This is a genomic window from Aquamicrobium sp. NLF2-7 (assembly GCF_022359935.1).
Taxonomy (GTDB): Bacteria; Pseudomonadota; Alphaproteobacteria; order Rhizobiales; family Rhizobiaceae; genus Mesorhizobium; species Mesorhizobium lusatiense.
In genome coordinates this window covers 1,411,067-1,466,103 of sequence record NZ_JAKSED010000001.1, presented here as the reverse complement: position 1 = coordinate 1,466,103, position 55,037 = coordinate 1,411,067, and the positions used below count along the sequence as shown (strand labels likewise).

The following is a 55,037-nucleotide window of genomic DNA, read 5'->3' as shown; positions in this document are numbered from 1 at the left end:
TCGCCATTACTTCCGGTGCGGAATCCGCTTTGGCGCGGGCGTCGGACGTGGTTCTGCTTTTGCCGCGTGTTGCGGAAGCCTGCCCGCATGGGCTGGCGCCAACCACCTCGACCCTGCTGCAACTCGTGCTTGGCGATGCGCTGGCCATCGCGCTTCTGGAGGCGCGGGGCTTCACGCCGGAACACTTCCGCACCTTTCATCCGGGCGGACAGCTTGGCGCGAATCTGACGCGGGTTTCGGAAATCATGCGCGTCGGGGATCAGATCCCCGTGGTCAGGCCGGGCACGGGAATGCCCGAAGCCATTGCGATGCTCGCGCAGAAGCGCGTGGGTTGCGTGTGCGTGGTGGATGATGCCGGCAAGCTGGTGGGCATCATCACCGATGGTGACCTTGCCCGCAATCTGCATCGTGATCTGACCCGCACGACCGTCGACGATGTGATGACGCGCTCGCCGAAGACCATCGAGCCCGATATGTTCGCCGGCTCGGCGGTGGCTCTGCTCAACCAGCATTCGATCAGCGCGCTGGTGGTGGCCGAGGAAGGCCGGCCTGTCGGCATCCTGCATTTCCACGATCTGCTGCGCGTTGGCGCTGCCTGATCCGTCAGGCTGCCGGACATTCCTTTTAAAACGGGCCTTTTAAAAAGGGTCTTGACCTTCCAGCGCTGGAAGGTGGCAGCAAGGTCTGCGCCGATGATTGCGGCGGGGATCAGAACCTGCTGAGAAGGGATGCCTGCATGAAGAGACTAAGCCGTCGCACCGTGCTGGCTCTGGCCGGATCCGGGATCGGGCTGGCGCTCGGCGGCGGGCGCGTATTTGCCGCGCAACAAGTTGTGGAAGTCGCGCGCTCGCCTTCCTGCAATTGCTGCGGAGCATGGATCGACCATATGAGGGCCGAGGGCTTTACCGTGCGCGAGCGGCTGGTCGAGGATCTCGATCCTCTCAAGACCGCGCTTGGTGTTCCCGCTTCTGTGCAAGCCTGCCACACGGGGGTCATCGACGGCTACGTCATCGAGGGTCATGTGCCGGCGCGCGAAATTCGCCACCTGCTTGCCGAGCGGCCGTCCGCCATCGGTCTCGCGGTGCCGGGGATGCCGGTCGGTTCGCCCGGCATGGAAACCGGCGGAACGCCGGACGCCTATGACGTGCTCATCTTCGGTGCCGAGGGTGCGCGCAGCTTCGCCCGTTACTGACGGGCGAGGAGCTTCTATTCGGCCTTTTCCACCGTCAGTTCGAGATCGGTATCAGCCGCGGCAATGACGCGCACGCGCGTGCCGGCAGGCAGGTCGGGTCCGCAGACACGCCACAGGGTGTCGCCGAGCTGGATGCGGCCGCGCCCGTCCCGGATCGGCTCGGCCAGCGTGGCGGTGCGCCCGATCATCTGCTCGCTGCGGCGGTTGAGCAGAGGCTGGTCGGTGTCGCCCTGACGTGACACGACGAATTTCTTACCGAAATAGGCCGACGCCAGCGACAGGATGAGGAACAGCAGAACCTGCACCTGCCAGCCCCAGAAGCCTGCTTCCCACAAGGTGAGCGACGCGGCACCGACGATGAGCGCGGCAATGCCGATCCACAGCAGGTAGACGCCCGGCGCGAAGATTTCGAGGCCGAGCAGAATGAGGCCGAGAACGACCCAGTTCCACGGTCCGAGTTCTGAGATGATGGGCGCGATCATGGCTTCCGCCTGTTGCTGGATCTCACGAGTCGGTGGACCGAACCACTGGCGGGCGTGCACCGGACTGGCGTGCGCCGGCCGAGCTGCCGCCATTGCCGAACACTTCTTTGGTGATCTCGCCGATGCCGCCCAGCGTGCCGATCAGGGCCGAGGCTTCCATCGGCATCAGCACCACCTTGGAGTTGGTGGCCGAACCGATCTTCGCCAGAGCCTCGGTGTATTTCTGCGCGACGAAATAATTGAGCGCCTGCAGGTCGCCCTTGGAAATGGCTTCGGAAACCACCTGCGTGGCGCGGGCTTCCGCCTCTGCCGCGCGCTCGCGTGCTTCGGCGTCGCGGAAGGCGGCTTCGCGCCGGCCCTCGGCTTCGAGAATCTGCGATTGCTTGAGACCTTCGGCGGTCAGGATCTGGGCGCGCTTGTCGCGCTCGGCCATCATCTGGCGGGCCATGGAGTCCACCAGATTGGCGGGCGGGTTGATGTCCTTGATCTCGACGCGGGTGACCTTGATGCCCCATGGATGGGCTGCCTCGTCCACCACGCGCAGAAGGCGCTCGTTGATGGTGTCGCGGTTGGAGAGCAGTTCGTCGAGGTCCATCGAGCCCATGACCGTGCGGATGTTGGTCATGGTCAGGTTGAGGATGGCATTTTGCAGGCCGGCCACCTGATAGGCGGCCTGCGGGGCGCTCAGCACCTGATAGAAGGCGACGCCGTCCACGGCGACGATGGCGTTGTCGCGGGTGATGATCTCCTGCGTCGGAACATCGAGCACCTGCTCCATCATGTTCATCTTCGCGCCGACGCGGTCCACGAAGGGAACGATCAGGTTGAGGCCCGGGGAGAGGGTGCGCGTATAGCGCCCGAAGCGCTCGACGGTGAAGTTGAAGCCCTGCGGCACCGTCTTGATGCCCGCGAAAAGGACCAGCAGCACAACCACCGCCAGCACCACTATGACAATATCGAACCCTGCGAGCATCGCCCGTTACCTCTCGAAAGCATTTGCTGTCGAAAGACATTTAGAGCATTGCCGGCCGAAGTGGAAACCGCCTGCTGCAAAAACAGCGGCTTCACACAGGTTCGGTGTCCGGAAAGCTGGATAGGGCTGGGATCAGGCCCAGCCGGCCAGTTCGCGGCGCACCAGCGTCTCGATGACGGCCATGCCTTCGGGACTGTCGTTCAGGCACGGAATATGGCTGAACTTTTCGCCGCCGGCATGGATGAATTCCTCGCAAACCTCGCGGCCGATCTCATCGAGGGTCTCGATGCAGTCCGATACGAAGCCGGGATTGAGGACGGCGATGCGCCTTATCCCATCCTTGGCCAGTTTCTCGACCGTGGCGTCTGTGTAGGGTTGCAGCCATTCCTGCGCGCCGAAGCGCGACTGGAAGGTGGTCATGAGCTTGTCTTCGCCCCAGCCCAGCTTCTCGCGCAGCAGGCGCGTGGTTTCCAGGCAATGGCGCCGGTAAGGGTCGCCCTTGTCGGAAAAGGCTTTGGGAATGCCGTGATAGGAGGCGAGGATCACCTCCGGCTCGAAATCGAGCGTGGCCAGATGTTGCCGGATCGAGGTGGCGAGCGCGTCGATGTAAACCGGCTCGTCGTAATAAGGCGGTATGCTGCGAACGGCGGGCGCGCGGCGCATCTTCATGAACGCGCGGAAGAGCTGGTCGTTGGCGGTGGCGGTGGTGGTGGCCGAATATTGCGGATAAAGCGGGAAGGAGACAATGCGGTCGCAGCCGCGCTCCACCAGCTTCTTCGCCACGCTTCCGGTCGACGGGTTGCCGTATCGCATGGCCCAGTCGACGGTGACATTGGCCAGATCGCGCAGGGAAACCGACAGTTTCTCGCTCTGCGAGCGGGTAAAGGTGTGCAGGGGCGATTCGTTGCGCTCGCGGTTCCAGATGCGGGCGTAGTTCTCGCCGGATTTCTTCGGACGCACCGTCAGCACGATGCCATACAGGATCGGATACCAGATCAGCTTGTTCAGTTCGACGATGCGCGGATCGGACAGGAATTCCCGCAGATAGCGCCACATAGGCTTGAACTCGGTGCCGTCGGGCGTGCCGAGATTGAGCAGCATGACGCCGACCTTGGCGGGGCGGACCGGAACCTGCCGGGAAGCGGGCTGGCCGGGCTGGGCCGCCGGCGATTTGACGGCAGCGGCTTCTGTCTGATCGATCTGTGTCATGCGCTCGCTTTCTCCACGAGCCGCAGAACCTAGCGCTGTCTTGCGAGGATGCAATGCAGCGTCTGGCCGCACCCGCATGCGGCGGACGATACGCCGCATGCCTGCTCGGGATCAGGAGGCTCAGGCGCGGCGCGTCAGGACGAAATTCTGGCCTGTGGCGCTGGTGCAGTTGAGCTGGCTGGTCGATACCATCAGGCAGTTGAAGCTGATGGGCGACTGGCGGATCAGCGAGGTGCCGCTGATCTCGACCGAATTCGGGCCGGTCATTCGGTAGCTGCCGTCGGACAGCTTCTGGCCGGTGTCGGTGGCAACAGTCTGGAACGCGCCTCTGGAGAAGGTGGAAAGACCGGTGCCCTGCGCATCGATCCACGAGCCGTCGACACCGTTGCGCGCCGCGACGGGTCCGCCGGGAGGCGGTGGGGCCGTCGTACACGAGGCCAGCGCACCGGCCGTCAACATGATCAGGCCTGCGTTTGCAACTTTACGGGCAATGTTCATCCTGGGCATCTCCTCGATCCGCTTCTGTTCAATCGCGCGATTTAGGCTCGATTGCAAGCAGGGCAACCGGGAAGGGCACAAGCCTATCTCACCAAGATGTTGCGGAACTGCCACGGGTCTTTGGCGTCGATGCTTTCGGGGAACATGCCGGGACGGTTCTCGAGCGGCGTCCAGTCGGTATAGTAACCGTTCACAGGCCCGAGATAGGGCGACTGGATCTCAAGGCAGCGCCGGTAATCCATCTCGTCGGCCTCGACGATGCCGGCCTGCGGGTTTTCCAGCGCCCAGACCATGCCGGCAAGCACGGCGGAGCTGACCTGAAGACCGGTGGCATTCTGATAGGGTGCCAGCTTGCGCGCTTCTGCGAGCGAAAGCTGCGAACCATACCAGTATGCGTTCCTGTCGTGGCCGTAGAGCAGCACGCCCAGTTCGTCGACGCCGTCGAGCAGCTCCTTTTCCTCCAGCACATGCTGGGTGGCCTGCGGCTTTCCGGCGGCGCCGAACATTTCGTGCAGCGACAGCACCGCATCGTTGCAGGGATGATAGGCGTAGTTGCAGGTCGGCCGGTAGTGGACCTTGCCCTTCTTGCCGCGCAGCGTGAAGAAATCCGCGATCGAGATGGCTTCGTTATGGGTGACGAGGAAGCCATATTGGGGCCCGGGCGTCGGGCACCAGCTCCGCACCCGGGTGGTGGCGCCGGGCTGATCCAGATAGATACCCGCCCCACAGCCTTTCTTGTGGCCGCGGGCATTCTTCGGCATCCATTTTTCGTGCGTGCCCCAGCCGAGTTCGGCCGGCTGCAACCCCTCGGCGATGAAACCCTCGACCGACCACGTGTTCCAGAACGTATCCAGCGGTTTCGGCTTCTTCGCGCGCTGCGTGTCGCGCTCGGCGATGTGGATGCCCTTCACGCCGGCATCGCGCATGAGCTTCGCCCAGCCTTCGCGGTCGCCCGGTGCGGGAGGTTCATTGGCATCGAGGCCGAGATCCCCGGCGAGATTGACCAGCGCCTGCTTGACCAGCCACGAGACCATGCCGGGATTGGCGCCGCAGGTGGAGACCGCGGTGGTGCCGCCCGGCCGCTTGCGCTTTTCCTTCAGCAAGGTTTCGCGCAGCGCATAGTTGGTGCGCGAGGCGTTGTCCGCCTTCTCGTCGAAATAGAAGCCGAGCCATGGCTCGATCACCGTGTCGACATAGAGAACGCCGAGCTCGCGGCAAAGGCGCATGAGATCGACGGAGCCTGTGTCGACGGACAGGTTCACGCAAAAGCCCTGACCTTCGCCGGCCGTGAGCAGCGGGGTGAGTAGTTCTTTGAAATTGTCCTGTGTCACGGCCTCCTGAACGAAGGCGATACCGCGCTCGTCAAGAAGCTTGCGGTTGGTGTCGCGCGGATCGATCACCGTCAGGCGCGATTTGTCGAAGCTGAAATGGCGCTCGATCAGCGGCAGCGTGCCGCGACCGATGGAGCCGAAGCCGATCATGACGAGCGGGCCGGTAATCTCGCCGTAAACCGGCCATTTCGAGTTTGCCATTCTTCGCATGCTCCCTGTTGGATCGCGTTCGGCAGGCTTGCCGCAGGACGGCGCAACAATCACAGATCTTTGTCACATACCAGTGAAAGGCGGCGCGTTCGACAGTTGCGACCCGATCAGGCCGCTGAATCTCGATATATGGTGAAGCGATAGCCGTCTTTCCTCAGGGAAGAAACGTCGCGGGGATCAGGCCACGCAGCGCATTGCCCACATAGACCGCACTTGCCGATGAAAGCGAGGAGGCCGGGATCACGCCTTCCACGGCGTGCCCCTGATCGATGAGTTCACCGCGCAACACGCCGGCCAGCAGGCCGGAGCGCAAGCGGGGCGTGACGAGAACTCCATCGCCGAAATCGACGAACAGGCTGGTGATGGTGCCTTCGCAGACCTCATTGTGCTCGTTCATCAAAAGCACCTCGTCCACGTCAGATAGGGGATATTCCGTACGGGCGCTTTCATAGAGCATGCGCCGCGTCGTCTTGTGGCACAGCAGCGGGTCGTTCGAGGACAGGCGCGTCCGCGCCAGCCGCAGGCGCCACGCCGTGCCTTCCGGCAAGGGCTGGAAAGGCTGGGCGGTGGCCGTGACCGTGCCGTCATGGCTGAGCAGCAATCGCACGCGCAGCGCCGTCGTTGCCCCGGCAGAGGCCTTCTCCAGTGCCTGAACGGCCTTGTCCGCGTCGCAGGAAAAACCGAGTTCGAGGGCCGAGGCGGCAAGCCGCGCCAGATGCCGGTCGAGCCGCAGGAAGCCTGTTTCGGGCTCCCGGCGCAGCGTCTCGATCAGCTCGAAGCCGGGACCGTTCCGGTCGCGAAGCGGGCCTTCAGCAGGCATTCGCGATACTCCTCCTCAGCCGTGGAATCATACACCACGCCGCCGCCGACATTGTAGACGGCCTCGCCCTGCGGGTAGAGCGAGATGGTGCGGATGGCGACCGAAAAGCGCATGGCGCCGCCGGGCGCGATCCAGCCGATGGCGCCGCAATAGACGCCGCGCGGACTGGTTTCGAGGTCCCGCAGCACTTCCATCGCCCTGATCTTCGGCGCCCCGGTGATAGAGCCGCAGGGAAACAGGGCCGCAAAAATGCTGCGCAGCGAAAGCTCCGGCAAAAGTCTGGCCCGCACGCGACTCACCATCTGGTGGACCGTGGGATAGCTTTCGATGCGGAACAGTTCCGGCACATCGAGCGAGCCTACTTCGCTGATAAGGGAAATGTCGTTGCGCAGAAGATCGACGATCATCCGGTTTTCGGCCTGATTCTTCTCGTCGTTGCGCAGGAATTCCTTCAGCTGCTCGTCTTCTTCCGGCGTGGCTCCGCGCGGCGCTGTGCCTTTCATCGGATGGGTCTCGATCCAGCCTTCCCCGTCGACCTCGAAGAACAGTTCGGGCGAGCGCGACAGCACGATGGGACCCGCGCCGAGGGTAGACAAGGCACCATAGCGCACGGGCTGGCGCTCGGTCAGCGCATCGAAAGCGGCCAGCGGATCGCCGGTCCATTGCGCGTCGACCGGAAAGGTCAGATTGCCCTGATAGCAGTCACCCTCGCGAAGATGCCGGTGCAGGCGCGAAAACCGTTTCTCGTAATCGGCGAAGGACCAGCGTGCCTGCGCATCATGAATGGGGCCGTTGGTGGCCGGCCGTGTCGGCTCAGGTGCCTGCCGCTCCAGCGGCCCATCGAAGACACCGATGCACAGCAGGGGCGCACGCCTCCCATCGGGCAGGCGCGGCACAAGCTTGGGCTCCAGCAGGTAGCCGGCCTCGTAAGAAAGATAGCCGGCAAGCCACTTTCCGGCCTCGTGAGCTGCCTGCAGCCGCTCCCATGCGGGCTCGAATTCATCGGCGGCAAAGGGAGCTACGATCTCGGAAGGCCGCGAAAACAGCTTTTCGCGGCGCGCGGGATCGTCGCGGAACAGAATGAAGGAAGTGTCCGGCACCTTGCACCCGTTCTCAGGCAGCGCTGTCCAGAGCTTCAAGCTCGTCGATCAGCGCGGAAATGACACCGAGTCCGCCCTGCCAGAAGCCGGGATCGGTGGCATCGAGCCCGAACGGCTTCAGGAGTTCGGAATGGTGCTTCGTGCCGCCGGCGCGCAGCATGTCGAAATACTTCTCCTGAAAGCCGCTTTCGGCGTTCTGGTAGACGGCGTAGAGCGAGTTCACCAGGCAGTCGCCGAACGCATAGGCGTAGACATAGAAGGGCGAGTGGATGAAGTGCGGGATATAGGCCCAGAAGGTCTCATAGCCTTCGCCGAGCCTGATCGCCGGGCCGAGGCTTTCGGCCTGCACCTCCATCCAGAACTGTCCAAGCTGTTCAGAGGTCAGTTCGCCGTTGCGGCGCTCGGTGTGCACCTTGCGCTCGAACTCGTAGAAGGCGATCTGGCGTACGACCGTGTTGATCATGTCCTCCACCTTCTGGGCCAGCATCGCCTTGCGCTCGCGCTTGTCGGTCGTGCGCTCAAGCAGCGAACGGAAGGTCAGCATCTCGCCGAAGACGGAGGCGGTTTCGGCCAGCGTCAGCGGGGTGGAGGCCATCAGCGCGCCCTGCGCGCCGGCCAGCACCTGATGCACGCCGTGACCCAGTTCGTGGGCCAGCGTCATCACGTCGCGCGGTTTGCCCATGTAGTTGAGCAGCACATAAGGGTGGACGGACGGCACTGTCGGATGCGCGAAGGCGCCCGGCGACTTGCCGGGGCGGGTCGGCGCGTCGATCCAGTTCAGATCGAAGAACTGGCGGGCAATGTCGGCCATTTTCGGCGAAAAGCCGTTGTAGGCGTCGAGAACGGTGCTCCTGGCGTCGTTCCAGCCGATTGTCGCCTGCGGGGTCTCGGGCAGGGGCGCGTTGCGGTCCCAGTGGTTCATGGTCTCCATTCCGAGCCAGCGGGCCTTCATGGCATAATAGCGGTGAGACAGGCGCGGATAAGCCTCGCGCACCGATGACGCCAGCGCGTCCACCACCTCGCGCTCGACGCGATTGGCGAGGTGGCGGGAATCGGCGATGTCCTCGAAACCGCGCCAGCGGTCGGAGATTTCCTTGTCCTTGGCCAGCGTATTGGTGATCAGGCTGAAGGTGCGGATGTTCTTCGAGAAAGTGGCGGCAAGCGCTTCGGAAGCCTTGCGGCGCACTTCGCCATCGGCATCCTGCAGGCGGTTCAACGTGGGCTCCAGTGTCAGTTCCTCGCCGTCGATCTGGAAGCGCAGGCCGGTCATGGTCTCGTCGAACAGGCGGTTCCACGCGCCGCGCCCGGTGACGGATTTTTCATGGAAAAGCTGCTCGACGCGATCTTCGAGCTGATAGGGCTTTTCTTTGCGCAGATCCTCAATCCACGGCCGGTAGTGGCCGAAGCCTGCATCTTCCGACAGCGCTTTTTCAATCAGCGCATCGTCGATCTTGTTCAGTTCCAGACCGAAGAACAGAAGATGGGAGCCGGCATCGGTCAGCTTCTGCTGCACGTCGCCGTAGAACTTGGCGCGAACCGGGTCGGACGTGTCGCCCGTGTAGAGCAGGCCGGCATAGGAGCCGATGCGGCCGGCCAGCTCGTCCAATGCTTCATATTCGCGCATGGCTGCGCCCAGCCCGCCCTCGCTGCCGCGTTCGGCCTCGGCGGCGAGCCGGCCTTTCCAGCGGGTCTCGAAGGCGATGGCATCGGCCGCCGCCTTTTCCAGATCGCGCTTCAGTTCCGGTGCGTCGTGGCTGGCATAGAGATCGGAAAGGTTCCACACCGGCAGGTCGCCGAGATCCGCCTTCGCCTGTGCTGCGGAGGACGCGGCAAACTGTCTTTCCGGGAAACTTGGCATGGGAAACCTTTCGATCTGAAATTCTATAGTACAGCGGCCGTTTGGCCGGCGGCGAAACAATTCATTCACCGGCTTTCTTGAAACCTTATTTAGAACCCTGTGCCACGTTGATCCATAGGGGAAAATCAAAGGCGGGCTGTTCGGGCGTTCATGTCAGGTTCCGTGCTCATAGTCGATGACGATCCGGTCCAGCGCAGGCTGCTGGAGGCGGCGGTCTCGAAATTCGGCCACAAGGCCGTGGTTGCCGATGGCGGAGAGGCCGGCCTTCGGGCTCTCGACGGGGGAGGCGACATTTCGGTCGCGATCCTCGACCTGTCGATGCCGGGGCTGGATGGGATCGGCGTGCTCAGGGCCATGCGCGAGCGCGATATCCGCGTACCGGTCATCGTCCAGACGGCGCAGGGCGGCATTGAAACGGTCGTGCAGGCCATGCGCCATGGCGCTTTCGACTTTGTCGTCAAGCCCGCATCGCCCGAGCGCATCCAGTCGGCCATCACCGGTGCGCTGAAGGTTGGTGCGGCCGAAGGGGAGACGCGACGGGCGGCGCGCCGTGCCGCCGGCATACTCACCTTCACGGATTTGCTGACCCGCAGCCCGGCAATGGAACGCGTGCTGCGGCTCGGCCAGAAGGCCGCAGCCTCGCGCATTCCGATCATGATCGAGGGCGAATCCGGCGTCGGCAAGGAAATGGTGGCGCGCGCCATACAGGGCAGCAGCGACCGCCGCACGAAACCTTTCGTCACCGTCAATTGCGGCGCCATCCCCGAAAATCTCGTTGAAAGCATCCTGTTCGGCCATGAGAAGGGCGCTTTCACCGGCGCCACGGATCGCCATACCGGCAAATTCGTCGAGGCGCATGAGGGGACGCTGTTCCTGGACGAGGTGGGCGACCTGCCTCTGGATGCGCAGGTGAAGCTGTTGCGCGCGGTGCAGGAGGGCGAGGTCGATCCGGTCGGCGGTCGCCAGACGGTGAAGGTCGACATCAGGCTGATCTCGGCCACGCATCGCGACCTGATCCAGCAGGTGCGGGACGGCAAATTCCGCGAAGACCTGTTCTACAGGCTGAACGTTTTTCCAATTCTGGTGCCGCCGCTGCGCGAGCGCCGGGAAGACATTCCGCTGCTGGTGAAGCATTTCATGAAGGAGGTGGTCGTCGACCATCCCCCGCGCAGCATATCCGATCGTGCTCTCTCGCTGCTTGAGGCCTATGACTGGCCGGGAAATATCAGGCAGCTTGAAAATGCTGTTTTCCGCGCCTCTGTGCTCTGCGAAGGGGATGTGCTGACGGAAGAGGAATTCCCGCAGATCCGCGCACAGGTGGAAGGGACGATCAACCTTGACCGCGAGCGCGGAACTGGCGGGGAGCTGCCTGTTCCAAACCCGGATGAAGCACCGGCTGAGGCCCCCGCGCAGCCTTCGGAACCGGAATTGCGGCCGGGCCTTCTTCCCATGCTGGACGCGCGCGGCCATGTGCGCGCGCTCTCGGTAGTCGAGCTTGAAATGATTCGTTTTGCGATCGAACATTACAACGGCCGCATGAGCGAGGTGGCACGCAGGCTGGGTATCGGCCGCTCGACCCTTTATCGCAAGCTCAGGGAATATGGCATCGACCCGGAAACCGGGCGTGCCGTGCGGGTCGAGACGGCGTAAGCCTGTCACGTTAGCTCTTTGTTAACGCTTTATAAATGGCTTGTTTACCATGCGCGGCCATGTGCGTTTTTGGCCGTGCGGTTGCCACGCTGTCACCGCATTTGGCCTTCAATAAGGGACCATTAACCATTAGGATTGATATTCGGATTTGGTTAATCCATATCCGTTTGCTCAAATCCGGGGACAAACGGCAGCCTGCAAGGCCTTTTGATTTGAACAGAAGCGAGCGACACATCAACGGTCGGCATTCCTGCGGAACCCTCACCAGATGGGTGGCGGCGGCGGTATGCGTTTTCGGTCTTTATTCAGTTTCTTCGACAGCCGCGCATGCGGAGGTGAGGACGCTGAAGCTCCACAATCTCCACACCAAGGAGAAGGCGGAGATCGTGTTCAAGCGCAATGGACGCTACGATCAGGCCGGCCTGAAGAAACTCAACGTTTTTCTGCGCGACTGGCGCCGCAACGAGCCCACAAAGATGGATCCTCGCCTGATGGATCTTGTCTGGGAGGCTTACAGGGCCAGCGGATCGCGCGAATATATCCATGTCGTCAGCGCCTATCGCTCGCCCGCGACCAACAACATGCTGCGTGGCCGCTCGAAGGGCGTTGCCCAGAAAAGCCAGCACATGCTTGGCAAGGCGATGGACTTCTTCATTCCGGGCGTGCCGCTGAAGAAGCTGCGCGACATCGGCCTCAAGATGCAGGGCGGCGGCGTCGGCTACTATCCGACATCGGGGTCGCCCTTCGTTCACATGGATGTCGGCAATGTCCGCCACTGGCCGGGCATCAGCCGCAAGGAACTGGCGAGCGTGTTTCCAGACGGCAAGACGCTGCATGTGCCGAGCGACGGCAAGCCGCTGCCGGGCTATGAGCAGGCTCTGGCTGCCTACAAGTCGCGAAATGCTGCCGGTGCGCCGGCAATCGCTCTGGCCGGCCCCACCACATCGGGTAAGTCGGGCAAGTCCGGAGGCCTGCTGGCAGCCCTGTTCCGCGGTGGCGGAGCTGATGAGGACGAGGATAACAGCGTGGCCGTTGCGGCAGCGCCTGCGCCGAAGAAGCCGGTTGCCTCGGCGCCCGCTTCCGCGCAGGCAAAGCAGCCCGCAGAGCCATTGCCCGGCATTGCCGTGATCTCGCCTGATCGGGCCAATCGTGCCGAAATTCCGCAGCTCGCGGACGAACCGGTGCAGGAAACGCCTGAGACGATCATCGCCGCACTGCCGGTCAGGAGCATTCCTGTTCCGGGCGCTGCGCCGCGGCCCAGGGCAGAGGTGGGCGTTCAGACGCCGGATCAGGTTCCGTTTGGCGTTGCCGACGTCAACCCGATCCAGACGGCGGCTGTGCCACCGGCGAATGTTCCGTTCGCTCAGGCCAGCGCCGAGCCGCCGCCGCAGGTCGCCGCGAATGAAAGCGTGCCGGTGCCGAGTTTCCGGCCGCGTGAAAGCACGGCTTCGCAGAACCTGACCGCACTTGCAGCGCTGGAAGTCGATGAAGCTCTTCCTGCTTCGGACGCTGTGGTTGCCGCCGTGCCGACTGCCCGCCCGAATGACGAGGTCAAGGCATTGCTGGCTGAAGCGGAAAAGAAGACGGAGGACCTTGCCGAATATCAGGTGGCGGCCGTGCCGACGCCCCGCTCGGCTTTTGTCGATCCCGCCGGTGTTGATGCTGCACCAGCAGCCTCTCCACGCTCGGCAGCCATCGCAACGCCTGCCGATCCGGCTGGCGCGATCGGCGGCTCGGTCAAGACCACCCGCAAGGCTGCCCGCCCGACGCCCGATGTAGCGAAGCCGGAGCCTAAGGCTGTGGTTGTTTCCGCAGAGCCGAAACTTGCGCGCTGGGCGCTCAATTCCGGCGAGCATGTGGAAAAGGCCGCCAACGCTACGACCGCGCCGCGTTATGCCTATAATCTGGTGCGCACCGCGCCGACCGAGGTCTACACCACTGGTTTCCAGGCCCGTAACGAGATGGGGAAAGCCAATCAGTTTACCGGAACGGCTGTGAACTTCCTGTCGGTGGCGAAGTTTGAAACCAAGGTCAACTGAGGTTTCGGCCGCACTTATGCGATGCCAGATGTTTCCATCTGGCTGCAAAATGCTCTGGCGGCCGGTGACGATTGGGACCGTAAACAGGCAGGGCACCGTGCAAATGCGGGTGAACTGAATTCCCGACGGATGTCGGGTTCGGTCTTTAAAGAGATCGACGCGAGGACAATAAAAAAAGGCCACCCCGGAACGGCGTGGCCTTTTTCGTATGAAAATCAGGCGGCGCGCGTGCGTTCGTTCCGCTTCCGGCGGCCGGATGCGGTGATGGTGCCGCATGCACCATCCAGCGCGCCCTGCGTCAGTTCGAGCGCCAGCAGGCGGTGACGCTCATAGGGACCGGGCATTGCCAGTTCCCCGGTGCGCTCAGCCGAAAAGCCGAAGCGGCCATAATAGGGCTCGTCGCCGACCAGCAGGATCGCGCCATGCCCGAGATCGCGTGCCTCGGCGATCGCCTGCCGCATGAGGGCGGAGCCGATGCCGGCGCTTTTCACGGACGGTTCCACAGCGAGCGGGCCAAGCAGCAGGGCTGGCCGGCCGCCGGCGCCGAGGGTGACGTTCCACAGGCGCACGGTTCCGAGAACCGCGCCATCGGCCGAGCGGGCGACGAGCGCGAGACTCTCGGCCGGCAGGCGGCCGCGGCGCAGCGCCTCGGAGGACTTGCGCTTGCGTCCCGCTCCCATGGCGCGGTCGAGCAGAGCCTCGCGCGCAGCCTTGTCGGCCGGACGTTCGGCTTCGATGACGAAGGCCGGCAGGTCCTGAACTGCACCGGCAGTTCCGAACGAGATGTTGAAATCAGCAGAGGCGATGGCGAGGTTGTTCATATCCGCGATCCTTCACAGGCGGAGTTTTTCCACGAGCGAACCCGCGCGCCGGAGACAACTTCACCGGCGCACGGATGATCTGACGAGCCGGGAGCCCGTCAGATCACGTAGGATCGGAGAGGCTCGAAGCCGTTGAAGGCGACCGCCGAGTAGGTGGTCGTGTAGGCGCCGGTGCCCTCGATGAGAACCTCGTCGCCGATGGTCAGCGACAGGGGCAGGGGATAGGGCTTCTTCTCGTACATCACGTCGGCCGAATCGCAGGTCGGGCCGGCCAGCACGCACGGCTCCATCGCATCGCCGTCACGCGGGGTGACGATCGGATAGCGGATGGACTCGTCCATGGTCTCGGCCAGACCGCCGAACTTGCCGATGTCGAGATAGACCCAGCGCACATTGTCATTGTCGGCCTTCTTCGAGATCAGGACGACTTCCGACTTGATGACGCCGGCATTGCCGACCATGCCGCGGCCCGGCTCGATGATCGTCTCGGGAATGCGGTTGCCGAAATGCTTCGACAGCGCATCGAAGATCGCCTGTCCGTAGGCCTGAGCGGCGGGAACGTCGGTCAGGTAACGGGTCGGGAAACCGCCGCCCATGTTGACGAGCTTGAGCACGATGCCTTCCGCCGCCAGCTTGCCGAACACATTGGCGGCATCCGCCAGCGCGCGGTCCCACGAGGTGAGGTCCGTCTGCTGCGAGCCGACATGGAACGACACGCCATAGGCGTCGAGGCCGAGCGCTGCGGCATGGCGCAGCACGTCGACGGCCATCGCCGGGGCGCAGCCGAACTTGCGCGACAGTGGCCATTCGGCGCCTTCGCCGTCGGTCAGAACGCGGCAGAACACCCGGGCGCCGGGAGCGGCGCGGGCGATTTTCTCCACCTCTTCGACGCAATCCACCGCATAGAGCTGGATGCCCAGCTCATGGGCGCGGGCAATGTCGCGCTCCTTCTTGATGGTGTTGCCGAAGCTGATGCGGTCGGGCGTGGCGCCGGCGTCGAGCGCCATCTCGATCTCGGCGACCGAGGCGGTGTCGAAGGACGAGCCCATCGATGCGAGCAGGCGCAGGATCTCGGGCGCAGGGTTAGCCTTCACCGCATAGAAGATGCGCGACTGCGGAAGCGCCTTCTCGAACGCGCGATAGTTCTCCTGCACGACGTCGAGATCGACGACGAGGCAGGGACCGCTCGGGCGGCGGGTGGCGAGGAAATCGAGGATACGCTGAGTGGCCATGGGATCTTCTCCATCGCGCCGGACAAGGCGCACACAAAGGCTGCGTCGAGCGGGCGCGCAGCCTCGCATGAACGCGGTGGACAAAGGCGGAAGAGAATTTGCGGGGAGCCGGCCGGTGGAGACACCGGAACCCCGAAACGCCTTTCCGCGGCGGTGAGCTGAAGCCTTGCCCGGCTTCGGCTCGCTTTGTCTGCCTTGGCTTGGATGGGAATTCCCAACCGCACTGCCGGCAATGAAGGTGTGCCTCTTCAGTAACCCCGATCTATGGACGATCGGCAGACACCAGAAAGGCCCGCACCGTCGTTGCTTCAAGGCGTCCTCGATCATGTGGTTGGCCACTTGATCGACCGGGCTCGTTATTTCCCGGGTACCGTCCCGATTGTCCTCGCCATTCGAGGAACCGGGGGACGCCCACAGGCACGTGCGACTTTGGGCAAGCGCGATATAGGAACAGCGCATGTCACAATCAACTCAAATCTTTGAGTGCCTTGAAAAAATTCCGGCATCGAACAATCCTGCCATCATCGTTTCACTTTTGGAGACGATGGCTGCGCCTGTTATCCGGCGGAAGGAAGCCTCATGGACACGCTGACACGCATGCGCGCATTCATAGATGTGGTGGAGGCCGAGGGTTTTTCGGCCGCCGCACGCAAGATAGGGCGGTCGAAGGCCCTGCTTTCCAAATATGTGCGCGAACTTGAGGACGAGCTGGGCGCGCTTTTGCTCAACCGCACCACGCGCCAGTTTTCCCTTACCGAGGCCGGCCACACCTATTACCGGCGCGCTTCCGAGATCGTCCGTGAGATCGACAGCCTTGCTGATTCGGTGCGCGAATCATCCGGCGACGTGCGCGGGCGAATCAAACTGTCGGCGCCGCGTACACTGGCAGACGCGCCCATCGGACAGTCGCTGGTCGATTTCGCCAAGGCCCATCCCGACATCGTGCTGGAGATCAGGCTCGACGACCGCTTCGTCGATCTGGTCGAGGAGGGCTTCGATCTCGCCATCCGCATCTCGCGGCTGGAGAGCTCGTCGCTGATCGCCCGCAAGCTGGCGCCGTTCAGGGTGATGATCTGCGGCTCGCCGGAGCTGCTGGCCACGCATGGCAGGCCCGCCAGGCCGCAGGACCTCGCCGGCATGCCCTGCATCGTCGACACCAATGGAAGGTGGCTGTCGAACTGGCCCTTCAAGGGCGAGGGCGGCGAGACGATCAGCGTGTCCGTGGCCGGCCCCATCGAGGTCAACAGCCCGATCGCCGCGCGCGCGGCCGCCGTTTCCGGCCTCGGCTTCGCCGGCCTGCCGGATTTCATCGCCGAACCGGAGGTCGCCGCCGGCCGGCTCGTGCCGGTTCTGGAAGACCGGATCCTGGAAGGCGGCGGCATCTTCGCGGTCTATCCGCACCGACGCTATCTGCCGGCCAAGGTGCGTGTTTTCGTGGATTATCTCGCCGACTGGTTCAAAACCCGCGCAGCGCCATGACACATCTGTCATGGTTTCGTGCGATTGTCCCATTTTCGCCCGCTTTGTGATAATCCTCGGGCACGCAGCAAGACAGGGAACACGAACCTTCATATGTCCTTCAAACGCACAGTGCTGAAGGCCGGGGCCGCGATTGCCGCCCTGCTTGCATGTACGGTTCCCGCAAGCGTGCATCCGCATGTGTTCGCCGAAGCGCGGCTGGACGTGGTGCTTGGTCCCGATCACCAGACGGTGAAGGCGCTGCGCCATCTATGGCGCTTCGACGACCTGTTTTCCTCCACCGTTCTGATGGAGTTCGATGCCAATGCCGACCTGAAGCTCGACGCTGCCGAGCTGCAGGAGGTGGCCAACACCATCCATGCCTCGCTGGCCGACTTCAACTATTTCCAGCTCGTCACCGTGAACGGCAAGGATGTGAAGATGAAGCCGCCGGCCGCGATCATGGCCACTTTCGAGAACAACCAGCTCATCATCCTGTTCGAATCCGAGCCCGAGACGCCGATCCAGCTCGCAGGCGACATCCGTCTCGGCGTCTACGATCCCACCTTCTATACCGCCATCGACTTCACCGAAGACGCCAACATGGCCGTGGAGGGTTTGCCTTCTTCCTGCGTCCGCACAGTGATTCGTCCCGATCCGGATGCCGCCCTGGCCGAAAACCAGCAGACCCTGACCGAGGCATTCTTCAATGATCCGGCAGGCACCGACATGAGCAAGATTTTCGCGACCAAGCTCGAACTCAAATGCCATGCGTGAGGACCGTCCCTTGAACAAGATCTTCATACGCACAACGTTCGCCCTGCTGGCGGTCGCCTATATCCTGTCGCATTTCGCCGGCCATGCCCATGCGCAAAGCTCGCTCGGCATCGGCGCCAACGAAGCCGTCATCCCCTCCACCGGCATGTTTTCTGGGCTGATGATCTGGATCAACCAGCATCAGCAGGCGTTCTACCGCTCGCTGTCATCGGCCATGAAGGCGCTGCGCGACGATGGCGGGCAGGTGTGGATGCTGGTTGGCCTGTCCTTCGCCTATGGCGTTTTCCATGCGGCCGGACCCGGCCACGGAAAGGCGGTGATTTCGTCCTACATGCTGGCCAACGAAGTGGCGCTGCGCCGCGGCGTGGTGCTGTCCTTCATCTCGGCATTCCTGCAGGCGGCAACCGCCATCGTGGTCATGCTGCTTGCCTATTTCGTGCTGCGCGGCACGTCCGTGTCGATGACCAATGCCGCGCATTTCCTTGAAATCGCGAGCTATGTCTTCGTTACCGGCTTTGGCGCCTGGCTTCTGTGGAAGAAGGCGGGGCCGGTCGTGAGGCGGATGGTGGGAGTAGCCCCGGCCTACAGCCTTTCAGCAGCCAGCGCCGCGCACGTCCATCACGACGACCATGATGAGGCGCATCACCACCATCATGACGGCCATTGCAGCCACGGCCACCATACCCATGGCGATGCGCATCACCATCACCACGATCATGACCATCATCATGAGGAGGGCATGGTGTGCTCAAGCTGCGGCCATTCGCATGCCGTCGACCCGGCGCTTCTGTCGACGGACCGGTTCGACTGGCGCACCGCATGGTCGGCCATGGCGGCCGTCGGCCTCAGGCCGTGCTCGGGAGCGCTGATCGTGCTGTCCTTCGCCCTGCTGAACGGGCTGTGGATGGCGGGCATCCTGTCGGTTCTGGCGATGGCGCTGGGCACCGCCATCACCGTCTCGACGCTGGCCGTTCTGGCGGTGACGGCGAAGAACTGGGCGGTGCTGCTGGCCGGCGGCGGCAGGCTCGGCAACCGCATTCACGCCACGATCGAGATCGGCGCTGCCGCCTTCATCTTCCTTGTCGGCGTGACCCTTCTGTCGGCCAGCCTCAGCGTCTGAGGACTCAACCGTTGCCATTCTGGCGTCGCGAACGCAGCCAGAAAAACAGGAACGGTGCCACCAGAACGAGCCCGATGACGACGGCGCCCAGAACCGGCGATATGGCGCCGACCGCGATCATGATCTGCGGCACGAAATAAAGAAATGTCCCGAACACGGCCAGAATCAGGAAGGTGGCGATCGCCGTCTGTCTGGTTTCGCGGGTCATGGTCGTTCCTCGGTGGCGTGCGGCTGGCGCCAGCCAGCCATGTCAAACATCATGAACCCTGCTTTGCCACGTTGTGCTGCGAATGACCATGGTTTTCGTCCTCGTTGCCATGGCCGTCTGCGCAGCAACCGAGTTCCGTTTCGACCGTCGCATGGTCTACGCCGTGATCTGAAGCCAGCCTTCGCTTGATAGCCGCGACCGTCTCATGGGCGTCGGCTCCTTCGTCCAGCCGGGCGTGAAGCGTGGCCATATGCTTCGAGCCGTCGAGAGACCACAGGTGCACATGATGCACGTCGCGCAAGCCCGCGATATTGGCCGTGAGATCGGCCGCGACCGCGTCGCGGTCCAGCGTTTCGGGCGTGCCTTCCAGCAGGAGATGGGCAGCCTCGCGCATCAGCCGCCAGGCCGTGGACAGGATAATGACGGCCACCAGCACCGACAGGATCGGATCGATCGGGTACCAACCGGTGGCGATGATGATGAGTGCGGCGGCAATGGCGGCGACCGAACCCAAAAGGTCGCCCAGCACATGAAGGATGGCGCCGCGCATGTTGAGGCTTTCGCGGTCGCCGCCATGCAGGATCAGGAAGCCCGCAACATTGACCACCAGCCCGAGCGTCGCGACCACCAGCATCGGCGCGCCGAGCACCTGCGGCGGCTCCTGAAAACGCTGCCACGCCTCATAGACGATCCATATGGCAATGACGAAAATGGCAATGCCGTTGGTATAGGCAACCAGCGTCTTCACGCGTCCGAAGCCGTAGGACATGCGGGCCGTGGCCGGGCGTTCGGCCAGATGGAACGCATACCACGCCAGGCTGAGCGCCAGCGTGTCGGTGAGCATGTGTCCGGCATCGGCAAGCAGTGCCAGCGAATTGGTGAAGATGCCGCCCAGCGCCTCGGCGATCATGAAGCCGCCAGTCAGGCAGGCGGCGATCATCACCCGGCGCTTGTCGGTGGCGCCGCCATGGTCATGCGCATGGTTATGGCCGGCATGATTATGTGCCGCGTGACCGTGCGCTGTTTCGCCAACCTTGTGCGAATGGGCCATGCTCGCCGCCTTTCGAGGCTCAGGTGACGGCGCGGAATTCCTCCAGCCGCCGGATCTGTTGTCCGTCCACATCGAAATTGGACGGGTCCAGCCAGGAAATATAGGCGCTTTTCAGCGCCGGCCACTCCTTGTCGATGATCGAATACCATGCCGTGTCGCGATTGGCGCCCTTCACCACCATGTGCTGGCGGAAGAGACCTTCGAACGTGAAGCCGAAACGCTCGGCGGCGCGTTTCGAGGGTTCGTTGGCATTGTTGCACTTCCATTCATAGCGGCGATAGCCGAGTTCATCGAAGACATAGGAGGCGAACAGGAATTGCGCTTCGGTGGCGGCTGGCTTGCGCGAAACCAGCGGACCCCAATAGATGTTGCCGATCTCGGCCACGCCGTTGTTCGCATCGATGCGCATCAGTGTCTGGCGGCCGGCAACCTTACCGCTCGCCTTGTCGATGACGGCGAAGAAAAGCGGATCGGGGCTGGCCTCGGCCTTCTCCAGCCAGGGCTGGAAGGCGGCGCGATCCTGAGGCGGCAGTTCCGGCAGCCAGGCGAAGCGCGATCCGGCATCCGCGACGGCAGACGCCGCGAACAGTTCGTCGCCGTGGCGCGCGGCCTCCAGCGGCTCCAGCCGCACCGTGCGGCCTTCCAGAACCTTGCGCCCGGGGCGCGGTCTTGGCTGCCAGTCGCTCAGATCGTCTGCCATGCTTGCTTCCCTTCCTCTTTACGGTGAGGCTCACAGGAAAATGCGGGGGTAGGCAAGAACCAGCGCGATCCGGGACCTGTTCCAGGGCGAGAAGGTCAACCTCTGCCGACGAACGGCATTTTGGTTGCCATCACCGTCATGAACAGCACATTGGCATCGAGCGGCAGGCTGGCCATGTAGACGACCGCTTCCGCCACCCGCTGGACATCCATCACCGCCTCGACCGCCACGCTGCCATTGGCCTGCGGAATGCCCGCCGCCATCGGCGCGGCCATTTCGGTCAGCGCATTGCCGATGTCGATCTGGCCGCAGGCGATGTCGAAGGGGCGGCCGTCGAGGGCGAGCGTTTTGGTGAGCCCCGTGATGGCGTGCTTGGTGGTGGTGTAGGGAACCGAGCCCGGACGCGGCGCGTGCGCTGAGATCGAGCCGTTGTTGATGATGCGGCCACCCATGGGCTCCTGCCGGCGCATGGCGCCGAAGGCCGCGCGGGCGCACAGGAACGACCCGTTGAGATTGACGCCGAGAACCTCGTGCCAGCTTTCGACCGGGATTTCATCTATGGGGGCCGCCTTGCAGCCCATTCCGGCGTTGTTGAACAGAAGATCGATGCGGCCGAAAGCTTCGACCGCCGTGCGAAACAGGTTTTCAACCTGCTCTGGCGAGCTTACGTCGCAGGAAACGGCAAGGCCTTTTGCCTCGGTATCGGACGTTTCGGATATAGCCGCTTCCAGCGGTTCGGTGCGGCGGCCACAGAACACCGTGTTCCAGCCGTCACGCAGCAAAGCCTGCGCCACGCATTTGCCGATGCCGGAGCCGGCGCCCGTTACGATTGCTGTTCCCTTGATTGCCATGCTTCCTCCTCAGGACTGGCAGAGGGTTCGCAGAACCGGCGGCGCAAGGCAAGCATACAAAAGGGGCGATCATTCGCGATCGCCCCAATTTGCAGACAGCGTCCGGGAGGAGGAAGACGCGTCCGTCTGTTTCAAATGCTGCGCCCTGAAGGCTAACAACTGGTTAACGGCTGTGTTCTCACCACGGCGAGCCGGGAACCGGGGCCGGTTGCGGCGCGCCCGAGGAGGCAACCGTGGCCTCGATGTGATCGACAAGCTGGTCCGCAAGGCCAAGGCGTCCGGCCAGCAGATCGAGATAGCCGCGTTCGGCGCGGGTGTCGGCTTCGACGGCAAGGCGCGAGGCCGTATAGAGCTCCACTTTCTGCGCCTCGGTCCGGGCAGCCGCCACCAGCGCGTCGAGGTCGAGCGGCGATTCGAGCTCTGCCCTGAGGAAGCTCTCCGCGTCGGAATCGAGCCCCGAAAGGCTGAGCTTCTCGCCGATGCGGCGGCGCTCTTCATCGTCGATCCTGCCATCGGCCCTGGCGGCGGCGATCATGGCGCGCACCAGCGTCAGGGCGAATTCGGCTTCGCCCTGTGGGGCCTGTGACGGATGGAATTCGGTATCGGCGGGCGGGGGCAGCAGAACCTGTTCTTCAGCGGGTGTGGCCTCGTCCGGCTTCTTGCCGTTCTGGTAATTCTGGTAGGCCTTGTAGGCAAGGCCGCCAATGGCCGCCAGACCGCCGAGCTTCACCGCAGCACCACCGACCTTGCGGCCGGGACCAGTGCCAAGAAGCACGGCAGCGAGCGCGCCGGCGGCCAGAGGATTGTCCTTGGCCATCTGCACGGCCTGACCGGCCTTGTCCCGAACGGTTCCGGTCGTTCCGGGAATCTGCGAACCGAGCAGGTCGTCGAGAAGCTTCTTGGGGTCGAACATCGGCACCTCCGCTAAAGCCCATAGGGCGATTTCTGTCGCAGACAGGTAGGGCGGCAACCTTGTCATTACAATGACACGGAAGGAGCACCTATGCGAAAGGGGGAGGCAGTCAGCTTCCGATATGGTCCCTGCCGCGTCTGGCGGCCAGTTCCACCTGCCGCTGGCGCTCGGCATAGCGGGCGCGATCTTCCTCGGAGCGGCTGTCGTGGCAGTACTCGCAGGAAATGCCGGGGCTGTATTTCGGCGAGGCCCGCTCGGCGGGCGTCAGCGGATGGCGGCAGGCACGGCACAGTTCAGCCTCGCCTTCCACCAGCCCGTGCGCAACCGATACGCGCTCGTCGAAGACGAAGCATTCGCCTTCCCACAGGCTCTGTTCGGCGGGTACTTCCTCCAGATATTTCAGGATGCCGCCCTTGAGGTGGAACACCTCGTCGAAACCCAGCGACTTCACGAAGGCGGTGGCCTTCTCGCAGCGGATGCCGCCGGTGCAGAACATGGCGATCTTGCGGTTTTCCAGTTCGCCGCGGTGCTCGTCCACCCATTGCGGGAACTCGCGAAAACTGTCGGTCTGCGGATCGAGGGCGCGCCTGAAGGTGCCGAGCGCCACCTCGTAGCCGTTGCGGGTGTCGATGACCACGGTTTCCGGGTCGGAAATAAGCGTGTTCCACTCCGCCGGCTCGACATAGGTGCCGACGCTCTCCAGCGGGTCGATGCCTTCCACGCCCATGGTCACGATCTCGCGCTTCAGCCGCACCTTCATGCGGTGGAACGGCATTTCGGCGGCGTGGCTGTATTTGACGTCGAAACCGGTCAGCTCGGGCTGTGCATTCAGATGCTCGACCAGTTCGGCGATCGCTTCCGTGGTGCCGGCAACGGTGCCGTTGATGCCTTCGCGGGCCAGCAGCAGCGTGCCCTTGATGCCGCGCGCGCAGCAGAAGGCGGCCAGCGGCGCCCGCATCTCCTCGAACCGGTCCAGCCGGCAGAAGCGGTAGAGCGCGGCGACCCGGAAGCTTTTGGGATCTGGAGTTTCGTTCATGCGCAGGGCCTAGCGCTTACCGCGCGTGGATTCAAGATGTTCCGCTCGGCTCATGATAAGGCAAAAAGCGCCAATGCTTTCCGGTGTGCGGAAGGGAAACCGGCATTTTCCGGACGCGTTTTTATCCCCACCGTTCCAATCGCGCCGAAACTCGGGCCTGCCAATGGGAACCGACAGGGGAGCGCGCAAGCCAATGTTCAGCCAGGATGTCATCCGCGAAGCACAGGCCGCAGCACGGCAGGCCGGCATCACACCGGCTGCCCTTTTGGCTGTCATGGAAGTGGAAAGCGGCGGACGTCTTTTCGCCGTCGTGCATGGGCGCAACGAGCCGCTCATCCGCTTTGAAGGCCATTATTTCGACCGCCGCCTAACTGGCAGCAAACAGGCGCGCGCCCGCGAGCTTGGGCTCGCCTCCCCGCAGGCGGGCGCTGTGGCCAATCCCGCCACCCAGAGCGCCCGCTGGGCGCTGCTCGGCAAGGCCACGCAGATCGATGCCGGCGCCGCCTATGAATCGACATCATGGGGGATCGGGCAGGTGATGGGTTCGCACTGGCTGTGGCTTGGATATCCCAATGTGCAGGCACTGGTTGCCGAAGCGCGGTCGGGCGCGGCCGGCCAGATCCGGCTGATGGTACGCTATATCGACAAGGCGGGCCTGATTTCAGCGCTGAATGCGCAGGACTGGCCGGCTTTCGCGCGCGGCTACAACGGTCCCGGCTACGCGAAGAACGGCTATGACAGGAAGCTCGCCGCCGCTTATCGACACCATGCGGGAGGCGCGGGCACAACTGATGCCAACACTGTTCTGAAGGCCGGCTCGAAAGGCGAAGCCGTCCGGGAATTGCAGCAGCATCTGGCCGCGCTCGGCTATGGCATTGCGGCTGATGGGCTTCTCGGGTCGGCGACACAGGCTGCGCTGCGCCGCTTCCAGAAGGAGAAGGGTCTGGTAGCCGACGGCATCGCCGGGCCAAAAACGCTTGCGGCGCTGAAGACGGCCATTGCGCGCCCGACGTCGGGCTGGTGGTCCGCCATCAAGGCGGGGTTTTTCCGGCTGTTCGGGCTGTCCTGAGGCGATGGCTTCATAGACTTGACAAATCTGTCATGCTAAATCGGTTGAATTACTGATTTTGCTGAAAGATTGCCATGCCGAACAAGTCCGACAAGCTGATTGCCCTGCTCGCTGGCCAACCCGTCATCCCGGTGCTCAGGATCGCGGATGCGAAACGCGCAGTGCCGCTCGCGCGCGCGCTGGCACGAGGCGGGCTGCCGGCCATCGAGATCACGCTGCGCACCGACGATGCGGTCGAGGCCATCCGGCGCGTGGCCGGCGAGGTCGGGGAAGCGATCGTCGGCGCCGGCACCATTCTCGATCCCGCCCAGTATGAAGCGGCGGTGTATGCGGGCTCGCGCTTCATCGTCAGCCCCGGCATCACCAAGGAACTGCTGAAGGCATCCGCCGACAGCGACGTGCCGTTCCTGCCCGGGGCGATCACGCCGGGCGAGATCATGGCCGCCCGGCAGGCAGGCCTGAACTTCCTGAAATTCTTCCCGGCCGAGCAGGCGGGCGGCGCTGCCTTCATCAAGGCGCTGGCCGCGCCGATCGCCGATGTGCGCTTCTGTCCGACAGGCGGCGTCAGCCCCGCCAATGCCTCCACCTATCTCGGTCTGCCGAATGTCATCTGCGTCGGCGGCTCGTGGGTGGCGCCCGACGATCTGGTCGAAAAGGAAGACTGGGGCCGCATAGAGGAACTGGCGCGCGAAGCCTCCGGTCTGCGCAAGGCAGGCTGAACTGAAAGGCGCGGGCAAACGCCCTGCCATATCGGCTTGAAAGCAAAGAAGGCCCCGGTTGAACGGGGCCTTCTGTTTATCCGCAGCCTGTTGCGGGCCGGGGTGTTGGCCGTGCTGACCGATCAGCCGATCAACTGGCTGAGCTGCATGGCGATCGACATGTCGCCCTCTATCTTCAGCTTGCCGCTCATGAAGGCCATGGTCGGGTTCAGATCGCCGGCCAGCAGCGATTCCAGATCGTCGAGCGAGAGCTTGATGGTGCAGTCGGCCGGGCCGTCGGTGGTGGAGATGCTGGTGCCGTCGATGAGGATGACGCCATCGCTTCCGGTATCGAACTTCACCGACCGGTTAAAGCCGGCGCTCTCGACCTGAGACTTCAGCTTGTCCGCGATGTCCTGAACGCCCATGATTCTCTTCCCGTGATTTTGCGCCTGTGCGCTGTTGCGTTTGCCCGGACTGTGCCAAGCCTCCATACGGTGCGGAAGACCCGCGCCGTTTGCAGGTTTTATAGGTCAAAATTGACGTTTACGTCAACGTGATTTCGACGGTTTCTCCGCGCCGTATCTTATGGGGCGGCTTCCGGTGCCGGGTTGGTCTGTGCGGCGGGTTTGCGGCGGCGGTTGGGATGGTTACGGATTTCGTCCTTGGTCAGGAAATCCACCTGCTCTACCAGTACCTCATGAATGAGCTTTTCACCGACGCGGGCATTGATGGCCTCGCGTACGCCGTTGCGGAACTTGTCGATGTTAATTGGAGCCTGGCCGGTGAAATCGAGCTGGGGCGTTGAGTAGAGGTAGGAATAGACCTCATCGGTGATCAGGGCCGGCGCCGGCACGGAGAGCTTGTTCAGACGGGCCGGTTCGACGGTGAAGACCAGCCGCGCGATGAAATAGCCGTCGACCTTCGCGTCGCGCACCACCGGTACGGTGATGATGTCGGTCTTCACATAGTCGAGACCGCCGAACATTGCGGGGGCGGGCGCCGCATCGTCGCTCTTGCCGGAGGCCTGAAACGCGTAGAAGACAGCCCCCACCGTTGCTGTGCTGATCCACAAGGCCGAGACGACGAACTTTATCATGGCAGCACGGCAAGCCCCGTTCGCATGGCAAGCCTCGTCATGATTGCGCCCAGCCGAACTGGCCGGCGGAATAGGTGCCGTCGGCTTCCGCGTGCTGGATCGCGTCCTTCAACAGGTTCGCCACCTCGGTCACGGCATTGAGATGCGCCAGAATGGCGGCCTCGTTGCGCGCCAGCTTCTGGCGCAATCGCAGGAGCCCGTCGCGATGCTCGGCCATGGTTTCGGGCCGGCCGGCTTTCATCGCCCGGTTCAGCTCATAGAGGTAACGGCTCTTGCGGGCGTTGGATGCCTTGATGTCGAATGCGGGATCGGAGCGGATGGCTTGCGTCTCGGCCTCGACTGCTTCCTCGATGCGGCCGATTATGGCGGCGAGGCTGCCGGGTGCGGCGCCCGCGGCACCCATGTCCGACGGGCGGGGAAGGCCGGGGCTAAATTCGGAATACTCGTTCATGACCCTGCCTTACTTGCTGCGGGACTCTGTCTGGGTTGGGCTGTTGTCGCCAAGCGAGCGCATGACCCTCAGCTGAAGCTGGTGGACAAGCGATGACGACATGCTGAGCTGCGCGTCCAGCTCGGCCTTGCGCGGGTTTGCCGAAGCCGTGCCTGTCGCATCGGCCTGACCGGCGGCCATATAATGGGCCGACGCCAGGGTCTGGGCGATGCCGATGCCGCCGCGCGCGGCCACGACGTCTGCAATATTTTCTGACATGCGCGCCTTCCACATGTCGCCGGCCAGACCTTTGCCGAAAATGCCCTCGGCATCTTTCGGCAGCATGTTCTGGATGAAAGTCTGCAGGACCATGGCCTCGAACCGCCTGAAGCTGTCCGCTCCGTCGGCAGGCCGGGAGGCGCGGGCATTCCGGACACCTGCGACCTCGAACGGCGTGTCGCTTTCGCCGGCGCGGCTGAGCAGTTCGGCATGGGCCTTGCGGATGTCGGCCGTGTCGGCCGCCCGCGCCACATCGAGCACTATGTCGCTGGGGGGAGAGATCGCCAAGAAAAGAGCCTTCCACCGGTTTTCCTGCAAAAGATCATGACGCCGAAACCTTGCCGCAGGCTGACGTGCCGTTCGTTCAGCCGCGGGTCTGGCGCTGTTCGATGAGATCGAGCAGCGTGCGCTCTTCCATGTGGCGCTCATCGGCCCGCTGCGCCTGCCGGTGGGCGCGCTCCACGATGTTGGTGCGGGCGGTGGCCGAGGCAAGCTGCGCTGCCTCGGCGCTCGCCTTCTCACGCTCCGCATCGGCCCGCGCCAGCGCGTCGGAAATCCTGCGGTTGTACACTTCGGGAAAGAGAGCGGAGAGCGAGCCGGGCGCATCGAAGCCGGCCGCAAGCTCTTCTGCGTCCCGCTTCGCCGCTGCCGACGCTGCCAGATGCATGGCATGGCGCATTTCGTGCAAAGCGGTGAGTTGTTCCTGCACCTTGACGAGTTTTTTCAGGCGCTGGGTGCGCGGGGCCATGCGCGTTACCTTGCAAGGGTCATGCCGAGGAACCCGTCGGCGAACAGGGACAGCATGGTCGAGAAGGCGAAGTAGAACAGGATCAGCCCGCCGGCGACTACGAAGGGGAGCGATATGAAGTAGATCGGGATCTGCGGGGTCAGCTTGTTGACGAAGCCGATGGTGAGGTTAACCAGAATGGCATAGGCGATGAAGGGACTGCCCAGCCGCAGCACCAGAAAGAAGCTCTCCGAAACCGTGTCGGCCACGTCGACCAATGCCGATTGCGGGTTGAAGAAGACGTTCACCGGCGCGATCGAATAGGAGGCGACGAGTGCGCGGACTATTTCCAGATGGAAATCGAACACGAACAGCAGCAGCAGGGCCGACAGCGAGATGAGCGCGGCGAGCGGCCCCTGCGGGTCGGGTTCCTCGATGGCCGTGCCGCCCATGCTGTTGAAGCCCATCAGCATGGCGATGGCGGTGCCGATGAAGCGCATGGCTTCCATGTAGAGGCGGGTCAGTGCGCCGATCAGCCCGCCGATAAGCAGTTCGGAGACGATCATCGGCGCCAGCACGGAAGGGCGGGCATCGACAAAGGGATAGATGCGATCCCACAGGAAGGCGAGCAGCGCCATGGTGACGGCGATCGCCGTGAACAGGCGCACCTGCACCGGCACACGCACGCTCGAAAGGCCGGGCATCAGCATCATGCAGGCGCCGATGCGGCAAAAGGCGAGAAAGCCCGCCAGAATGGTGCTCTCGGCCAGAGCCGTCACGATATGGTTCCAAGCACCCTGATCTCGACGCCTCGGGCGATCTCGACATGGCTGAGCACAGGCAGGGTCGGGAACAGGCGTTCGATGATCATGCGCACATAGGGGCGCGCATCCGGCGCGGTGACGAGAACGAAGCGCTCGCCGGCTTCCAGATGCTTGCGGATCGCCTTGGTGGCGTCCTGTCCGAATTCTTCGAGCTGGCGCGGGTCGATGTCGAACTCGCGGATCTCGCCCTTGGCATCGCGCTTGAGGCTCTGGTGAAAGGCGAGGTCCCAGCGATTGCCGAGACGCAGCACTTTCAGCACGCCGCCTTCGGTGAGGTCGCCGCAGATCTGCTGCGCCATGCGGATGCGCACATGCTCGACGATCTGTTCGGTGCGGCGCACATGCGGCGCGATCTCGGCGATGGCCTCGATGATGAGGTGCAGGTTGCGGATCGACACGCGCTCGGCCAGCAAAAGCTTCAGCACCGCCTGCAGGCCCGGATAGGAGATGTGCGTGGTGCAGATCTCGTCGGCGAGCTTGCGGTATTCGGGGTCCTGCCGCTCCAGAAGCGCCTTCATGTCCTTGTAGGACAGAAGCTGCGGCAGGTTGTTGCGGATGACTTCGGACAGATGGGTGAGCAGGACCGACATGTTGTCGGCGAAGGCGAACTGCTCGCGCTTGAGGTCCTCGGCGAAGGTTTCCAGCACCGAATAGGCGCGCATTCCGAAGGCCGGCTCCTTCACTTCCTCGCCCGGAATTTCGGGAAGGTCGCGATTGCCGAGCAGCACCATGATCTCGCCGACACGGGTTTCGTATTCGGCCACGACAGTGCCGTGGATCTTGATCTGGTAGCTTTTCGGGGGGATGGCGAAATCGTCTGTGAGCCGGATTTCAGGAACGACGAAACCATACTGGGTGGCGAATTTCTTGCGCATCTTACCCATGCGGAAGGCGAGTTCCTGGTGCGAGGTCAGCAGCCGCGTCGAAAGCTGCTTGCCGACCAGAAGTTCGATCTCGGCGGTGGCAAGAGAAGCCTTGACCGAGTTCTTTTCCTCGTCGGCCTTGGCGGCTTCCTCGCTCTTGCGGGCAGCATCTTCGGCGGCCATCTCGCGCTTCTGGCGCATCGGGATCACATAGCCCAGACCAGCCATGGCGCCGGCCAGAACCATGAAGGGAAACAGCGGCAGGCCGGGCATGATGCCGAGCAGGGCAAGCAGCGATGCAGCAACGTAAAGCGCGCGCGGGTGCGCGCCGAGCTGGCCGAACACGGCCTGGTTGGCGGAGCCGCGCGTGCCGCCCTTGGACACCAGCAGGCCGGCGGCCAGCGAGACGATCAGCGCCGGAATCTGGGTGACGAGGCCGTCGCCGACCGAGAGCTTGATGAAGACGTCGGCTGCCTCGCCCATGCTCATGCCGTGGCGCAGATAGCCGATGGCGATGCCGCCGACGATGTTGATGGCGGTGATGATGAGGCCGGCGATGGCATCGCCACGCACAAATTTGGAAGCACCATCCATGGAGCCGAAGAAGGACGATTCCTCCTCCAGTTCGCGCCGGCGCAGCTGTGCCGTCTTGTCGTCGATGGTGCCGGCGGAAAGGTCGGCGTCGATCGACATCTGCTTGCCGGGGATGGCGTCGAGGGTGAAGCGCGCACCCACCTCGGCGATGCGGGTGGCGCCCTTGGTGATGACGATGAAGTTCACCACGATCAGGATCAGGAAGACGATCAGGCCGATGACGAAATCGCTCGACATGACGAGTTTCGAAAAGCCGCTGATCACATGGCCCGCCGCGTTGGTGCCCTCATTGCCATGCGAGAGGATGACGCGGGTGGTGGCGATGTTGAGCGACAGGCGCAGCATCGTCGCGATCAGCAGGATGGTGGGGAAGGACGAGAAGTCGAGCGGGCGCTGGATCCACAGCGCAACCATGAGGATCAGCACCGACAGGGCAATCGAGAAGGCGAGGCCGATGTCGATGAGGAAGGCCGGGATGGGCAGGAACAGCACTGCCAGAATGATGACGATGCCGAGCGCGAAGAAGACATCGCGCCCGTTGCGGGCCGTGCTCCCCGTCGAAATGGTTTCGCTGATCGCCATGGTCTGCCGTTGCCACCCTTGCGCAAGTTCTCTGTGAAACTAGCCGCTCAAACTTGCGCGAGGGTGGGGCGCAGGGTCAGTGCAGGTCGATCGGCCCCTTCGGCGTGACGATGGCCTGCTGGGCGCTGGTCTGCCGCTCGATCAGGCGGCGCACGCGTGGCCTTTCCGTGCCGCTGTGCAGGGCGCGGATACGTTCCGAAATCGCGGCATCGGCGAAGGTGGCGCGAGTGTTGTGGCGCACATATTCCAGCCAAGTCGGCGTATGGTAGCTTTCCATCCAGATGTCGGGATTTTCGAGATCGCGCGCCAGCGTCCAGTTGCGTGCGCCGTCGCGGCGGCGGATGCGCCCGCGCTCGGCCATCAGCTCGATGAACTCCGGCAGATCCTGCTCCTGAATGACATATTCGATCATGATGGCGATGGGGCCGCTGCGCGGCTTCAGGTCGAGGGACAGCAGCGGCTCGGTCCAGCGGTTGAGCGGATCGAGGTTCATGGTGGTCAGTTGCGGCAGGGGCACGGCAAAGCCGATGGCGCCGCCGGCGAGCATGGTCAGCGATGACGCAATCAGGGCCGTCTCCACGCCATGCGTTTCGGCGACCACGCCCCAGATCCAGCTTCCCAGCGCGATGCCGCCGAAAGTGGCCATCTGGTAGATGGAGAGGGCGCGACCGACCACCCAGCGCGGGGTCGACATCTGCACCGTCACGTTGAAATGCGACAGCGCCAGCACCCAGCAGGCGCCGCCGATCAGCAGGCCGGAGGCGGTCAGCCAGGCATAGGAGCTGAGTGCTGCGGTGAGCGCGCAGATGGCGAAGCCGACGAAAGCGCAACGCACCATCACCTCGCTCGACAGCATCTGGCGCAGGCGACCGCTGATCAGCGCGCCGCCGACGGCGCCAAGTCCGAATGCGCCCAGCATGATGCCGAAGGTAAGCGGCCCTCCCTGCACCAGATCGCGCGCGACCAGCGGCAGGAGGGCGAGAATGGAACCGCTGGTAAAGCCGAAGGTGGAGGAGCGCAGCAGCACCTTGCCGATATTGGGCGACATGGCGACATAGCGGATGCCCGCTCCCATCGCGGCCCCCAGCGTCTCGCGCGGCAGCTTGGAGGCGGGCAGGTTCGGCTTCCAGCGGGCAAGGACAGTCAGCAGGGCGATGTAGCTTGCGGCATTGACGGCGAAGGCCGCCGCGGCACCGGCCGCGGCGACGATGATGCCGCCGATGGCGGGACCGACCGAGCGGGTGAGGTTGAAGCCCATGGAGTTCAGGGCCACCGCTGCCGGCAGGTCTTCGCGCGGCACCATATCGCCCACCGAGGCCTGCCATGACGGGTTGTTCAGAGCCGTGCCGCAACCGATCAGGAAGGTGAAGGACAACAACAGCCACGGCGTGATGAGGCCCTTATAGGCGAAGATGGTGAGCAGAACGGAGACGATGAGCATGAAGCTCTGCGCCACCAGCATGACCCTGCGCCGGTCGAAGCTGTCGGCGATCGCACCGCAGGCCAGGGAAAACAGCATGATCGGCAGCGCCGTGGAAGCCTGAACAAGGGCCACCATATCCGACGAGGTGGTGATCGAGGTCATCAGCCACGCGGCGCCCACGCTCTGGATCAGGCCGCCGAAATTGGAGGCGAGGCTTGCTGTCCATACCGCACGGAATATTCCGTGCCTGAAAGGGGCGAGAGTGGAGCTTCGGTGGGTGTCGTGTTCGTCGTCGATCACTCGTTACGTTCCGCCGTGAGGCGGACCTTTTCAAAATCCGGGTTGCCCATGGCCGAATATATTGGGCGCAAATCGTTTCGGAGAAGTATGTTTCTAACATGGGCGCGTCGCGCCGCCGTGTCCAGTCTCGCCATGCGTGGACCGGTTCCGGAGAGCGAACTGGCACAGAAGGTTCGGACGAGAATCCGAACGCAAAGAAGCTGCTTTCGCGTCTTTCCCGGAAAGGCTCTAGAAGCCGTTCTCGACGCGTTCGAAAATGACGTTGGCAAAGGCCGAAATCTGGCTGCCGACGAAGGGTCCCGAGAGCGCCACCACAAGCATGATCGCCACGATCTTGGGCACGAAGGTCAGGGTGATTTCCTGAATCTGGGTCAGGGCCTGCACGAGCGCGATGCCGATGCCGACGACCATGGCCACAAGCACCACGGGCGCGGAGGCGACAAGCACCGTCCACACCGCATATTGCATGATGTCGAGCGCATCGGCTTCGTTCATGGCAAAAGCCCCGTCATGAGGGCGATCCGTTCAGGTCGTGGCCGGATCGGTATCGCCTGCCGGCGGCGCCGTGATGCTGATGCCGGGACCGACCAGAACCTGCTCTCCGGATTCCAGAACGGCCACCATGCCGTCGCTGAAGAGGCGCACTTCCTTGACGATGCCGGAAACCTCACCATCAAGCGAACTGATGGAATGCCCGATCAGGCTGGTCGCCTGCGACAGGCTCGACGCCTGCAGGATCTGGTCCAGCTTGGTGTTGGCCTGCATGGATTGCTCGACCTGCGAGAAGGTGGCGAGCTGGGCCACATACTGGGTGGAATCCATCGGCTGCGTCGGGTCCTGATTCTTCATCTGCGCGATGAGCAGCTTCAGGAACGAGTTGTAGTCCACCATGGCCTTGGACCGGGCCGAGGACGACTGGTTGGCGCCGGCAGGAATTGATGTGGTCATATCGACGTTCATGGTCAGCGTGCTCCCATGGCCAGCGGTTCGAAATCCCGCAGTTTTTCCCGGTCATTGCCGCCCTGCAGGGCGGCCTGCTCGGCCGGATAGAGTGAGCGTATGGTTTTCAGCGCGCCGTAGACGTCGCCTTCTGCGACCATACGGTCGACCTGCTTGAGGTGGGCCAGGATGTGCTCGTCCCCGAAACTGGCCAGCAGAAGCGGCAGCGACTTGCGGAACATGTCACGCGCGTCGGGGGCACCTTGCGGGTTCATCAGCATGACCTGAAGAATGAAATAGATCTGGCGCAGGGGCGTGCTGGCGTCTTCCGGCTGAAGCACGTGGTTTTCCAGCAGGAACTGAGCATCGTTCATGATCTCGATGGAGACCTTGCGGTCAGGGCGGATCACCGCGCCATTGATGTAGAGCTTCTCATTCGCCTTCAGGGACAGCTTGAGCGTGCTTTTCATTGGATGCCATCCCGGATGATCTGGGAGATCTCGATAATGCCCTGAAAATCGCTGGTGCGGCCCTGCCTGATGTCCTCGGCCTCGCGCAGCACCCACATGCCGATCGAGATGAGATTGGCGCGCAGTTCCTTCGGCAGGGCATTTTCGCCGGAGCCGAGATCCTCAAGCAGCGTCGCCCAGATACGTGCGGTGAAATGCAGCGCCTCCACGGCTTCGCGCGATTCCGCGCCGGCCGCGGCTGCGGCCGTCAGCATGTCGATCGACCGGCTGAGCAGCTGGCGCTCGCGGTCTTTGGCATCGGCCACCGAGTCGGTCTGAATGTCGGCGTAGGAGAATTGATACATCGCGAATTCGCCCCGTCAGGTGAGGTAGTTCAGCAGGCTGAGCTGGTTGATGCGCGCCGTCAGCGCGAAGGATGTCTGGATATGGCTCATCAGATCGTTGACGCGGTTGGCGGCCTCGTACGGGTCTATGCCCTCCAGTGCGATGATGTGCTTCTCGAACAGATCGATCTGGGTGTTGATGCGGGTGCTGGCATCCGATACGCGGTTCTGGATGATGCCGGTCTGCGATTGCAATTGCCCGAGATCGGCAATCGCTTCGCCGGCAAGCGCCTGCGCGCGCGTGGCGACGGCCATTTTGGCTTCCTGCGACAGGTTGCCCGAGAAAGCCTCGAAGGCGAGCGTCGCGGCCATGGCAACCTTGCGCAGACCCTCGTTGTTCGCGCTCACCGAGGTCTGCGTGGTCTCGTTCAGGGCTATGCGGCTGACGATCGCCTGATCCGTCGCGCTCGACCAGTTCGCTTCCCAGCCCGCACCCATAAACTGCGGTTCCACCACGCTGGTCATGAATGTTTCGATATCGGCGGCGGAAATGCCGGCGGCGGCGGGATCGTCCTTGGTGAATCCGAAATGGCTGAGGAAGGCGGCATCGAATGCGGCTTTGGCCGGCGAGGAGGATGACGTGTAGTCGTCGAGGGGACGAACGTCGGTGTTGGTGCCGGCAAACAGATATTCGCCATTCATGCTGGCGTTCAGCAATGTGGACAGCGATTGCAGCGTGGTGCTGCCGCTCTTCGATGTCACGCTGTCGGATGCATCGCCGGCGACGGCCACGGTCAGCACGTTCACGAGGTTCTGCGTTGCCGATACGATCTGGCCCAGCGAATCCTGCGTGGATTTGAGGCGGGCGGACACCAGGGCGTTGGAATCGACCAGCGCGTTCAGCCGGTCGAGGTCGCGGTGAAAATTCACCGCCTGCGCGCTTCGGGCCCCCAGCGCCAGCCCGGTATCGGCTACCTTGCCGGTGTCCATCTCTTTCTGGGCTTTGACCAGATCGACCTGCATGCGCATCTGCGAATAGCGCATCGCATTGGAGATGGCGGCTGATGAGACGGAAACTGCTTTCATGGTCAGACCGCGTTCAGCAGGGTTTTCAGCATTTCGTCCACCGTGCTGAGCAGACGGGCGGACGCCTGATAGGTGTGCTCAAGATCGAGCATGAGCGACATTTCGGTGTCGATGTTGACGCCGGTGGCATTGGAGAGCGCTTCGGCTGTGCGCGATGCCAGCGCCTCTTTCGTATCGGCCTGCGTGGTTGCCTGCTGGCGCGCATTGTCCAGCCAGCCAATGGCGCTGGCCGAGTAGGCCGTGACGCTTGAAGACGCCGTGATGCCCGAGGCTGGGCTGAACGTCATCGGCTGGTCGAGCCGGTCGCCAAGCGCAATCAGCCGGTCGGCGAAGGATGCAGTGCCTGCCGTGTTCGCAACATAGCCGGCGCCATTGGCTCCACCATCGCGCAGCAGGGTGACGTTGCCGCCCTTTTCGGGATCGAAGGCCGCATTGACCGAAATCTGCCCGGCAAGGCCGGTGACAAGAGTGCCGGGGACGCCTGGCGCGCCGTTCCATGTGAACAGACCAGCAGCGTCGGGAAGGGGAGGCGCGCTTTCGGCAAAGGCGCTGATGAGGCCGCGCGCGATCTCGTCGAGCTGCGCCTGCATGGTCACGCTGGTGCTGTCGCGCAGTTGCAGCAGGCCCGCGAGCTTGCCCGATGCCTCATCGGTGCCGGCGGAAACCGGCACATTGTCGATATAGACCGTCGAGCCGGCCATGCCCGGCGAATAGGCTGCCGATGGTGCGAAAGAAACGGGGCGCGCCACCGTTTCGAACATGGTGATGCCGTTCGTGGTGGTGATCACCATGTCGTTGTCGGCGCGCATATGCGTCGTCACCGGCACATGCCCGGCAATTCTCTTCAGCAGGGCGTCGCGCTTGTCGAGCGCATCCGACACATCGGTTCCCGTGCGGGTCCCGGAGACGATGGCCTTGTTGACGTCCTCGAACTGCGCCAGCAACTGGTTGAGTTCCGAGACCGAGGCGGCGATCTGGCTGTCGGCTTCGGCCCGGAAGGCCTGTATGGCCTGCGTGCCGTTGTTCAGCGAGCGCACGGCCTGTTTTGCCGCGTCAACGACGGTTGCGCCGACATTCGGGTTGGACGGCGTCGTTGCATAGAGCTGCAGGGCATTGTGCAGCTTGCCGATGGCGCTGGAGGCCGACGAGGCGTTGTCGACGCCGTTGACTGCAAGTTGCAGCCGGTCGAGCCCGCTGGCCAGCGTGCTTTGTCCGCTCCAGGCCGAAATGGCGGTGATGTTCTGGCGGAAGAGCTGCTGGTCGACGGCACGCTGGATGGTGACCATGCGCGCGCCGGGCGCGGTGCTGACAACCACGCCGGTGCGGCGCGCATAGTCGGGGTTCGACGCATCCGCCACATTCCGCGTGACAACGCTGGTCTGGCGCGACGTGGAAAGAAGCGCAGATTGAGCGATGCTGAGTGCGGATGAAAGTGACATGCTGCGGTTTTACGGCTGACGCCGCCTTTATCTCTTGAGGTTGACGAGAACGTCCATGAGTTCCGAGCCGGTCTGGAAGACCTTGGAATTGGCCGTGTAGCTGCGCTGCGCGGCGATCATGTCGGTCAGTTCCTCGGCGATATCGACATTGGAGTTTTCCAGTGCGCCCGAAACGATGGACCCCCGCGTCTTTTCATTGGCAAGGCCGATGGTGACATCCCCGGACTCGCCATTGGCCGCGAACACGTTGCCGGGCAAAACGGTCAGACGGTCGGGGCTCGGAACCTCGGCCAGCGGAATGGAGAACAGCTTTTCGATCGTGCCGTTGCCATAGATGGCCGACACAACGCCATCCTTGCCGATCTCGATCTTCTCGATGGCGCTGCCGGCATAGCCATCGGCGTTCTGCACGACCGACGGCTGGGTGCCGGTCTCGGTCATCTGGGAAAAGTCGAGATCGATGGCCTGTCCGCTCGGCAGGGACAGGGACAGCGGCGTGACAGCCGGATCGATGGCTCCCGTTACCGGATCGAAGGTCAGGTTCGTGGTGCCCAGCGCGCCGGAGGAATAGGGAAAGCCGCCGCCCGGAGCCGCATCGGCGCGGTCGAAGACTGCGACCTCCCATGTGCCGGCGCCGGTGTTGGTGAAATGCACATCGAGGATGCGCTGGGTGCCCTGCGCATCATAGACGACGAGCGAGGAGCTCACCGTGCTTTGCGCCGACACGCCGTTCGCAGACGGCAGGTTGGCCGGCGGCACCGGAGTGGAGCCGGTGGGTATGCTGCCCTGAAAAGCGCCTTGCGTGGTGGCCTTCGCCGGGATCTCGCCTTGCGGAACGGCGACGGGAACGAGGCTGCCATAGTCGGCCGAACCGGATGCGGGCGTAAAGCCGTAGGGGTAGGCCATAAGCTGGAAGCCGGCCGCATTGACCAGACGGCCCTGACCGTCAGGCACGAAGGCGCCGGCACGGGTCAGGAACTTGGTGCCGCCGGGATCCTGCACGACGAAGAAGCCGTTACCGTCCACGGCAAGGTCGGAGGCGGAGGTGGTGTATTTGTGGATGCCCTGCTGGCTGATCGAATTGATCACCGTGGTGGTGACGCCGCCCGATGTATAGCTGCGCCCGGTGTTGGGCATGACCATCGACGAGAATTCGGTCGAAGCGCGCTTGTACCCAGTGGTGTCGGAGTTGGCGATGTTGTCGGCGGTCGTGGCCAGCTTGCTCGACTGGGCCGCCATGCCGGAAACGCCGGTACGCATCATTCCGTAGAGGCTCATTGAGACGTCTCCTCAGGTCCACCTTGTGTGGCTGGCAGGATAGACCGTCTGTCTTGCGCGAAGCTGGCGCGGACCTGACCTTGTGTCGCGCCTTCGTGCCTCACAGAACCAGCCGGTAGCCAAGGAAGCGCTTGGACTCGATGGGGTCGTGCCCCAGCCTTTCCCGCAGCTTCTTACGCAGTTTGGATATGTGGCTTTCGACCACGTTCTCCTCCACCTCGTCATCGAAGATGCCGTAGATGGCGTTGAACACCTGGGTCTTGGTGACGCGGCGGCCGCTGTTGGCGGCCAGATATTCCAGAATGCGGCGCTCGCGGCGCGGCAGCGGCAGGGGCTGGCCGTCGATCTCGGGATCACGCCCGTCCATGAAGATGCGCATCCGGCCGACTTCGGTGTAATCGGGCTCGGTTTCGGCACGGCGGCGTATGGCGCTGATGCGCGCCAGAATCTCGCGGATGTGGACGGGTTTGCGCACCACATCATCGACGCCGGATTCAAACAGCTTGAGGGTATTTTCCAGTGAATTGTGTTCGCTGAGCGCGATCACCGGAGCGCCGGTACGGCCACGGATCTGGCGCGGCGATACGCTGCCTTCGCGGCAATCACCGATCAGGAAAGCGCTGACGGAGCGGAGGTCGTCTTCCCGCGCACTCGTCACCCACTCGTCGAAGTCGTCCGGCGCGAAGCCCGTGCAGGCAACGCCTTCCCTGTCAAAAAGTGAGTTGAAACCCGCAGTTACGAGTTCTCGTTCGTCCACGACAACGATCATCGGCCCGCCTTCCGAATCAATTTCAATAACCCCAAAAAAAGGGTTAACGGCCGGCCTGATTCCTGACCAACCTTCAATTTTTGCGACCATAATTTTGGGGAGTGATAAACGCTGGGGTTGTGGCGTTATTTTTGGGATTTTGACCCGTTTCAGCACAGTTTCGACCAGAATGCCCTGATCGGCTACAACTCACTGGCGGCAAAAGCTGCGGGCATTGTCCGTCCACTTGCCGAAGCCGACCGCCACCATGTTGGTGATGACGCGGCAGACATAGGTCTTCTGGGCGGGGTCGTTATCGGGGCCGGCGTGGTAACGCGCCACCGCCATCGACCAGGTGGAGTGGCGGGCATGAAGGCTGAGCAGGAAGCGGGCGGCGTAATCCACGTTGCGGCGCGGATCGAGCATGTCTTCGATGCTTCTGAACTGGTTTCCGTGGTAGTGATGATTGATCTGCATACAGCCCAGATCGATCAGCTTGCGCCCCTCGCGTTTGGCTTCATGAAAGGCCGAAACGGCTTCGGTGCGATTTTTCGGAAACAGCGCTTTCCCTTCTATATTCAGGGCGTTGGGTTGCAAGCTGCCCTTTCTTCCGGTCTCCGTCAGCCCGACGGCATAGAGGATGCCGGCGGGAATATCGTAGCGTTGCGAGGCCCGCAATATCTCCTTCTCGCAGGAGTTCGTGGCTGCTTTTGCCGGAGCAGCCGACAGATCATATATAGAGATCGCCAGCAGTGCCGCCGCGAGAAGACGCAGCTGGCGTGCTGGTTTTCTCATGCCTGTCTGCATTGTTTCCGGATGCATGTCGTTCCCCCCGGGAGCTGTCATGGCCCGATTGTCCGGACTGAAAGTCAGAAGCTTGCCGATCCGGCATGTTCATTTCCGCAGGGCGACCGGCAGGCGTCGCTGTTGCGGAAGGCTGCAATATCGTCACCTTTCCGATGTCGAAGCCGAGATCGCGCATGGCGCGTGTGATGGTTTCACTGTCCGACGACAGCCGATGCCATCCCTCATGCGTATCGGGAATGATTTCAACCATGAGTTGATTTCCCGACAGATGCAGGCGGGCGCTGATCATGCCGAGTTCAGCCGGATGCAGCTCGATCCGCAGGCTTTGTGCCGGGCCTGAGGGTTTTGGAGCGGAAAAAGATGCCGCCGATTGCAGGGATTGGGTCTGCCGCACACCTTCTTCGCCCGCCAGCACCTCGACCAGAGCCGCAACCGTGGGGTTTATGTTTACGGAAGCAGGAGCGGCGAAGGTCTGCACGGACGTTACCGTCACCCTTTCGGGATGCTTTTCGTGGAAAGGTTCTTCGGGCCGCTGATCGGGAAGCGATGCGGACAGGTCCGGTGTAGATTTGCCGGGAGCAGCCGGGGTGCTATCGGTCCTGCTGCCATCCATGATCAGCGCGGCGCGTTCAGATCTGGTGTCCGTGCGGATGCCGGAAACCCCGCGTTCCGGTTGGTCGGGCTGAGGCGCTTCCGTCATCCCGATCCCGTCTTCCGGCACTGTGTCTGCGGGGAGGTTGCTTGCTGGGAGGTTTTCCTCGCCGGTCGCGGCCGCACGTTCGATTTCACGCAGGCTGATGAGCAATGGCAGACGATCGCCTGTCGCTCCGAGATGGGCCGGATAGTCCTGCTGTTCGGCTGGCGGAATGGCCTCCATGAAGGCTCCGCTGTCGGTGTCTGCGATATCCTCCGCGGCGTCGGATTTTTCCGGGCCGAGGACAGCTCTGGCTTTTGCTGGAAAACCGATGTCGCCCCGCGCCGAACCATTGCCGGCGTCAATCAGGCCCTCAAAGCAGCCGGTCTCTTTTGCTTCACCTTTTTTGGGTGCCGCGGTGGGGTGAGCGGATGGCGCAACCGTGGCTGGACCTATGCTGGCATTCATAGCGGGGCCGTTCCAAGCAACTGGTCGATCTTTCCGATGGCGCGCCGCGTTCTGGAGATCGCCTCATCTGTCTGGTCTGGTTTCGCAGGCGGCTGCGCATCCAGTACGACGGCGGGGGAGGCTGCTTCAGACGGTGCAGGGGCAGGCGTGTTTCGGGCTGATGCCGGTTCGGGCATGATACCTTCGACGAGTGGCAGTTCAGCCTCATCCTGTGCGGTGATCGCGTGGGGAGCGGGTGCTGCGGGATTTTGTTTTACCGCCTTTGCAGGAGGGGACGCAAAGACACCGGCCGGTGGCGCGATCACTTCGCTGGTGACGGTACGCACGGCATCGAGCAGCATCCGGTCGCCGGGGGAAAGCTGGTTTCGATCTATGCCGCGCAGTTTCTTCGCCAGGTCTTCTACCGGTTCGTCCGCCACTTTGGACAATCCGGAATAGAGCTGCGTGCGGGCATCGTTGCCGCCTGCCTCGCCTTTGCCGGATTTCGCTTTCGCGGCGGAGAAGGCCGACAGCTGGGCAAGTCCTTCGATCGCTGCTCCGCGTGCGATCCGCAGCCAGATGACATGCCTGCGCTCCGCATCCATCATCGAAACGATTTCGTCGAGCTTGCCGCGGCCGATGACGGCATCGAAGGCGACCGCCCCGGTCACGAAGGAATCCGCGAACCGGCTGGCATAGGGCGAATGCAGGAAACGCGCCACATACTGGGTTGAAGCGCGGGTGAAACGCTCCGCATCCGACAGGCTCACCGCGATGGCGATAGAGCGGCGCAATGCGGCTTCCTCGACCAGAGTGCCGGGAGCCAGAAGCCGCGCCCGGTCGAGCAGTTCCAGCGCTGTTTCTGGCTGCTCCCGCGCCAGAAGCGATCCTTTGACCAGGCACACGAAGGTGACGATGTCATCGGAAAGCGCGCTCAGTTCGATGCTGTCGAATGCTTTCAGGGCGGCGGCGGGATCGCCTTCCAGATAGGAAATTACCGCATCCGCCAGCGCCTGATCAGCCTTGTCGAGCTTCAGGCGGGCAATGGCTTCCTGCAAGGTGGCGGGGTTGCCGCCGCTCATGCCGTAGACCAGAAGCGCGCGAAAATTGCGTGGTTCGGAATAAGCATCCGTGCCGGCCTGCCGCAGGCGCGCGTCGGTGAGTTCGAGCAGCTTGGCCTGCATCGGCAGTGCGGCATGGTCGCCGTCGGCGATCCGGTCCTGCACCAGCTGCAATGAGCGCACCAGCTGGAAGGGCTGCAAACCTTCGCTTGCAGGGGCTGCATGGGCAGGCAGGGCAAGACCGATACCCGTCGCGCAGACCAGCCAAAAGGGCGGGCGAAACCTTCTCATCCCTCAGGCTCCAGAAGGATGGCGATGCGGCGGTTGACGGCGGCGAAAGGATCGGCGGCGTTTCGCGGCATCCTGTCGGCAAAGCCGGAGACTTCCTTAATGCGCTTTTCGTCGATGCCGCCGCGCAGCAGCATGTAATAGGCGGCGTGGGCGCGGGCCGTTGAGAGGCGCCAGTTGTCATAGGAGCCGCTGCGGAACGGGCGGGCATCGGTGTGGCCCTGTATCGAAAGTTTGCCTTTCTGCGCGCTGAGGATCTTGCCGATCTTGTCCATGGCGATCACCAGTTCGCGCCGGGGCGTTGCGGCGCCGATCTCGAACATGCCGAAATCGAGCTGGTCGGTTATGGTGAGCACGACGCCGCCCTCGGTGGCTTCCACGGAAATGCCGTCGCCGATCTTGTCGCCCGAGCCGAAAGCCTGTTCGATCTTGCCGCGGATTTCCGCTGCCGCCTGTTCTGCCTGCTGCGCGCGGTCCGGTCCCGCCTCAGCGGCCATGGCCGGAGCTGCCGTTTCCTGCGGTGCTTGCTTTGAGGCTGTTTCTGCGTGAACTTCGTCACTGCTTTTTTGGGCGGCAGCGTCGGTCGAGGCTTCCCGCTGTGCCGCCTCTGCTTTCGGGGCCTCCGCGGTTGCCTCGGCCAGCGGGTCGGTCATTTCCTGAGACCAGAAATCGGGAGCGAAGGGGTCGCGGTAGAACTCGCCGCCGGAAGCGCCCGAGGCTGGTCCCGCATTCTGCCTGCCGCCATCGCCTTTTTCGCTGACGTTCTGCATCTGCCCGGTTTCGGCCGCGATTTCGGCCAGCACGGCATACGGGTTGGCAAACAGGGCCTCGTCCGGTGACAGCATAGCCGACCCCGGACCTTCCATCTCGTTGCGTTCGGCAGACGAACCGGGATTGCCTACACCTTCGTCGCCTGTCGTCGCATGGGCTTCAAGGGGATCGTTTTCCGCTCGTCCCGAAGAACCGGGACCGGTGCCGAGATCCTCAAGGCCCTTGCGGTTGGCGTTGCGGTCGATCAGCTTGATCGGGTTGAAGTAGCTCGCCACCGCCGCACGCGTCTGTTCATTGGCGGCATTGATCAGCCACATGACCAGAAAGAAGCACATCATCGCGGTCATGAAATCGGCGAATGCGATTTTCCAGACGCCGCCGTGATGGGCTTCATCCTCATCGTGCCTGCGCCGCACGATGATGATTTCCTGCCGTGGTTCGGTGGTTTCGTTGCTGCTCATGACAGCATTCCTGAGAGTGCCGCCGACCATTCGTTCATGCGGGTTTCGATGACGGTTTCATCGATGGAAACGGTCAGGTCGAAGCAGGGGGCTTCGGTGAAAGCCAGCCTGCCGGCGCGGTCTCCCAGCATCTTGCTGAAGGTTTCAAACAGATGGACGGGGCCGCGCACCTCGATACGCATGGCCTCCGTATCGGCAAGCGTGGTGGCGACCGTTCTTGCAAGCTCGGCCAGCGAGCGCTCGCGCAGCGTTTCGGTGAGCACGCCGCCTATGGTGCGGGCAGCGGCAGCGCCCATCGCCTCGCACAGCTGATCCTGCAACTGGTCCATGCGCGCCGAGACGAGCTCGCCGAGGTCCGTGCCGAGGCTTTGCAGGAGGGCCTGCGCCTCAAGTGCTGCGTTTTCGCGTTCCACTGCCAGCTGGGCCGCATGCTCCTGCGCCATGCGTTCTCCAAGCTCCGCTTCCGCCCGGAAGACCGCCTGAGCGATCAGCGCATCGACGTCCGGCGCGGCCACTCGCGCTTCGGCCGAGGCATGAACAGGTTCATGCCGGGCGTTGTCATTGGACCGGCCGAAATCGGGCAGGAAATCCCAGAGAGCGGCTGCGGACATCAGGCGGCAGCCTCTGAAACGGTCGAAGCTGCTTCAGCGGCAGCCCATTTGCGCAGAATCTGGGCGGTGCGTTCTTCATTGAGGTCGACCATACGGGCAAGGCGCTCCTGCGGGGCGGGGCGAAGCCGGCGGCTGATGTCGTCGATCGGGGCAGGGGAGGTTGCGCCCATATTGGTGAGCGCGGGCGGCTCTTCTGCGCCGGCGGCCATGTCGGGCGTCGGCAGCGAGCGCTGCACGTCCTCGAAGCTCGGGGCTGCAAGGGCTGTCGCAGGTTTCGCAGTCAATGCAGCCGCCATGGGCCGAAGGCCGAAGAAGGCGACGAGGAAGGCAACGGCCACAAAAGCCGTCGCGTTGATGAGGGTGCCGGTATATTTGCCCATCGCGTCCATGACACCGGGCTGAGGCAGCGCTTCGCCGTCGAGACCATCGATGAACTCCACCGCCGACACGTCGATGACGTCGCCGCGCTTTTCATCAAAGCCGGTGGCCGATGCGACCACCTTGCGGATTTCCGCCACGCGCTCCTCAAACTGCTGCGGCGTTGCATTTTCTCCGAGAATCGACAGCAGCCGGTGCTGGTTGACGACCACGGCGACCGACATGCGGTCGACCGTATAGCCGTTCGAGATGGTGGCGACGCGGCGCGAATTGATCTCGTAATTGGTGATTTCCTCGCGCCGGTCGTTCTGCGAACTCGATTGCGGCCCGTCGGAGCTGACCGCCTGCGTTTCGGGCAGGTTCTGCTCGACGCTGGTCGGCGAGGCGGTCTGGCGCTGGCTGCTCGCCTCGTTGTTGCGCACGCTCTGAACCGATCGCTCCACGCGCGAGGCCGGATCGAAGATGGTTTCCTCGATCTGCCGGGTGTCTGTGTTGACGTTGGCTTTCACGCTGGCGCGGAAATTGTCGGTGCCGAGATAGGGGGTCAGGGCGCGGCGGATGTTGTCCTCGATCTGGGTCTCGACGGTCTGCTCCACACCCAGCGAGCGGACTGCGCTGGTGTTGGAGGGATCGTCGCCGGCAGCCAGCAGGTTGCCGGCGGAATCAAGCACGGTCACCTTTTCCGCGCCGAGGCCGGGAACGGCGGCCGCAACCAGATGACGGATCGAACGTGCTGTCTTGCTGCCGTCGGTTCCGGCATAGCGGATCACCACCGAGGCGGATGGCTGTTGCTCTTCGCGGCGGAAATTGGCGCGCTCCGACATGACGATGTGAACGCGCGCCGCCTTGATGCCCGCCAGCGACTGGATGGAGCGGGCGATTTCACCTTCCAGTGCGCGAACGCGGGTGATCTGCTGCATGAAGGAGGTGAGGCCGAGCGACCCGACATTGTCGAACAGCTCGTAGCCGGCATTGGCGCTGTTGGGCAGGCCCTTTTCGGCCAGCAGCATGCGGGCGCGGGCGGTGTTGCCGGATGCCACCAGAACGCTGGTGCCATCGGAGCCCACATCGAAGGCGATGCCAGCTTCGCCCAGAACCATGCCGATCTGGCTCACGTCCTGCCGCTCCAGCCCGACATAGAGCGTCTCAAAGGCGGGGCGGTTCAGATAGATCGAGCCGACCACGATCGTGGCCATGATCACGGCTGCCATGGCGCCCATCAGCGCCAGGCGCTTCGTGCCGAAACCCTTGAGGTTTTCGATGATTGTCTGGATCTGTTCCGGCACTGCCCCACGGCTCCCGCATATTGGCCCGTTCAGAGCCTAGCTGCCGAAGCTTGTGCGAAAATGAAATCGGGCCGCCTGTGCAGCGGCCCGTTCATGCCGGAGTGGGGGCGCCTACCGTCAGCCCTTGAACAGGGCCAGGATGTTCTGCGAATTGGTGTTGGCGATCGACAGCGACTGAATGCCGAGCTGCTGCTGAACCTGAAGCGCCTGAAGGCGGGTCGATTCCTTGTTCATGTCGGCATCGACAAGCTGGCCGACGCCTTTTTCGATGGAATCCATCAGCTTGGACACGAAATCCTTCTGCATGTCGATGCGGGCCTTGGCAGCGCCAAGCTCTGCCGCTGCATTGGTCATCTTGCCCAAAGCCGATTCGATATCGGTGAGCAGATTGTCGAACTTGGTGGATTCGTCGGCACCGGTCACGCCGCCAAGGTTGTTCAGGTCGATGTTGAGGATCGACACACCGGAGGCGGTGCCCGTGGTGTCGAGGATGCCTGTTCCCGCGGCGGGTGGCGTCACGCCGGAATCGATCAGCCTGATATTGGTGAACTCGATGTCGATGGTGGTGGTGGAGACCGCACCGCCGGAATCACGGTTATAGGCCGAGATGATCGAAACCTTGCCGGTGGCGCCGGTGGTCTGGAGAAGGTTGGAGCCGGCATAGGAAGCGCCGCCGATGCTGTCACGCAGCTGGGCGACGTAGGTGTCGATCTCCGCCTGTATCTTGGCGCGTTCCTCGATGCCCGAAGCCTTCGCAAGCAGCACCTTCTGCTTGATCTTGTCGACAACCGTATGGGCGGAATTCATCGCGGTATAGGCGGTGTCGACCTTGCCGGCCCCGAGACCCAGTGCATCCTGAACCACGGAATTGGCCTGATTGTCGGAGCGCATGGTGGTGGCGATCGACCAGTAGGCGGCGTTGTCGCTGGCGTCCGCGACGCGATAGCCCGTCGATATACGGGCTTGTGTCTGCTCGAGTGCCTTGTTCGTCGCGCTCAGGCTTTGCAAAGCCGTCATTGCGGATGCATTCGTCATGATGCTCGACACTGGTGCTACCCCTCGGTCAACAGGCGTTCCGTTCGCCACGTGGCGAAACTTTCGGTTAACCATAATTACGAATTCGTGGTTAACAGACGATTAAAGCCGGCAGCGTGGGGTGGCAGAAAAAGAAAGGCCGCGCTTGCGAAGAAGCGCGGCCTTTCAGTTTTCAGGGTTCCGGCCGTGGCCGGACCGCTTTTAGCGGAACAGCGACAGGATCTGCTGCGAGTTGCCGTTGGCGATCGACAGCGACTGGATGCCGAGCTGCTGCTGGACCTGAAGGGCCTGCAGTCGGGTCGATTCCTTGTTCATGTCGGCGTCGACGAGCTGGCCAACACCCTTGTCGATCGAGTCGGAAAGGCTCGACACGAAGGAGGACTGCAGGTCGATGCGGGCCTTGGCGGCGCCGAGTTCGGCAGCACCGGTCGACATGGAGCTGAGAGCTTTTTCGATGTCGGTCAGCATGTTGTCGAAGGCAGCCGATTCGGTCGAGACGTCGCCGGCCGTGTAGCCCGTGACACCGGTCAGATCGGAAACGCTCAGGTTGAGGATGCTCTTGGTCGAGGCTCCGCCGTTCTTGTCGAGGATGCCATCGCGCGCGGTCGCAGCGGTCGGGTTGCTGTCGATCAGGCGGGTTTTGCCGAAATCGACGTCGATGGTGCCGGTGGAGACGGCGCCGGTGTCATCACGGTTGTACGAGGTGATGACGTTCAGCTGGGTCGCGGTGCCTGCGGAATTGGTTTGCAGAAGGTTCGAGCCGGCGTAGTTGGCGCCGCCGATATTGTCCTTGAGCTGGGCCTGATAGGTGGCGATCTCGGCCTGGATCTTGGCGCGGTCCTCGGTGCCGGCGGTCTTGGCCAGCAGAACCTTTTCCTTGATCTTGTCGACCACCTCGATGGCCTTGTTCATGGCCGTGTAGGCGGTGTCGATCTTGCCGGCGCCGAGGCCGAGGGAGTCCTGAACGACCGAATTGGCCTTGTTGTCCGAACGCATCGTGGTGGCGATCGACCAGTAGGCGGCGTTGTCGGAAGCGGTGGCGACGCGGTAGCCGGTGGAAATGCGGCTCTGCGTGGTCTCGAGCGCCTTGTTGGTGGCGTTCAGGCTCTGAAGCGCGGTCAAAGCCGAGGAATTGGTCATGATACTGGCCATGGATACACATACCCTGATTTTACTGGAAATCTGACATACCGGGTCGACCGGTATGACGGTACGGCATCATGCCAATGATCTGCTAAGCGCGATCACCCGCCATTTCCGGAACTATGGCGGAAAGTTGCTTCGAAAAGCATAAGCAACATGGTTAACAGATGGTAAGTGCTGCTTTTTTCGGTTCAGCTGAACGATCGCACCAGCGAGCCGACAAGCAGGTTCCAGCCATCGATCAGCACGAAGAACAGAAGCTTGAACGGCAGGGAAACCACCGTGGGCGGCAGCATCATCATGCCCATGGCCATGGTGATGGTGGCCACGATCAGGTCGATGACGAGGAAGGGCAGAACGATCAGGAAACCGATCTCGAAACCGCGCCTGATCTCGGAAATCATGAAGGCCGGCACCAGAATGCGCAGGTCGACCTCTTCGCGCGACACGGTCTGTCCGCGCTCGCGGGCAAGGTCGGCGAACAGGTCGAAATCCTTGTCGCGCACATTCTCCAGCATGAAGGTGCGGAACGGATCGGCGATCTTGCCCATCGCCTCGGCCTGTTCGATCCGGTTGTCCATCAGCGGCTGGACGCCTTCGTTCCAGGCGCGGTCGAAGGTGGGCGCCATGACATAGAAGGTCATGAACAGCGACAGCGAGATCAGGATCAGGTTGGCCGGGGTGGATTGCAGGCCGATACCGGCGCGCAGGATCGAGAAGGCGATGATGAAGCGGGTGAAGCTCGTCACCATGATGAGCAGGCCGGGCGCGACCGACAGCACCGTGATCAGGCCGAACATCTGGATGATGGTGCCAACCGTGGAGCCGCTCATCTGGCCGATGCCGCCGAGATCGATCTGCTGCGCCAGCGCGCTGCCGGTCATGACAAACAGGCCTGCGACGGCCACAAGAACTGTGCCGGCAAGTGCCGAAGGTTTCACTCGAACAGGCTTTTTCATTCGAATACGAGCGTCCTGATCAGCACGTCGCGGACCCTGCCGTCGGTGCGCAGCATGGCTCTCTCACGCAGGTCCGCCTTGAGGTGCTGGAGTCCGCTCGGGCCTTCCGCCTGATGCATCTTCAGGGTGCGCATGAAGGCCAGAAGATCCTGATGGACCATCGCAGCCGTCTCTGTCGGCAATTCCTTTTCGATCAGCAGTGAAACGTCCATGCGCACCCATATGTCCATGGGAGCTGCCATGTTGGTGGTGATCGGCGGCAGGTCCTGCGTGATCAGCTTCAGGCCGGACGTGGCGATAGCCGGCTGGGACGCAGTCTGCGCGGCGGGTGGTTGCGGCGCCTGTGGCTGCTGGCTTTTCAGATAGACGCCCGCGCCCCAACCCATGCCGAGTGCCGCCACCGTGAGGCCGGCCAGCATCGCGATCTGGATAAGGATCGACGGGCCTTTCTGCATTGCGGCGTCTGTTGTGTCTGCCATCGCCATGGTGTTCTCCCTAGAACGGCAGGACCTGATCCAGGATCTGCTGGCCATAGGCGGGCTGCTGGATCTCGGAGATGCGTCCGCGTCCGCCATAGGAAATGCGGGCTTCGGCAATGCGCTCGTAGGAAATGGTGTTCTTCGCGCCGATGTCGGACGGGCGTACGATGCCGGCGATATGCAGCACGCGCAGCTCGGCGTTGACGCGCACTTCCTGCGATCCCTTGATCATCAGATTGCCGTTGGGCAGCACTTCCGTCACCACGGCGGCGACGTTGAGCGTAATGGTCTCCGACCGTTCGGTCGCGCCGTCCGCATTGGTGACGGTCTTCGATTTCAGGCTGCCATCGCCGGAACCGCCGGTCGAGGATCCGTCCCAGCCGACATCGGCCTCGAAACCCAGTGTCCGGCTGGCGGTGCGGCTGCGGTCGTTCTGGTTCTTGAAGCGGGCGCGGTCGTTGATCTTGATGTTGACGGTGAGAATGTCACCGGCGCGCAGCGCGCGCGGATCGGTGAACAGGCGGCTCTGGCGATCGTCCCACAGGGAGAAGCGCTTGACCGGCTTGGCCGGCGTTTCCGGATACTGGTAGACCGAGACGCTGCCGCCCTCGATGCCGGAGCCCACCGGGGAGAGAGCCGGCTCCTTGTTGACTTCGCGCAGGTCCGTGGCGCAGCCGGCCAGCGCCGAACAAGCGAGGATGAGTGCGAGCCTTCGCATCATGAGGGATCCGTCCTGCGTGCTGCGCTGGCCATGACGCTGGTGAGAATGGCCGCGGCCTTCTGGTTCATTTCGTTGAGAATGACGCTGGCCTTGCGGGCATCCAGCTTCATCAGGATCGCGGCGGCGAGATCCGTCTCGACCATGGCGAGACGCTCGGCGGCGGCGTCGGGCTTCATGCCGGCATAGATGGAGACCACGCTTTCCTCTGCGCGGGCGAGGAACAGCTCGCGGCGCTTGAGCCATGTCTCGTATTCGGCCCGCTTGTCTTCCAGCGCCCTGATGCGCTTGTCGACCTCGCCCTGCAACTGCTTCAGCTCTTCGGCCTGCAGCGCATAGCGGCGGTCGCGCGCGGCATCGGCGATGTTGGAGCAGAAGCGCTGCACCTCACTGGCATTGCTGTCGGGAAGGGGCGTTGCCTCACGCTGCAACTCTTCCTGCGCGACCGTTTCCGGCGCGCCCGGCAGCACCTGACGAACTTCGGCGCCCGTCGCCGGCAGAACGGTCAATGCTAGGAGAGTGGCGAGAAGAAGTGGAGCGGGGCGGGGTTTGATCACGGACATGGTCATTGCACCACGAGATCGGCCTGAAGGGCGCCGGCGGTTTTGATGCCTTGCAGAATGGCGATGATGCCGTCGGGCTTCACACCAAGGCGATTGAGCCCTGAAACGAGCGTTTGCAGATCGGGGCCGTCAAGCATGGCGACCCGCGCATCGGGGGTGAAGATGCCGATCGCGGTGTCGGGTTCCACTGCCGTGACACCCTTGGAGAAGGGTTCCGGCTGGACGATGCGCGGCGCTTCGGTGATGCGCACGGTCAGCGTCCCGTGGCTGATGGCGACGCGCGAGATTCGCACCTGATTGCCGATGACGATGGTGCCGGTGCGCTCGTCGATCACCACGCGCGCCGGGGTGTCGGACTGGATGACGAGATTTTCGATTTCCGCATAGAAGCGGGCGACCGATATGTTCTTCGGCTTGCGGATGGAGACGGTGCGGGCATCCTGCTCGGCGGCGACGCGAGCCCCGAAACGCTGGCGCGTATAGGCGTTGATGGCGTCGGCGATGCGCACCGCGGTCGAGAAATCGGGATTGCGCAATTGCAGGGTAAGAATGGCCTGATCGCCGAATTCGGCTGCCACCGAGCGTTCGACGATGGCGCCGTTCGGCACGCGGCCGGCGGTCGGAACGCCCTGCGTCACCTGTTCTGCCTGCCCCTGCGCACTGAACCCGGACACGATCACCGGACCCTGGCCGACCGCATAGATCTCGCCATCCGCCGCTTTCAGCGGGGTCATGATCAGCGTGCCGCCGGCCAGCGAAGTGGCGTCGCCCATGGACGAGACGGTCACGTCGATGCGCGCGCCGGACTGCACGAAGGGCGGCATGTTGGCCGTGACGATGACGGCGGCGACATTGCGCGCCCGCGCGCTGCCGCCTTCGGTGGCGATGCCGAGATTTTCCAGCATGGCGCGGATCGACTGCTCGGTGAAGGGCGAGTTGCGCAGCGTGTCGCCCGAGCCGGCAAGGCCGATGACGAGGCCGTAGCCGACGAGCTGGTTGTCGCGGGCGCTCTGCAATTGCGCGACATCCTTGATGCGCGCCGCGATCTGCCCAGGTGGCAGATTGCTGGGAGCGGGCGCGACCTGAAACATGCGGGCTGTTTCGGCCGGATCGTAATCGTCGTCTATCGGCCCACCTTTCTGGGCGGCAATGGCGCGTTTCTGCTCCCGCGTCAGCCCGTCGGCCATCAGCGGCTGCAACGGCATCAGCACGGCAAGGGCAAGGATGATGGCGCGCTTCATGCGTCCACCCTGACGCTGCCGTCTTCCATCACCGTGCCGGTCAGCACCTTGCCGCTGTCGATGTTGCGCACCTTCACCACATCGCCCGGCGAACCGGGCTGCAAGGTCACCGCGGCGATCGAAATGGTGAGCCCGCCCGCGACGAAGCTCACCTGAACCGTGGCGCCCTGCTCAAGCAGCCAGGCGGAGCGCACGGCGGAGACGGGAATGTAGCGGCCGGGCAGCAGGGTGCGGCGGGCGACCTTGCCATCGAGCTCGGGAAGCGTGGTGGCAACGGCGGCGGGCTTTACCTTGCCGGGAACCAGCGTCACCTCTTTCAGGGTGCCGGCGCTGATCGTTTCGCCCGGATAGATCACGCGGTTCGGGATCAGCACGACCTCCTGCGCCCATGCCGCCGTCCATGCAGGCACGCACGCCGCCGTCGCCATGGCGGCGGCGATGACGGTGCGGCGAAGGGCAGACGAGGATGAGCGCGTGGCAGGCATGGCAGCTTACCTGAGGTTCTTCGAAACGGTCGAGGCCATTTCGTCGGCCGCCTGAATGACCTTGGAGTTCATCTCATAGGCGCGCTGCGCCGAGATCAGTTCCGTGATTTCCTTGACCGGATCGACGTTGGAGCTTTCCAGATGACCCTGTTCGATGGTGGCGAAGCCCGGATCGCCGGGAACGCCGGTGATGGCCTGCCCCGAAGCGGGCGTTTCCTGAAAGAGGTTTTCGCCTAGCGGCGCCAGACCGGCCTCATTGGCGAAATTGGCGATCTGGAGCTGGCCGAGTTCCTGCAGGGCGGCCGCATCCTCGAACCGGGCGAAGACCTGCCCGGTCTTGTTGACGATGATCTCGACCGCATCCGAAGGCACGTTGATGGCCGGAATGACGGCGGCGCCATCCAGCGTCACGAGCTGTCCCTCGCCATTGGTGTTGAAGGCGCCGGCGCGGGTGTAGAGCGTGCCGCCATCGCTGCCTTCGATCTGGAACCAGCCCTTGCCGACGAGCGCGAGGTCGAAATTGTTGCCGGTACTGGTGAGCGGCCCCTGTATGTGAACGTTGCGCACCGCAGCCGTCTTGACGCCGAGGCCGATAGACACGCCTTCCGGCACGATCGAAGCGTTGGCGCGGTTCGGCACGCCGGGCGCGCGGTCGACCTGATAGAGCAGGTCGGAAAACTCGGCGCGGGCGCGCTTGTAACCGGTGGTGTTGATGTTGGCGATGTTGTTGGCGATGACTTCCAGATTGGTCTGCTGGGCGTTCATGCCGGTGGCGGCGATGGCGAGTGCTTTCACGGTGCGGCTCCTAGATGCTCATCCGGCTGACTTCGAGATAGGCGCTGACGATCTTGTCGCGGATGGCGACGGCGGCCTGCAGCGTCTGCTGGGCGCTCATCACCGCATCGACCACCTGACGCGTGTCGGCATTGCCCTTCAGTGCCTCGACCGACAGCGCTTCGGCGTTTTCGAGCTTGCCCACGGAACTCGACGCTGCCTTTGCCAGCGCATCGGCGAAGGAAGCGCCGGCGGTCGTGCCGGACTGCGAAAGCGAAGTCGCGGATGTTTCGGAGGTAAGTGCGGGCGTGAGGCGAAGCGCCCCGACAGGACCGAGCATCACGGTGTCCTCATCAGGTCGATGGTCATGGAGATGAGGTCGCGGGCCTGACGGATGACCTGAAGATTGGCCTCATAGGAGCGGTTGGCTTCCGTCATGTCGGCCATTTCGATCAGCACGTTGACGTTCGGCAGCTTGACGTAGCCGTTCTCGTCGGCAGCTATGTTGCCGGGCTCGAATTCCAGCCGGAAAGCGCTCGGGTCGCGGTCGATCGCGCCGACATCGACCAGCGATCCGCCGGATGCGCGGTCCAGTTCCGAAACGAAGGTGACGGTCTTGCGCTGATAGGGATCGGCACCGGGGAAATTGCCGGTCGACTGCGCGTTGGCGAGGTTTTCCGAAACCACGCGCAGACGCTCCGACTGGGCACCGAGACCCGATGCGGCGATCCTGAGGGTGGCGGTAAGAGCATCCATGTTCGTCAACCTTTCGAGACGGACAGGAGCATGCCGTGGAAGGCTTTGACGATCGCCGTGTTCATTTCAAAGGCGCGGCGCACCTCGCCAGCCTTCATCAGCTCGTTTTCGACGACGACGGTGTTCTTCGAGGGCAGGAGCGCGCCGTTGTATTCCTGCGCCTGCGTGCGGAAGGAAGCTTCAGTCGCGCCAAAGCCCATATGTCCGGGCTGGGTCGAGCCCAGCGTCATGCCGGTCCGGTCCAGAACCTTCTCAAATGGCTCGACGTCACGCGCCAGATAGCCCGGCGTGTTGACGTTGGCGATGTTGCCGGCGATTGCGGTCTGACGCACGGCCAGCCATTGCGACTGCCTCGTGGCGAGATCGAACAGGTTGACGGGCTCCATGGGGCTCTCCGGTATTCTTGCCCATGGTAAGCATCCAGTCTTGCGCGGGCCTTGCGCCCGGCGCTCAGTTGGAAAGCTCGATCACCTGGTCCCTGCTGGTCAGCAGGACCCATTTGCCGCCCCGGTTTTCAATGGAAGCGACGCGGCTGGAATCCGGAAGCCGCGAGCCGGTCTGCACCACCCACAGGCCGGCATCGTCCTCGATCATGGCCCGCCCGTTGGCGACGTGGACCAGCCGGAACTCCGTGGCTGCGCCCGGAAATGGCTGCTCATCAGGGCCGGGCGGGTCCGTGATGGCATCGGAGGCGATGGTAGCAGTGCTGAACATGTCGATATCGCCGGGCAGCTCAACGATGTCGCGCAGGGGCACAACGGGGTCGGCGTCGGCGACCAGCCTGCCGGAATTGCTGCCCTGTCCGCCAAGCCTCATGGCCCGGACGCCGAACTGTTCCTGATTGAAGAAAATATACCAGGGAAACAGCGCGCAGGTCAGGCCGAGCGCAGCGCCCAGCGCGGCGATGATGAGGTCGCCGCGCCGGTCGGGCCGCTCGATTCTGGGAAAGGCTGCGGGTGGCGGAGCAGGCCAGCTTTCAGGAATTTTGACAGGCGTTTCAGCCTGTTTCCTGCGCCGTGAGAACAGGCCGTTAAGCAGTGAGGCGCGGCTGGCTTCCGCTTCCTCCTCGGCCCTTGCTTTGGCTAGCAGATTTTGCAGCAGGGCTTCGGTGCGCTGGCGCTCACTGGGCATGGTTGCCTCTCAGATGGCGCGCCAGATCGGAGAAGGCATCGGCGCTGGCCGGATCGGAGGGCGATTGCCGCAGCGCCTCGTAGATCACCGGCACCTGCGTGACGGCGAGGTCCAGTTCCGGATCGGCCCCGGCCTGATAGGCGCCCAGCAGGCGGATATCGCGGGTGTCCTCGAAGCGGGCGATCATGGCTTTCAGCTGCGTCACCAGAACGCGCTGCTCGGGCGTCCATGCCCGCCCGGAAAGCCGCGAGATCGAGGCCAGAGGATCGACGGAGGGCAGGCGGCCCTGTTCGGCGATGGCGCGGTCGA

61 protein-coding genes (2 of these 61 running past the window's edge) are annotated in these 55,037 nt (G+C 63.4%); 9 read left to right on the top strand and 52 right to left on the bottom strand.

The features are described 5' to 3' along the window. Both MIC97_RS07160 and MIC97_RS07155 read left to right on the top strand, forming a co-directional pair. Positions 1-599, top strand: partial view of a KpsF/GutQ family sugar-phosphate isomerase gene (locus MIC97_RS07160; protein WP_183831834.1) — the 3' portion only. 394 nt of this gene lie to the left of the window's left edge; only the last 599 of its 993 coding nucleotides appear in the window; its start codon lies beyond the left edge, outside the window; its stop codon occupies positions 597-599. Between the two features lie 137 nt (positions 600-736). Next, a complete protein-coding gene (locus MIC97_RS07155; protein WP_239799454.1) occupies positions 737-1,192 on the top strand; it encodes a DUF411 domain-containing protein in 456 nt (151 codons plus the stop codon). Between the two features lie 14 nt (positions 1,193-1,206). Here MIC97_RS07155 and MIC97_RS07150 read toward each other — a convergent pair whose 3' ends face one another. The 8 genes from MIC97_RS07150 to MIC97_RS07115 all read right to left on the bottom strand — a co-directional run bounded on the left by MIC97_RS07150 (position 1,207) and on the right by MIC97_RS07115 (position 9,673). After that, entirely contained in the window at positions 1,207-1,674 is a 468-nt protein-coding gene (locus tag MIC97_RS07150; RefSeq protein ID WP_239799453.1) for an NfeD family protein, read from the bottom strand. A gap of 22 nt (positions 1,675-1,696) precedes the next feature. Continuing rightward, positions 1,697-2,647: an SPFH domain-containing protein gene (locus MIC97_RS07145; RefSeq protein ID WP_239799452.1), complete on the bottom strand. Its 951-nt coding sequence runs from the start codon at positions 2,645-2,647 to the stop codon at positions 1,697-1,699. A gap of 132 nt (positions 2,648-2,779) precedes the next feature. Next, on the bottom strand, positions 2,780-3,856 hold the full coding sequence (gene hemH, locus MIC97_RS07140) for a ferrochelatase (RefSeq protein WP_239799451.1): 1,077 nt from the start codon (positions 3,854-3,856) through the stop codon (positions 2,780-2,782). A gap of 120 nt (positions 3,857-3,976) precedes the next feature. After that, positions 3,977-4,354, bottom strand: coding sequence for a hypothetical protein (locus MIC97_RS07135; RefSeq protein WP_239799450.1), 378 nt, complete (start codon positions 4,352-4,354; stop codon positions 3,977-3,979). Positions 4,355-4,437: 83 nt separating this feature from the next. Then, positions 4,438-5,886 carry a homospermidine synthase gene (locus MIC97_RS07130; protein ID WP_239799449.1) on the bottom strand — a complete coding sequence of 483 codons (1,449 nt, stop codon included), beginning with the start codon at positions 5,884-5,886 and terminating at the stop codon, positions 4,438-4,440. A gap of 163 nt (positions 5,887-6,049) precedes the next feature. Then, complete coding sequence (locus MIC97_RS07125; RefSeq protein WP_239799448.1) at positions 6,050-6,715, bottom strand: aminotransferase class IV family protein; 666 nt, start codon at positions 6,713-6,715, stop codon at positions 6,050-6,052. Next, positions 6,664-7,815 (bottom strand): aminodeoxychorismate synthase component I, encoded by a 1,152-nt coding sequence (locus MIC97_RS07120; RefSeq protein ID WP_239799447.1) that lies wholly within the window; start codon positions 7,813-7,815, stop codon positions 6,664-6,666. Before MIC97_RS07120 ends, MIC97_RS07125 begins: the two co-directional genes overlap by 52 nt. 13 nt (positions 7,816-7,828) lie before the next feature. Beyond that, on the bottom strand, positions 7,829-9,673 hold the full coding sequence (locus tag MIC97_RS07115) for a M3 family oligoendopeptidase (RefSeq protein WP_239799446.1): 1,845 nt from the start codon (positions 9,671-9,673) through the stop codon (positions 7,829-7,831). A gap of 150 nt (positions 9,674-9,823) precedes the next feature. Here MIC97_RS07115 and MIC97_RS07110 point away from each other — a divergent pair, with 150 nt between their 5' ends. Beyond that, complete coding sequence (locus MIC97_RS07110; protein WP_239799445.1) at positions 9,824-11,323, top strand: sigma-54 dependent transcriptional regulator; 1,500 nt, start codon at positions 9,824-9,826, stop codon at positions 11,321-11,323. Between the two features lie 335 nt (positions 11,324-11,658). Next, positions 11,659-13,362, top strand: a complete 1,704-nt coding sequence (locus MIC97_RS07105) for a DUF882 domain-containing protein (protein WP_345773540.1) — start codon at positions 11,659-11,661, stop codon at positions 13,360-13,362. 215 nt (positions 13,363-13,577) lie between these two features. Here the strand turns inward: MIC97_RS07105 and MIC97_RS07100 are convergent, their stop codons facing one another. Next, entirely contained in the window at positions 13,578-14,183 is a 606-nt protein-coding gene (locus tag MIC97_RS07100) for an N-acetyltransferase (protein WP_239799444.1), read from the bottom strand. Positions 14,184-14,281: 98 nt separating this feature from the next. After that, positions 14,282-15,415 (bottom strand): ornithine/lysine decarboxylase, encoded by a 1,134-nt coding sequence (odc2, locus tag MIC97_RS07095; RefSeq protein ID WP_183831822.1) that lies wholly within the window; start codon positions 15,413-15,415, stop codon positions 14,282-14,284. A gap of 579 nt (positions 15,416-15,994) precedes the next feature. On the opposite strand from odc2, the gene MIC97_RS07090 reads away from it, so the two are divergent. The 3 genes from MIC97_RS07090 (at position 15,995) to MIC97_RS07080 (ending at position 18,770) form a co-directional block, all read left to right on the top strand. Beyond that, positions 15,995-16,894 (top strand): LysR family transcriptional regulator, encoded by a 900-nt coding sequence (locus MIC97_RS07090; protein ID WP_239799443.1) that lies wholly within the window; start codon positions 15,995-15,997, stop codon positions 16,892-16,894. 93 nt (positions 16,895-16,987) lie between these two features. Next, entirely contained in the window at positions 16,988-17,650 is a 663-nt protein-coding gene (locus tag MIC97_RS07085; protein WP_239799442.1) for a DUF1007 family protein, read from the top strand. Next, complete coding sequence (locus tag MIC97_RS07080) at positions 17,643-18,770, top strand: nickel/cobalt transporter (protein WP_239799441.1); 1,128 nt, start codon at positions 17,643-17,645, stop codon at positions 18,768-18,770. The genes MIC97_RS07085 and MIC97_RS07080 overlap by 8 nt, the downstream gene beginning before the upstream one ends. A 4-nt stretch (positions 18,771-18,774) precedes the next feature. Here MIC97_RS07080 and MIC97_RS07075 read toward each other — a convergent pair whose 3' ends face one another. The 6 genes from MIC97_RS07075 to MIC97_RS07050 all read right to left on the bottom strand — a co-directional run bounded on the left by MIC97_RS07075 (position 18,775) and on the right by MIC97_RS07050 (position 23,529). Beyond that, positions 18,775-18,978, bottom strand: a complete 204-nt coding sequence (locus tag MIC97_RS07075; RefSeq protein WP_239799440.1) for a hypothetical protein — start codon at positions 18,976-18,978, stop codon at positions 18,775-18,777. A gap of 49 nt (positions 18,979-19,027) precedes the next feature. Then, positions 19,028-20,029, bottom strand: a complete 1,002-nt coding sequence (locus MIC97_RS07070; protein WP_239799439.1) for a cation diffusion facilitator family transporter — start codon at positions 20,027-20,029, stop codon at positions 19,028-19,030. Positions 20,030-20,048: 19 nt separating this feature from the next. Further along, positions 20,049-20,729 carry a GNAT family protein gene (locus tag MIC97_RS07065; protein WP_239799438.1) on the bottom strand — a complete coding sequence of 227 codons (681 nt, stop codon included), beginning with the start codon at positions 20,727-20,729 and terminating at the stop codon, positions 20,049-20,051. A 95-nt stretch (positions 20,730-20,824) separates the two neighbouring features. Next, the gene (locus tag MIC97_RS07060; RefSeq protein ID WP_239799437.1) at positions 20,825-21,580 is read right to left on the bottom strand and encodes an SDR family oxidoreductase; all 756 of its coding nucleotides are present in this window, start codon (positions 21,578-21,580) and stop codon (positions 20,825-20,827) included. Positions 21,581-21,758: 178 nt separating this feature from the next. Beyond that, a complete protein-coding gene (locus MIC97_RS07055; RefSeq protein WP_239799436.1) occupies positions 21,759-22,493 on the bottom strand; it encodes a tellurite resistance TerB family protein in 735 nt (244 codons plus the stop codon). A 109-nt stretch (positions 22,494-22,602) separates the two neighbouring features. After that, on the bottom strand, positions 22,603-23,529 hold the full coding sequence (locus tag MIC97_RS07050) for a rhodanese-related sulfurtransferase (RefSeq protein WP_239799435.1): 927 nt from the start codon (positions 23,527-23,529) through the stop codon (positions 22,603-22,605). A 193-nt stretch (positions 23,530-23,722) separates the two neighbouring features. On the opposite strand from MIC97_RS07050, the gene MIC97_RS07045 reads away from it, so the two are divergent. Both MIC97_RS07045 and MIC97_RS07040 read left to right on the top strand, forming a co-directional pair. Continuing rightward, the gene (locus MIC97_RS07045) at positions 23,723-24,598 is read left to right on the top strand and encodes an N-acetylmuramidase domain-containing protein (RefSeq protein ID WP_239799434.1); all 876 of its coding nucleotides are present in this window, start codon (positions 23,723-23,725) and stop codon (positions 24,596-24,598) included. 74 nt (positions 24,599-24,672) lie between these two features. Beyond that, positions 24,673-25,317 (top strand): 2-dehydro-3-deoxy-phosphogluconate aldolase, encoded by a 645-nt coding sequence (locus tag MIC97_RS07040; protein ID WP_239799433.1) that lies wholly within the window; start codon positions 24,673-24,675, stop codon positions 25,315-25,317. Between the two features lie 122 nt (positions 25,318-25,439). Here the strand turns inward: MIC97_RS07040 and MIC97_RS07035 are convergent, their stop codons facing one another. The 36 genes from MIC97_RS07035 to fliI form a co-directional block, all read right to left on the bottom strand. Next, positions 25,440-25,724, bottom strand: coding sequence for an SCP2 sterol-binding domain-containing protein (locus tag MIC97_RS07035; RefSeq protein ID WP_183831810.1), 285 nt, complete (start codon positions 25,722-25,724; stop codon positions 25,440-25,442). Positions 25,725-25,882: 158 nt separating this feature from the next. Then, positions 25,883-26,395, bottom strand: a complete 513-nt coding sequence (locus tag MIC97_RS07030) for a hypothetical protein (RefSeq protein ID WP_239799432.1) — start codon at positions 26,393-26,395, stop codon at positions 25,883-25,885. Positions 26,396-26,432: 37 nt separating this feature from the next. Beyond that, positions 26,433-26,846, bottom strand: a complete 414-nt coding sequence (locus MIC97_RS07025; protein ID WP_239799431.1) for a hypothetical protein — start codon at positions 26,844-26,846, stop codon at positions 26,433-26,435. 9 nt (positions 26,847-26,855) lie between these two features. Then, positions 26,856-27,392: a rod-binding protein gene (locus tag MIC97_RS07020; protein WP_239799430.1), complete on the bottom strand. Its 537-nt coding sequence runs from the start codon at positions 27,390-27,392 to the stop codon at positions 26,856-26,858. A 76-nt stretch (positions 27,393-27,468) separates the two neighbouring features. Further along, positions 27,469-27,852: a hypothetical protein gene (locus MIC97_RS07015; protein WP_239799429.1), complete on the bottom strand. Its 384-nt coding sequence runs from the start codon at positions 27,850-27,852 to the stop codon at positions 27,469-27,471. 5 nt (positions 27,853-27,857) lie between these two features. Further along, positions 27,858-28,610: a flagellar biosynthetic protein FliR gene (gene fliR / locus MIC97_RS07010; protein ID WP_183831806.1), complete on the bottom strand. Its 753-nt coding sequence runs from the start codon at positions 28,608-28,610 to the stop codon at positions 27,858-27,860. After that, positions 28,607-30,694, bottom strand: coding sequence for a flagellar biosynthesis protein FlhA (gene flhA, locus MIC97_RS07005; protein ID WP_239799428.1), 2,088 nt, complete (start codon positions 30,692-30,694; stop codon positions 28,607-28,609). Before flhA ends, fliR begins: the two co-directional genes overlap by 4 nt. A 76-nt stretch (positions 30,695-30,770) precedes the next feature. Beyond that, positions 30,771-32,417, bottom strand: coding sequence for an MFS transporter (locus MIC97_RS07000; protein ID WP_239799427.1), 1,647 nt, complete (start codon positions 32,415-32,417; stop codon positions 30,771-30,773). Between the two features lie 228 nt (positions 32,418-32,645). Then, positions 32,646-32,912 (bottom strand): flagellar biosynthesis protein FliQ, encoded by a 267-nt coding sequence (gene fliQ, locus MIC97_RS06995; RefSeq protein WP_239799426.1) that lies wholly within the window; start codon positions 32,910-32,912, stop codon positions 32,646-32,648. Positions 32,913-32,942: 30 nt separating this feature from the next. Further along, positions 32,943-33,377, bottom strand: coding sequence for a flagellar hook assembly protein FlgD (flgD, locus tag MIC97_RS06990; protein ID WP_239799425.1), 435 nt, complete (start codon positions 33,375-33,377; stop codon positions 32,943-32,945). A 2-nt stretch (positions 33,378-33,379) separates the two neighbouring features. Further along, a complete protein-coding gene (gene flbT / locus MIC97_RS06985) occupies positions 33,380-33,826 on the bottom strand; it encodes a flagellar biosynthesis repressor FlbT (protein WP_239799424.1) in 447 nt (148 codons plus the stop codon). Then, positions 33,823-34,170, bottom strand: a complete 348-nt coding sequence (gene flaF / locus MIC97_RS06980; protein ID WP_183831800.1) for a flagellar biosynthesis regulator FlaF — start codon at positions 34,168-34,170, stop codon at positions 33,823-33,825. The genes flbT and flaF overlap by 4 nt, the downstream gene beginning before the upstream one ends. 15 nt (positions 34,171-34,185) lie before the next feature. Then, entirely contained in the window at positions 34,186-35,235 is a 1,050-nt protein-coding gene (locus tag MIC97_RS06975; RefSeq protein WP_239799423.1) for a flagellar hook-associated family protein, read from the bottom strand. Between the two features lie 2 nt (positions 35,236-35,237). Further along, the gene (gene flgK / locus MIC97_RS06970; protein WP_239799422.1) at positions 35,238-36,674 is read right to left on the bottom strand and encodes a flagellar hook-associated protein FlgK; all 1,437 of its coding nucleotides are present in this window, start codon (positions 36,672-36,674) and stop codon (positions 35,238-35,240) included. Between the two features lie 27 nt (positions 36,675-36,701). Next, positions 36,702-37,952 carry a flagellar hook protein FlgE gene (locus MIC97_RS06965; protein ID WP_239799421.1) on the bottom strand — a complete coding sequence of 417 codons (1,251 nt, stop codon included), beginning with the start codon at positions 37,950-37,952 and terminating at the stop codon, positions 36,702-36,704. Positions 37,953-38,052: 100 nt separating this feature from the next. Continuing rightward, positions 38,053-38,721, bottom strand: a complete 669-nt coding sequence (locus tag MIC97_RS06960; RefSeq protein WP_183831796.1) for a response regulator transcription factor — start codon at positions 38,719-38,721, stop codon at positions 38,053-38,055. 189 nt (positions 38,722-38,910) lie between these two features. After that, positions 38,911-39,495: a transglycosylase SLT domain-containing protein gene (locus MIC97_RS06955; RefSeq protein WP_239799420.1), complete on the bottom strand. Its 585-nt coding sequence runs from the start codon at positions 39,493-39,495 to the stop codon at positions 38,911-38,913. Then, on the bottom strand, positions 39,431-40,609 hold the full coding sequence (locus MIC97_RS06950) for a flagellar hook-length control protein FliK (RefSeq protein ID WP_239799419.1): 1,179 nt from the start codon (positions 40,607-40,609) through the stop codon (positions 39,431-39,433). Before MIC97_RS06950 ends, MIC97_RS06955 begins: the two co-directional genes overlap by 65 nt. Next, positions 40,606-41,940 (bottom strand): chemotaxis protein MotC, encoded by a 1,335-nt coding sequence (locus MIC97_RS06945; protein WP_239799418.1) that lies wholly within the window; start codon positions 41,938-41,940, stop codon positions 40,606-40,608. The genes MIC97_RS06950 and MIC97_RS06945 overlap by 4 nt, the downstream gene beginning before the upstream one ends. Beyond that, complete coding sequence (locus tag MIC97_RS06940) at positions 41,937-43,169, bottom strand: MotB family protein (RefSeq protein WP_239799417.1); 1,233 nt, start codon at positions 43,167-43,169, stop codon at positions 41,937-41,939. The genes MIC97_RS06945 and MIC97_RS06940 overlap by 4 nt, the downstream gene beginning before the upstream one ends. Continuing rightward, the gene (locus MIC97_RS06935) at positions 43,166-43,780 is read right to left on the bottom strand and encodes a hypothetical protein (RefSeq protein ID WP_239799416.1); all 615 of its coding nucleotides are present in this window, start codon (positions 43,778-43,780) and stop codon (positions 43,166-43,168) included. The genes MIC97_RS06940 and MIC97_RS06935 overlap by 4 nt, the downstream gene beginning before the upstream one ends. Further along, positions 43,780-45,444 (bottom strand): flagellar basal-body MS-ring/collar protein FliF, encoded by a 1,665-nt coding sequence (fliF, locus tag MIC97_RS06930; RefSeq protein ID WP_239799415.1) that lies wholly within the window; start codon positions 45,442-45,444, stop codon positions 43,780-43,782. The genes MIC97_RS06935 and fliF overlap by 1 nt, the downstream gene beginning before the upstream one ends. Before the next feature lie 117 nt (positions 45,445-45,561). Beyond that, positions 45,562-46,491 (bottom strand): flagellin, encoded by a 930-nt coding sequence (locus MIC97_RS06925; protein WP_239799414.1) that lies wholly within the window; start codon positions 46,489-46,491, stop codon positions 45,562-45,564. 189 nt (positions 46,492-46,680) lie between these two features. Further along, positions 46,681-47,631 (bottom strand): flagellin, encoded by a 951-nt coding sequence (locus tag MIC97_RS06920; protein ID WP_239799413.1) that lies wholly within the window; start codon positions 47,629-47,631, stop codon positions 46,681-46,683. A 182-nt stretch (positions 47,632-47,813) separates the two neighbouring features. After that, entirely contained in the window at positions 47,814-48,506 is a 693-nt protein-coding gene (gene fliP / locus MIC97_RS06915) for a flagellar type III secretion system pore protein FliP (RefSeq protein WP_183831974.1), read from the bottom strand. 71 nt (positions 48,507-48,577) lie between these two features. After that, complete coding sequence (locus MIC97_RS06910) at positions 48,578-49,060, bottom strand: flagellar basal body-associated FliL family protein (protein WP_239799412.1); 483 nt, start codon at positions 49,058-49,060, stop codon at positions 48,578-48,580. A 16-nt stretch (positions 49,061-49,076) separates the two neighbouring features. Next, positions 49,077-49,781 (bottom strand): flagellar basal body L-ring protein FlgH, encoded by a 705-nt coding sequence (gene flgH / locus MIC97_RS06905; protein WP_183831787.1) that lies wholly within the window; start codon positions 49,779-49,781, stop codon positions 49,077-49,079. Then, positions 49,778-50,341: a MotE family protein gene (locus MIC97_RS06900; protein ID WP_239799411.1), complete on the bottom strand. Its 564-nt coding sequence runs from the start codon at positions 50,339-50,341 to the stop codon at positions 49,778-49,780. The genes flgH and MIC97_RS06900 overlap by 4 nt, the downstream gene beginning before the upstream one ends. A gap of 2 nt (positions 50,342-50,343) precedes the next feature. Beyond that, the gene (locus MIC97_RS06895) at positions 50,344-51,582 is read right to left on the bottom strand and encodes a flagellar basal body P-ring protein FlgI (protein ID WP_239799410.1); all 1,239 of its coding nucleotides are present in this window, start codon (positions 51,580-51,582) and stop codon (positions 50,344-50,346) included. Further along, positions 51,579-52,067, bottom strand: a complete 489-nt coding sequence (gene flgA / locus MIC97_RS06890) for a flagellar basal body P-ring formation chaperone FlgA (RefSeq protein ID WP_239799409.1) — start codon at positions 52,065-52,067, stop codon at positions 51,579-51,581. The genes MIC97_RS06895 and flgA overlap by 4 nt, the downstream gene beginning before the upstream one ends. A 6-nt stretch (positions 52,068-52,073) precedes the next feature. Beyond that, the gene (flgG, locus tag MIC97_RS06885) at positions 52,074-52,862 is read right to left on the bottom strand and encodes a flagellar basal-body rod protein FlgG (RefSeq protein ID WP_183831784.1); all 789 of its coding nucleotides are present in this window, start codon (positions 52,860-52,862) and stop codon (positions 52,074-52,076) included. A gap of 10 nt (positions 52,863-52,872) precedes the next feature. Next, positions 52,873-53,181, bottom strand: a complete 309-nt coding sequence (locus MIC97_RS06880; RefSeq protein ID WP_239799408.1) for a flagellar hook-basal body complex protein FliE — start codon at positions 53,179-53,181, stop codon at positions 52,873-52,875. Further along, positions 53,181-53,597, bottom strand: coding sequence for a flagellar basal body rod protein FlgC (gene flgC, locus MIC97_RS06875; protein WP_239799407.1), 417 nt, complete (start codon positions 53,595-53,597; stop codon positions 53,181-53,183). Before flgC ends, MIC97_RS06880 begins: the two co-directional genes overlap by 1 nt. A gap of 5 nt (positions 53,598-53,602) precedes the next feature. Further along, the gene (gene flgB / locus MIC97_RS06870) at positions 53,603-53,983 is read right to left on the bottom strand and encodes a flagellar basal body rod protein FlgB (protein ID WP_183831781.1); all 381 of its coding nucleotides are present in this window, start codon (positions 53,981-53,983) and stop codon (positions 53,603-53,605) included. 64 nt (positions 53,984-54,047) lie between these two features. Further along, entirely contained in the window at positions 54,048-54,728 is a 681-nt protein-coding gene (locus MIC97_RS06865; RefSeq protein ID WP_239799406.1) for a hypothetical protein, read from the bottom strand. Then, positions 54,718-55,037, bottom strand: partial view of a flagellar protein export ATPase FliI gene (gene fliI / locus MIC97_RS06860; protein WP_239799405.1) — the 3' portion only. 1,069 nt of this gene lie beyond the right edge of the window; only the last 320 of its 1,389 coding nucleotides appear in the window; its start codon lies beyond the right edge, outside the window; it ends in the stop codon at positions 54,718-54,720. The genes MIC97_RS06865 and fliI overlap by 11 nt, the downstream gene beginning before the upstream one ends.

Excerpts from the sequence above, each read along its gene's own strand:
- MIC97_RS07155 (WP_239799454.1), top strand. The coding sequence starts at position 737 with ATGAAGAGACTAAGCCGTCGCACCGTGCTGGCTCTGGCCGGATCCGGG.
- MIC97_RS07150 (WP_239799453.1), bottom strand. The coding sequence starts at position 1,674 with ATGATCGCGCCCATCATCTCAGAACTCGGACCGTGGAACTGGGTCGTT.
- MIC97_RS07145 (WP_239799452.1), bottom strand. The coding sequence starts at position 2,647 with ATGCTCGCAGGGTTCGATATTGTCATAGTGGTGCTGGCGGTGGTTGTG.
- hemH (WP_239799451.1), bottom strand. The coding sequence starts at position 3,856 with ATGACACAGATCGATCAGACAGAAGCCGCTGCCGTCAAATCGCCGGCG.
- MIC97_RS07135 (WP_239799450.1), bottom strand. The coding sequence starts at position 4,354 with ATGAACATTGCCCGTAAAGTTGCAAACGCAGGCCTGATCATGTTGACG.
- MIC97_RS07130 (WP_239799449.1), bottom strand. The coding sequence starts at position 5,886 with ATGGCAAACTCGAAATGGCCGGTTTACGGCGAGATTACCGGCCCGCTC.
- MIC97_RS07125 (WP_239799448.1), bottom strand. The coding sequence starts at position 6,715 with ATGCCTGCTGAAGGCCCGCTTCGCGACCGGAACGGTCCCGGCTTCGAG.
- MIC97_RS07115 (WP_239799446.1), bottom strand. The coding sequence starts at position 9,673 with ATGCCAAGTTTCCCGGAAAGACAGTTTGCCGCGTCCTCCGCAGCACAG.
- MIC97_RS07110 (WP_239799445.1), top strand. The coding sequence starts at position 9,824 with ATGTCAGGTTCCGTGCTCATAGTCGATGACGATCCGGTCCAGCGCAGG.
- MIC97_RS07100 (WP_239799444.1), bottom strand. The coding sequence starts at position 14,183 with ATGAACAACCTCGCCATCGCCTCTGCTGATTTCAACATCTCGTTCGGA.
- odc2 (WP_183831822.1), bottom strand. The coding sequence starts at position 15,415 with ATGGCCACTCAGCGTATCCTCGATTTCCTCGCCACCCGCCGCCCGAGC.
- MIC97_RS07090 (WP_239799443.1), top strand. The coding sequence starts at position 15,995 with ATGGACACGCTGACACGCATGCGCGCATTCATAGATGTGGTGGAGGCC.
- MIC97_RS07085 (WP_239799442.1), top strand. The coding sequence starts at position 16,988 with ATGTCCTTCAAACGCACAGTGCTGAAGGCCGGGGCCGCGATTGCCGCC.
- MIC97_RS07080 (WP_239799441.1), top strand. The coding sequence starts at position 17,643 with ATGCGTGAGGACCGTCCCTTGAACAAGATCTTCATACGCACAACGTTC.
- MIC97_RS07075 (WP_239799440.1), bottom strand. The coding sequence starts at position 18,978 with ATGACCCGCGAAACCAGACAGACGGCGATCGCCACCTTCCTGATTCTG.
- MIC97_RS07070 (WP_239799439.1), bottom strand. The coding sequence starts at position 20,029 with ATGGCCCATTCGCACAAGGTTGGCGAAACAGCGCACGGTCACGCGGCA.
- MIC97_RS07065 (WP_239799438.1), bottom strand. The coding sequence starts at position 20,729 with ATGGCAGACGATCTGAGCGACTGGCAGCCAAGACCGCGCCCCGGGCGC.
- MIC97_RS07060 (WP_239799437.1), bottom strand. The coding sequence starts at position 21,580 with ATGGCAATCAAGGGAACAGCAATCGTAACGGGCGCCGGCTCCGGCATC.
- MIC97_RS07055 (WP_239799436.1), bottom strand. The coding sequence starts at position 22,493 with ATGTTCGACCCCAAGAAGCTTCTCGACGACCTGCTCGGTTCGCAGATT.
- MIC97_RS07050 (WP_239799435.1), bottom strand. The coding sequence starts at position 23,529 with ATGAACGAAACTCCAGATCCCAAAAGCTTCCGGGTCGCCGCGCTCTAC.
- MIC97_RS07045 (WP_239799434.1), top strand. The coding sequence starts at position 23,723 with ATGTTCAGCCAGGATGTCATCCGCGAAGCACAGGCCGCAGCACGGCAG.
- MIC97_RS07040 (WP_239799433.1), top strand. The coding sequence starts at position 24,673 with ATGCCGAACAAGTCCGACAAGCTGATTGCCCTGCTCGCTGGCCAACCC.
- MIC97_RS07035 (WP_183831810.1), bottom strand. The coding sequence starts at position 25,724 with ATGGGCGTTCAGGACATCGCGGACAAGCTGAAGTCTCAGGTCGAGAGC.
- MIC97_RS07030 (WP_239799432.1), bottom strand. The coding sequence starts at position 26,395 with ATGATAAAGTTCGTCGTCTCGGCCTTGTGGATCAGCACAGCAACGGTG.
- MIC97_RS07025 (WP_239799431.1), bottom strand. The coding sequence starts at position 26,846 with ATGAACGAGTATTCCGAATTTAGCCCCGGCCTTCCCCGCCCGTCGGAC.
- MIC97_RS07015 (WP_239799429.1), bottom strand. The coding sequence starts at position 27,852 with ATGGCCCCGCGCACCCAGCGCCTGAAAAAACTCGTCAAGGTGCAGGAA.
- flhA (WP_239799428.1), bottom strand. The coding sequence starts at position 30,694 with ATGGCGATCAGCGAAACCATTTCGACGGGGAGCACGGCCCGCAACGGG.
- fliQ (WP_239799426.1), bottom strand. The coding sequence starts at position 32,912 with ATGAACGAAGCCGATGCGCTCGACATCATGCAATATGCGGTGTGGACG.
- flgD (WP_239799425.1), bottom strand. The coding sequence starts at position 33,377 with ATGAACGTCGATATGACCACATCAATTCCTGCCGGCGCCAACCAGTCG.
- flbT (WP_239799424.1), bottom strand. The coding sequence starts at position 33,826 with ATGAAAAGCACGCTCAAGCTGTCCCTGAAGGCGAATGAGAAGCTCTAC.
- flaF (WP_183831800.1), bottom strand. The coding sequence starts at position 34,170 with ATGTATCAATTCTCCTACGCCGACATTCAGACCGACTCGGTGGCCGAT.
- MIC97_RS06975 (WP_239799423.1), bottom strand. The coding sequence starts at position 35,235 with ATGAAAGCAGTTTCCGTCTCATCAGCCGCCATCTCCAATGCGATGCGC.
- flgK (WP_239799422.1), bottom strand. The coding sequence starts at position 36,674 with ATGTCACTTTCATCCGCACTCAGCATCGCTCAATCTGCGCTTCTTTCC.
- MIC97_RS06965 (WP_239799421.1), bottom strand. The coding sequence starts at position 37,952 with ATGAGCCTCTACGGAATGATGCGTACCGGCGTTTCCGGCATGGCGGCC.
- MIC97_RS06960 (WP_183831796.1), bottom strand. The coding sequence starts at position 38,721 with ATGATCGTTGTCGTGGACGAACGAGAACTCGTAACTGCGGGTTTCAAC.
- MIC97_RS06955 (WP_239799420.1), bottom strand. The coding sequence starts at position 39,495 with ATGAGAAAACCAGCACGCCAGCTGCGTCTTCTCGCGGCGGCACTGCTG.
- MIC97_RS06950 (WP_239799419.1), bottom strand. The coding sequence starts at position 40,609 with ATGAATGCCAGCATAGGTCCAGCCACGGTTGCGCCATCCGCTCACCCC.
- MIC97_RS06945 (WP_239799418.1), bottom strand. The coding sequence starts at position 41,940 with ATGAGAAGGTTTCGCCCGCCCTTTTGGCTGGTCTGCGCGACGGGTATC.
- MIC97_RS06940 (WP_239799417.1), bottom strand. The coding sequence starts at position 43,169 with ATGAGCAGCAACGAAACCACCGAACCACGGCAGGAAATCATCATCGTG.
- MIC97_RS06935 (WP_239799416.1), bottom strand. The coding sequence starts at position 43,780 with ATGTCCGCAGCCGCTCTCTGGGATTTCCTGCCCGATTTCGGCCGGTCC.
- MIC97_RS06920 (WP_239799413.1), bottom strand. The coding sequence starts at position 47,631 with ATGGCCAGTATCATGACCAATTCCTCGGCTTTGACCGCGCTTCAGAGC.
- fliP (WP_183831974.1), bottom strand. The coding sequence starts at position 48,506 with ATGACCGGCAGCGCGCTGGCGCAGCAGATCGATCTCGGCGGCATCGGC.
- MIC97_RS06910 (WP_239799412.1), bottom strand. The coding sequence starts at position 49,060 with ATGGCAGACACAACAGACGCCGCAATGCAGAAAGGCCCGTCGATCCTT.
- flgH (WP_183831787.1), bottom strand. The coding sequence starts at position 49,781 with ATGATGCGAAGGCTCGCACTCATCCTCGCTTGTTCGGCGCTGGCCGGC.
- MIC97_RS06900 (WP_239799411.1), bottom strand. The coding sequence starts at position 50,341 with ATGTCCGTGATCAAACCCCGCCCCGCTCCACTTCTTCTCGCCACTCTC.
- MIC97_RS06895 (WP_239799410.1), bottom strand. The coding sequence starts at position 51,582 with ATGAAGCGCGCCATCATCCTTGCCCTTGCCGTGCTGATGCCGTTGCAG.
- flgA (WP_239799409.1), bottom strand. The coding sequence starts at position 52,067 with ATGCCTGCCACGCGCTCATCCTCGTCTGCCCTTCGCCGCACCGTCATC.
- MIC97_RS06880 (WP_239799408.1), bottom strand. The coding sequence starts at position 53,181 with ATGCTCGGTCCTGTCGGGGCGCTTCGCCTCACGCCCGCACTTACCTCC.
- flgC (WP_239799407.1), bottom strand. The coding sequence starts at position 53,597 with ATGGATGCTCTTACCGCCACCCTCAGGATCGCCGCATCGGGTCTCGGT.
- flgB (WP_183831781.1), bottom strand. The coding sequence starts at position 53,983 with ATGGAGCCCGTCAACCTGTTCGATCTCGCCACGAGGCAGTCGCAATGG.
- MIC97_RS06865 (WP_239799406.1), bottom strand. The coding sequence starts at position 54,728 with ATGCCCAGTGAGCGCCAGCGCACCGAAGCCCTGCTGCAAAATCTGCTA.